Source organism: Gynuella sp., from assembly GCF_050297175.1.
Classification (GTDB): Bacteria; Pseudomonadota; Gammaproteobacteria; order Pseudomonadales; family Natronospirillaceae; genus Gynuella.
In genome coordinates, this window is sequence record NZ_JBNKSF010000024.1 from 1 (window position 1) to 53,853 (window position 53,853).

Annotated in this window: 44 protein-coding genes; 26 read left to right on the plus strand and 18 right to left on the minus strand. The window is 50.7% G+C overall.

Translation table 11 applies throughout. The features are described from left to right. The 9 genes from ACQY6I_RS08705 to ACQY6I_RS08745 all read right to left on the minus strand — a co-directional run. A partial coding sequence (locus ACQY6I_RS08705; protein WP_428241089.1) for a PAAR-like domain-containing protein occupies window positions 1–4,197 on the minus strand: 4,197 nt, incomplete at its 3' end. Continuing rightward, window positions 4,190–5,200, minus strand: coding sequence for a hypothetical protein (locus ACQY6I_RS08710; protein ID WP_428241090.1), 1,011 nt, complete (start codon window positions 5,198–5,200; stop codon window positions 4,190–4,192). The genes ACQY6I_RS08705 and ACQY6I_RS08710, both read right to left, overlap by 8 nt. After that, the gene (locus ACQY6I_RS08715; RefSeq protein ID WP_428241091.1) at window positions 5,187–6,221 is read right to left on the minus strand and encodes a DUF2169 family type VI secretion system accessory protein; all 1,035 of its coding nucleotides are present in this window, start codon (window positions 6,219–6,221) and stop codon (window positions 5,187–5,189) included. The genes ACQY6I_RS08710 and ACQY6I_RS08715 overlap by 14 nt, the downstream gene beginning before the upstream one ends. Beyond that, on the minus strand, window positions 6,208–7,212 hold the full coding sequence (locus ACQY6I_RS08720) for a hypothetical protein (RefSeq protein ID WP_428241092.1): 1,005 nt from the start codon (window positions 7,210–7,212) through the stop codon (window positions 6,208–6,210). The genes ACQY6I_RS08715 and ACQY6I_RS08720 overlap by 14 nt, the downstream gene beginning before the upstream one ends. Window positions 7,213–7,365: 153 nt before the next feature. Further along, window positions 7,366–7,785 carry a hypothetical protein gene (locus ACQY6I_RS08725; RefSeq protein WP_428241093.1) on the minus strand — a complete coding sequence of 140 codons (420 nt, stop codon included), beginning with the start codon at window positions 7,783–7,785 and terminating at the stop codon, window positions 7,366–7,368. Window positions 7,786–8,004: 219 nt separating this feature from the next. Continuing rightward, on the minus strand, window positions 8,005–9,402 hold the full coding sequence (locus ACQY6I_RS08730) for a TRAP transporter large permease (RefSeq protein WP_428241094.1): 1,398 nt from the start codon (window positions 9,400–9,402) through the stop codon (window positions 8,005–8,007). A 3-nt stretch (window positions 9,403–9,405) separates the two neighbouring features. Then, on the minus strand, window positions 9,406–10,005 hold the full coding sequence (locus ACQY6I_RS08735) for a TRAP transporter small permease subunit (RefSeq protein WP_428241095.1): 600 nt from the start codon (window positions 10,003–10,005) through the stop codon (window positions 9,406–9,408). 53 nt (window positions 10,006–10,058) lie between these two features. Then, window positions 10,059–11,057, minus strand: coding sequence for a C4-dicarboxylate TRAP transporter substrate-binding protein (locus ACQY6I_RS08740; protein ID WP_428241096.1), 999 nt, complete (start codon window positions 11,055–11,057; stop codon window positions 10,059–10,061). Between the two features lie 209 nt (window positions 11,058–11,266). After that, window positions 11,267–12,175 carry a LysR family transcriptional regulator gene (locus ACQY6I_RS08745; RefSeq protein ID WP_428241097.1) on the minus strand — a complete coding sequence of 303 codons (909 nt, stop codon included), beginning with the start codon at window positions 12,173–12,175 and terminating at the stop codon, window positions 11,267–11,269. Window positions 12,176–12,268: 93 nt separating this feature from the next. Here ACQY6I_RS08745 and ACQY6I_RS08750 point away from each other — a divergent pair, with 93 nt between their 5' ends. Both ACQY6I_RS08750 and ACQY6I_RS08755 read left to right on the plus strand, forming a co-directional pair. Then, complete coding sequence (locus ACQY6I_RS08750) at window positions 12,269–13,240, plus strand: NAD-dependent epimerase/dehydratase family protein (protein ID WP_428241098.1); 972 nt, start codon at window positions 12,269–12,271, stop codon at window positions 13,238–13,240. Between the two features lie 136 nt (window positions 13,241–13,376). Then, a complete protein-coding gene (locus tag ACQY6I_RS08755) occupies window positions 13,377–13,499 on the plus strand; it encodes a hypothetical protein (RefSeq protein ID WP_428241099.1) in 123 nt (40 codons plus the stop codon). A 127-nt stretch (window positions 13,500–13,626) separates the two neighbouring features. On the opposite strand, the gene ACQY6I_RS08760 is transcribed toward ACQY6I_RS08755, so the two are convergent. Together ACQY6I_RS08760 and ACQY6I_RS08765 are read right to left on the minus strand one after the other, a co-directional pair. Continuing rightward, complete coding sequence (locus tag ACQY6I_RS08760; RefSeq protein ID WP_428241100.1) at window positions 13,627–13,812, minus strand: hypothetical protein; 186 nt, start codon at window positions 13,810–13,812, stop codon at window positions 13,627–13,629. Between the two features lie 72 nt (window positions 13,813–13,884). Beyond that, window positions 13,885–15,033 (minus strand): glycoside hydrolase family 88 protein, encoded by a 1,149-nt coding sequence (locus tag ACQY6I_RS08765; protein WP_428241101.1) that lies wholly within the window; start codon window positions 15,031–15,033, stop codon window positions 13,885–13,887. Between the two features lie 475 nt (window positions 15,034–15,508). On the opposite strand from ACQY6I_RS08765, the gene ACQY6I_RS08770 reads away from it, so the two are divergent. The 21 genes from ACQY6I_RS08770 (at window position 15,509) to ACQY6I_RS08870 (ending at window position 44,687) form a co-directional block, all read left to right on the plus strand. Next, window positions 15,509–17,440, plus strand: coding sequence for an ABC transporter substrate-binding protein (locus ACQY6I_RS08770; RefSeq protein WP_428241102.1), 1,932 nt, complete (start codon window positions 15,509–15,511; stop codon window positions 17,438–17,440). A gap of 54 nt (window positions 17,441–17,494) precedes the next feature. Next, on the plus strand, window positions 17,495–18,481 hold the full coding sequence (locus ACQY6I_RS08775) for an ABC transporter permease (protein WP_428241103.1): 987 nt from the start codon (window positions 17,495–17,497) through the stop codon (window positions 18,479–18,481). Between the two features lie 9 nt (window positions 18,482–18,490). Then, complete coding sequence (locus ACQY6I_RS08780) at window positions 18,491–19,615, plus strand: ABC transporter permease (protein ID WP_428241104.1); 1,125 nt, start codon at window positions 18,491–18,493, stop codon at window positions 19,613–19,615. Further along, window positions 19,590–21,377: a heparinase II/III domain-containing protein gene (locus ACQY6I_RS08785; RefSeq protein ID WP_428241132.1), complete on the plus strand. Its 1,788-nt coding sequence runs from the start codon at window positions 19,590–19,592 to the stop codon at window positions 21,375–21,377. The genes ACQY6I_RS08780 and ACQY6I_RS08785 overlap by 26 nt, the downstream gene beginning before the upstream one ends. Further along, complete coding sequence (locus ACQY6I_RS08790) at window positions 21,374–22,429, plus strand: ABC transporter ATP-binding protein (RefSeq protein WP_428241105.1); 1,056 nt, start codon at window positions 21,374–21,376, stop codon at window positions 22,427–22,429. Before ACQY6I_RS08785 ends, ACQY6I_RS08790 begins: the two co-directional genes overlap by 4 nt. 2 nt (window positions 22,430–22,431) lie before the next feature. Further along, window positions 22,432–23,439, plus strand: coding sequence for an ABC transporter ATP-binding protein (locus tag ACQY6I_RS08795; protein ID WP_428241106.1), 1,008 nt, complete (start codon window positions 22,432–22,434; stop codon window positions 23,437–23,439). 2 nt (window positions 23,440–23,441) lie between these two features. After that, window positions 23,442–25,349 (plus strand): DUF2264 domain-containing protein, encoded by a 1,908-nt coding sequence (locus ACQY6I_RS08800; protein WP_428241107.1) that lies wholly within the window; start codon window positions 23,442–23,444, stop codon window positions 25,347–25,349. Window positions 25,350–25,370: 21 nt separating this feature from the next. Then, a complete protein-coding gene (locus ACQY6I_RS08805) occupies window positions 25,371–26,426 on the plus strand; it encodes a LacI family DNA-binding transcriptional regulator (protein WP_428241108.1) in 1,056 nt (351 codons plus the stop codon). 307 nt (window positions 26,427–26,733) lie between these two features. Continuing rightward, a complete protein-coding gene (locus ACQY6I_RS08810; RefSeq protein ID WP_428241109.1) occupies window positions 26,734–28,719 on the plus strand; it encodes a membrane dipeptidase in 1,986 nt (661 codons plus the stop codon). Between the two features lie 108 nt (window positions 28,720–28,827). Then, the gene (locus ACQY6I_RS08815) at window positions 28,828–29,628 is read left to right on the plus strand and encodes a chitosanase (RefSeq protein WP_428241110.1); all 801 of its coding nucleotides are present in this window, start codon (window positions 28,828–28,830) and stop codon (window positions 29,626–29,628) included. Between the two features lie 26 nt (window positions 29,629–29,654). Next, window positions 29,655–30,515 (plus strand): DMT family transporter, encoded by an 861-nt coding sequence (locus ACQY6I_RS08820; protein ID WP_428241111.1) that lies wholly within the window; start codon window positions 29,655–29,657, stop codon window positions 30,513–30,515. Window positions 30,516–30,834: 319 nt separating this feature from the next. Then, window positions 30,835–32,421 carry a hypothetical protein gene (locus ACQY6I_RS08825; RefSeq protein ID WP_428241112.1) on the plus strand — a complete coding sequence of 529 codons (1,587 nt, stop codon included), beginning with the start codon at window positions 30,835–30,837 and terminating at the stop codon, window positions 32,419–32,421. A gap of 917 nt (window positions 32,422–33,338) precedes the next feature. Beyond that, window positions 33,339–34,805: a hypothetical protein gene (locus ACQY6I_RS08830; RefSeq protein ID WP_428241113.1), complete on the plus strand. Its 1,467-nt coding sequence runs from the start codon at window positions 33,339–33,341 to the stop codon at window positions 34,803–34,805. 12 nt (window positions 34,806–34,817) lie between these two features. Beyond that, entirely contained in the window at window positions 34,818–35,621 is an 804-nt protein-coding gene (locus ACQY6I_RS08835; RefSeq protein ID WP_428241114.1) for a hypothetical protein, read from the plus strand. A gap of 429 nt (window positions 35,622–36,050) precedes the next feature. Then, window positions 36,051–36,848 carry a Hint domain-containing protein gene (locus ACQY6I_RS08840; protein WP_428241115.1) on the plus strand — a complete coding sequence of 266 codons (798 nt, stop codon included), beginning with the start codon at window positions 36,051–36,053 and terminating at the stop codon, window positions 36,846–36,848. A gap of 106 nt (window positions 36,849–36,954) precedes the next feature. Next, window positions 36,955–37,551, plus strand: a complete 597-nt coding sequence (locus ACQY6I_RS08845; protein ID WP_428241116.1) for a hypothetical protein — start codon at window positions 36,955–36,957, stop codon at window positions 37,549–37,551. A 32-nt stretch (window positions 37,552–37,583) separates the two neighbouring features. Then, a complete protein-coding gene (locus ACQY6I_RS08850) occupies window positions 37,584–38,444 on the plus strand; it encodes a hypothetical protein (RefSeq protein WP_428241117.1) in 861 nt (286 codons plus the stop codon). A gap of 3 nt (window positions 38,445–38,447) precedes the next feature. Beyond that, entirely contained in the window at window positions 38,448–39,554 is a 1,107-nt protein-coding gene (locus ACQY6I_RS08855) for a hypothetical protein (RefSeq protein WP_428241118.1), read from the plus strand. Window positions 39,555–39,566: 12 nt separating this feature from the next. After that, a complete protein-coding gene (locus ACQY6I_RS08860; protein WP_428241119.1) occupies window positions 39,567–41,204 on the plus strand; it encodes a hypothetical protein in 1,638 nt (545 codons plus the stop codon). Then, window positions 41,201–43,069, plus strand: coding sequence for a hypothetical protein (locus tag ACQY6I_RS08865; RefSeq protein ID WP_428241120.1), 1,869 nt, complete (start codon window positions 41,201–41,203; stop codon window positions 43,067–43,069). Before ACQY6I_RS08860 ends, ACQY6I_RS08865 begins: the two co-directional genes overlap by 4 nt. 37 nt (window positions 43,070–43,106) lie before the next feature. Beyond that, entirely contained in the window at window positions 43,107–44,687 is a 1,581-nt protein-coding gene (locus ACQY6I_RS08870; protein ID WP_428241121.1) for a hypothetical protein, read from the plus strand. Between the two features lie 172 nt (window positions 44,688–44,859). Here ACQY6I_RS08870 and ACQY6I_RS08875 read toward each other — a convergent pair whose 3' ends face one another. Genes ACQY6I_RS08875 through ACQY6I_RS08885 form a run of 3 tightly spaced genes read right to left on the minus strand, consistent with a single transcriptional unit; the run spans window position 44,860 to window position 46,984 of the window. Continuing rightward, entirely contained in the window at window positions 44,860–45,348 is a 489-nt protein-coding gene (locus ACQY6I_RS08875) for a GNAT family N-acetyltransferase (RefSeq protein WP_428241122.1), read from the minus strand. Next, window positions 45,345–46,043, minus strand: a complete 699-nt coding sequence (locus tag ACQY6I_RS08880; protein ID WP_428241123.1) for an aspartate/glutamate racemase family protein — start codon at window positions 46,041–46,043, stop codon at window positions 45,345–45,347. Before ACQY6I_RS08880 ends, ACQY6I_RS08875 begins: the two co-directional genes overlap by 4 nt. Window positions 46,044–46,045: 2 nt before the next feature. After that, the gene (locus ACQY6I_RS08885) at window positions 46,046–46,984 is read right to left on the minus strand and encodes a lactate/malate family dehydrogenase (RefSeq protein ID WP_428241124.1); all 939 of its coding nucleotides are present in this window, start codon (window positions 46,982–46,984) and stop codon (window positions 46,046–46,048) included. 126 nt (window positions 46,985–47,110) lie between these two features. Here ACQY6I_RS08885 and ACQY6I_RS08890 point away from each other — a divergent pair, with 126 nt between their 5' ends. The 3 genes from ACQY6I_RS08890 (at window position 47,111) to ACQY6I_RS08900 (ending at window position 50,291) form a co-directional block, all read left to right on the plus strand. Then, a complete protein-coding gene (locus ACQY6I_RS08890) occupies window positions 47,111–47,728 on the plus strand; it encodes an NUDIX hydrolase (RefSeq protein ID WP_428241125.1) in 618 nt (205 codons plus the stop codon). Between the two features lie 9 nt (window positions 47,729–47,737). Next, entirely contained in the window at window positions 47,738–48,262 is a 525-nt protein-coding gene (locus ACQY6I_RS08895; RefSeq protein WP_428241126.1) for a GNAT family N-acetyltransferase, read from the plus strand. Between the two features lie 511 nt (window positions 48,263–48,773). Beyond that, on the plus strand, window positions 48,774–50,291 hold the full coding sequence (locus ACQY6I_RS08900) for an ankyrin repeat domain-containing protein (protein ID WP_428241127.1): 1,518 nt from the start codon (window positions 48,774–48,776) through the stop codon (window positions 50,289–50,291). Window positions 50,292–51,111: 820 nt separating this feature from the next. Here ACQY6I_RS08900 and ACQY6I_RS08905 read toward each other — a convergent pair. From ACQY6I_RS08905 to ACQY6I_RS08920, 4 genes are all read right to left on the minus strand, one after another. Continuing rightward, window positions 51,112–51,696 carry a hypothetical protein gene (locus tag ACQY6I_RS08905; RefSeq protein WP_428241128.1) on the minus strand — a complete coding sequence of 195 codons (585 nt, stop codon included), beginning with the start codon at window positions 51,694–51,696 and terminating at the stop codon, window positions 51,112–51,114. Beyond that, window positions 51,697–52,293, minus strand: a complete 597-nt coding sequence (locus ACQY6I_RS08910) for a hypothetical protein (protein ID WP_428241129.1) — start codon at window positions 52,291–52,293, stop codon at window positions 51,697–51,699. A 1-nt stretch (window position 52,294) separates the two neighbouring features. After that, window positions 52,295–52,732 (minus strand): hypothetical protein, encoded by a 438-nt coding sequence (locus tag ACQY6I_RS08915; protein ID WP_428241130.1) that lies wholly within the window; start codon window positions 52,730–52,732, stop codon window positions 52,295–52,297. Between the two features lie 49 nt (window positions 52,733–52,781). Next, window positions 52,782–53,853, minus strand: a 1,072-nt coding sequence (locus ACQY6I_RS08920) for a leucine-rich repeat domain-containing protein (RefSeq protein WP_428241131.1), incomplete at its 5' end; no start/stop codon positions are given.

Here is a 53,853-nt window from a genome sequence, read left to right on the forward strand (position 1 = left end):
CTGATCGATGGGTCTGGGGGCGCTGATTTTTAACGTGTGTTCCAGATACGGAGCATCTTCAGCCTTGAACGGAGCTTTACTTCGCTTGGGCTTGGGAAGTGCCAAGGGTTCCGGAATGGCTTTGCTGAAGTGTTCGTTTTGACCTTTCGGGTAGTAGCGGGCGACCAGTTTGAGTTCTATCGTTTGAGACCGGCTGAGCAGTGAGTAAATAGCTTCGTACTTGATATTCAGCAGATGGCCGGAACCATCCTGATAGGGTTCCAGTTCGGTCATGCGCCAGTCGACATGGGGTTGGTCGAGAGTGCGATCTTCGTGTTCCATGCTGAGTACCTGCCATTCAGCGGTGGGTTCATGGGCGATATCGAGGGGGCGCCACCAGAGTGTGGAGTCAAGGTCACTGATGTTATTGGTCCAGCCGGGAGTACGCAGACTGAGTTTAAAGTGGGCATTCCAGAAATCACGGTTGGTCATGGGAATACCGGTATGTTCGTAGAAACGGATTTTTGGGGTATTTAGAAAAGCTGAGAGTTCTTCTAAAACTAATGCAGGCCAGTTTTGCCAATCGGTAGCGGGTGCTTCTTTGACCTTCAAACGATTTTTGCCGAATGGTGAGTCATCCAGTAATGCTTCCAATGGTGTATCTGCCAGCCAGGAAAGCAGAAAACCGGCAATGGCTAATGCGAGTCCGGCCCAGCCAAGGTAGGCGAGGATTGCGTATTCGCTAATCAGTGTGCCGAATATCATAGCACCAATTAACTCTGCAGCACTGACACCCAGGCCTATCACTGCACCCAGAGTGCTCAGTCCATTGGCTAACATGCCCCATTCATCGTTACGCCTCCAGGCTTTGTAGGTGTCTACTGTGCCCGAGTAAATACTAAATGCGTTGGCTATCCCTGAAGCTGCATGCATTACTTTAAAGGCTTTGTATTTTTTTATGGAAATTTGAGTGCTGAGATTTGTTGCTCGTGTTGCTGTTCCCATGGTTCTCCGCGCAACTTGAGCAGACTTGGCTTGATTCAATTCGTTCTGGGTGAAGGAGCCATACATAAACTGAAGATTATATTTATGAATGTTTGCTCCAATTGCGGTTAAAGAAGCTACACTACCACCAAGGCCCATGGCAAACTCAACCCCCTTCTTCTCAGTCACTACCTTCCAAAGATTCCAAATTTCCACCCCGGCCATCATTTTGAACAGTGCTTTGTAGCCGTGGTGTATCAGCACTCGTTTGCCGCTGTAGCTTTGGAATTCCTGTACCAGTTTTGCTTTGGTTAGTTCGACGATGTTGAGTTTGGCCAGGTCTCTGTAGTGATCCAGTTCTGCAGCAAGAATACGGGCTTGTTTGACACGTAATGACAGGTCGACACGTTTGTCAAACAGGAAGTTGCGTTGTGGCGTGGTGAGCTTGTGATGCACTCTGAAGTGCTCGATGAGTTTTTTCAGAAGTGCCTTTTGTTCGGCTGTGGTAGTGGGAATATCATCGTAGTGGATGACTTGTCTTCTAAGGTTGATTGACAGTGCCTTGCTTTTGAGGAAGGCGAGTACTTTGACTTTGGCTGTGGTTTCAATGGTGAATCTCGGGTCACCATGTACGTCCTGTAGAACCGTGCGGTGGATCAGGTCGCTGATGGGGTTTCGTTTCAGAGCTGCACCTACGGGTTCTGAGACTACGCTGCCGTCTTTTAGGGTGGTGGTGACCAGTACGCCATCGGTTTCAAAGGTTTGCCGTAATTTCTGGTAGTGGGCTGCGGCTTGTTTCTGCCGAATAACGAGATCTACTGGGATGGCGTTCTCCGGGAATATGCCCTGTAGATATTCTTGAGTACTAATCTCGATTTCTACAAATATTTTGCTGATGGACTGGATGGCTTTGGTGACAGAGGTCAGGTAGTTCCCCTGAGAGGCGAGCAGGGCAAAAGAACCGATTTTTATGTCACCCGGCTTTAAGTTAGGGAGTGTAATGAACTGGTTGTATATGGCTCCATAGAATCCAACGATGCTTTTGGAAGTATCAAAGCTGTCATGATCGTCTGGATTCAACCCTTGTCGCTGGGCCAACTCTTCGGCGATGCGCATGTTATCCACATTAAAAAACGGCGCTTCCATACTTTCCCAGTCGTCGATGCCGTCACCGGTGCTTTTGGGAAACAGCAGGTTGCAGAGTTTGTGTGGGTCTGCGTCCGGGTGGGCGCCAAACAGTCTGAGTACCAGGTCTTCGCCGGGATCTTGTTCGGCCAGTTCGTCGAGGAATTTTTCGTCCGGCAGCAGTCCCTGGAACTGGTTGGCCGGATGGCCTTTGAGGGTGAAGCTGAGGGCCAGGAAACGCTTGGGTAGTTTGTACAGGTTTTCGACGGGCAGGTAGCCGTAGTCCATCAGTGCTTCGATGAGGTTGCCTGTTTCTTCGTCGTCGAATACCTCGGTCAGGTCCTGTTTGCTTTTAAGGATGTTGCGGGCCAGTTGTTTTAGGGTGTCGAGTTGGAAGTATTGGGTGAAATACGCTTGGTCGAGTTTTTTACTGCCGGCTTCTTTGAGTTGTTCCAATGCGCTTTTGGTGTCGTCGTCGAGTTTGACGTTTTCTTCGTCAAGTTGCAGTGGCGCGCGGTTGAACAGGTTGTTGATGGTGTAACCGAGGGTGTATTTGTCGGCGCGGTTGTTTTTGGGATCCAGGCAGACGCCGTTGGCTTCTGGGTTGACCAACGGATCGGCTGTGTTGCCGTCACGCAGGCCGCTGATGATCTGGTCGATGCGCTGACGGTATTCGAGGTGGTTGGCATTATGGCCAATCGCGAGGCCGACCGGGTCTTTGAGTTTGAGTACGTAACCCTGCTGGTACATGGCCTGTTCGAGGTTGACGGCTTCGCCCATGCGTTTTTGCCGCAGGCTGGCTGCGTCTTCAGGGCTTTCATCCTGTGGCCGGATTTGTAAGAGCTGGTCAGGTTGGAGGCTGGCAGGGTCGCTAAGACCATTGAGGTCTGCCAGGGTTTGCCAGTCTTTAACCGCCGGATATTTCAGGGCGATCTGTTCCAGGGTTTCGCCTTCCTGAACCCGGTGTTGCAGGCGTGGATCTTCCGGGTCCATGCCGCCCAGGGTAACGATGCGCTGCCAGCTCCACTGTACTTCGGAATAGGCAACCTGGACTTCGCAGGTTTCTCCTAACAGGCTTTTGGGTAGTTCCAGCAGGTGTTGGTTGCTGCCGGTTCCCAGGCGCTGCTGGTGGCTGATGCCGTTGTCATCAAGGGAGTTCAGGCTTTCGCCATCGGTACCCTGCCAGGTTTGCAGGTCGACTTCGCGCAGGCTGCCGTTGGGCATGACCTGCAGTTCCCGCCACAGGTAACCATTGACATAGATATAAAGCCAGCCTTCCAGTAATGGTGCGCTGTCGGTCCAGCGGGTATCGAGGTTGAGGTAGCGCTGAGGTTGCAGCAGTATCAACTGGGTGTCGGCATCGGTGATGTTTTCGTCTTTTGGGACGTTGCCGGAGGTGCCCAGGGGAACCAGGATGGTTTGCCCGGTTTTGTGCACCCAGGGATTGGTTTCCTGCACGTTAAGGGCCAGGGGGGATTCGTCGGTCAGGATGTCTTCGAGCCAGACCATTCCGTAGTAAGAACCGGGGCCGTTGCTGGCAATGATCGGTCCCTGTGGGGTTTTCAGATGGCAGACGCTGCCGGTGTAAGCCAGTTTGCGGGTTTCCAGATCTTCGTTAACCGGGCCGTTAAACACCACCATATTGTGGTTGGGACCTTCGCGGGACGCCAGGGTTTCCGGTGCCACTGCGGAGCTTGCCTGGGGGGCCATGCCAACACTCTGCATCAAGGGTGCCGGCGGGGTGTTCTGTTTGTTGGAGACCATGAGGTCCATCGCCCGGGTGGCGGCGGTACCTTCAAAAAACACGTTGGCGCTGCCCATGATAAAGGAGGCCTCACCGGTGATCTGGCCCGACCGGATGCCTTTGCGGTTTCCGGCTTCGTCGCCAGTGCTCTTGGCAAAGACGGAGTCTTTGGTGCACGCAGGGTTGCCATTAATTTTGACACTGGAGGCGGTTTTGTCTGCGTCTTTGCTTTGGGCGATGTTGGTGTATGGAATTGGTACAACCGGTTTGCCGACTTTGGTCAGGCAGACATCAACGGTGGTCAGTATGCCTTTGGAATCTTTGTGAACGGCACTGCGGTTGTTGATCAGAATATTATCAGACATGTGTCATCTTCCTTGTGTCAGAGGTGTTATCAGTCAGTCGCCAGTAGTGACGGTTGTGGCCATCGTTGATCAGGATGCCAACTCCGGTCAGGGGCTGCATCAATGTGCGCAGACGTTGACGGGCCAACAGTAAACCCAGCGGCAGGCTGGCCATGCCGATATCCCCCAGGGTTCGATAAATGGATAAAAACGGCTCACCGGGGCCGCGATTATGATCCGGCTCAAAGGCTGGCCAGAGTCCGGTGTAGGTATGATACAGCTCTGCCGCTGTCGCACGGCTGAGATCATCATTGCTGAGGTATTCGGCCCAGGCCGGCTGGTGTTGTTGAATGTCGTTGTCGGCAGCCGTTAGCAGGGCGGTGCGGATGCCGGCACCAGGGTCCTCTTCTGGGTTTTTCTGGGCGGCGGCAAACGAGACTTTGCAACCGGCAGATGAATGCCGTTGCCAGTGACTCAATACCATGGCTTCACCGGGGATGCGACCTTCAGGTTGGTCCAAAACGCTGAAAACCTGCTGGCCATACTGTTGCAACCACTCAGAATGGCAGCGGCTGTCGATGCTGAGCCAATACCACTGAACGATTTGAGGATGTTGTTGCAGGGCCGTTTGCCACTGTGTCATGGCTGCTGACAGTTCAGAGGCCTGAATCGTGACAGAGGCATTGTCCAGCCCCAGCATTTGCAGCTGATCTGATGTCAGCGTCAATGGCGCGGTAATAACTAAACCATGGTCTTTAAGGTCGATATCGGGCAACCATTCTGCGGCTTTTTCAAGCAGCAGCAGGTTATGCAGGTTTACGTCATCAAAGTCAGCGTCGAGGATCGGGGCGGCACTGGGCACGATGGCCTGGCCGTTGGCCATGACGGCCTGGCTGTCCACTGATACGGTCGCCGGATAACCGGTGGCGATATCTGCAAACAGCATCGCCAGATCAGTACCTGCGGCGGTCAATGCCTGGCCATCGATCAATGTCAGCTCGGTGAGGGTATCAAACAGTTGCATCGCTGCCCTCCTGGCTTTGTGGGTCGATCAGCATGATCCGGGCGGTATCCGGATGGTAGAGATCGTCGCGGACACCGGCGCGAAACAGCAGGTGCAGTTGTCGGTCACTGGTGTTAATCAGCAGGGTATCCCAGGTCAACGTGACGGGTTCTGGTTTTTCGCCCTCGCTCAGTCGCCAGAGTTGTGGAGAGGGTGTGGGTAACGGTAATACCAGTTCCGGAACATCTGCATACCAGCCGTTGAGGTGCAGGCGGCTATCGGTGTTGGGGGATTGGTCCAGTTGTTGGTCCGCTGGCGCATAGTTGTACAGATTCTGGGGGGTTGACTGGGTATAAGGGCATAGACCAGCCACCGCTTTATCTGCATCTAACGCACCGAAGGCCTTGACTCTTGGTGACCAGTGACTGGCAACCGGACCGAATCCTGCGGGGATGCGTTTTTGGCCGGGCTTCAGCAGCAGCGGTTCACTTTCCTGCTGTGGCAGCGGGTGTTGCAGCAGCTGGTTTTTAGGGAGTTTATGCCAGCAGACGCCTACCGGATTGAGGTCGAATCGTTCTTCTTTTTCCGGATGATGGCCGCCATAGGCATGTTCCCAGCGTGGCTCAAACTGACCGATAGGTGTTGGCTTGCCCGGGGCGGTACCCCAGATGGATGACTGCCACTGGCGCGGACCAAAAATATTCACGGTTTTTTGCCAGATGGTTTTGTCACGTTGTTGCAGTTTTGCCTGCAATCGTTGGGCGCAGATATGAGGTTTTGCATACATCATGCCCTGAATCAGGATCTCAAAGCCGGATTTGAAGGGCACGGTGTCGGTGCACAGATCGAGACTGGAGCTCTCGGGTTCAGCGGCGAACACATCGTTGTAGTTCAGTGGCGCGGACTCCGGAAGTGGCGACAGACTGCCATCCAGCTCAAACTGGTAGCCGATTTTGATCACGGCAGTCTGCTGCCAGTGACCCTCAAAGGCCCAGCCGGGGATCAGATCTGCCTGCCAGGGAGTGTGATTATCGAGCTGCATGGGAGTGTTCTCCTGGCTGCTGATTCAGTACCTGTAGTCGGTATAAGTGCCAATTCTGATGCATGTCGGGCAGATATTGTTGCTGCTGGTACTGTCGGAACCACCACAGTGGCTCGGTGAGCTGACCGCAATATTGTTGCAGAAAGACCTCCAGATCGGCCGTTTGCAGCGGTTTTCCATGTAATAGGGGCAGTGACATCTGCTGATGTTGTTGCCACCAGTCCTGTGCGCTAGAGACTTCCGGCAGTTTTGGACCCTTGGACTGTTTCTGGCCATCGATACTGCCAACCGTAGGCTGCCAGCTCAAAGACTGACCACTCATCATTTCCCAGACCAGTGCTGCATGATGCGCTGTATTGGGGGTTTCCATAGCCTGCAGAATGCGCTCACAGGCCTCGGGCCGGGCGCAAAGCCAGTAGGCGGACCAGATGTGTTCAGGGTGATCCGATTCAAGATGGCTCAGTATTTCGAAGGCATGGGAATGACCATTGCGGACAGCGAGTGCCAATGCGTATAACCGCTCATGGCTGGATGTCATGGTGGAAAAGTGATCGACTCCTTCCTGCTGATGTTGCTGTAACAGCAGCGTCATAGCCGTTTTCCAATCATGCGCGGTGGCTGACTCAGGTGTGGTCAGCAGGTCTGTCCAGGTGTCATCTTCTGTTACCAGTGGCTGGCTCAAAATGGCGGCCTGCCGGATTGCGGCGGAATGCTCAGGTATTTGCGCCAGATCGCTGATGAATGCCTGACAGTGATCGCGGGCTTCATCATTGAGCCGGTATATCAGAGTGGCGGCGCAGATTTCCTCTGCTGTGTTACCCGGTTGCAGTGTGGACCAGTGTGGGGCCAGTGCCTGCAACTGCAGACGTATTTCGTGTTCGATGATGGCGACGGTGCGGGCCTCTGTCAGACCTGCATACAATCGGCTCCGCCGTTTCATTCGTTTTATCAGGCTCGACCAGTGACGCTCCAGTGGTATTCCATTACTCATGTGTTGTCCTATGGGGCCTCTGAAAAATAGGAATAGTTTTGATGCAGGTGAGGAAGCACCACTCACAACGCCGCAATTTACGGGTGTCAATGAGGGTGTGAGACTGGGGCTGACAACGTCCTGCGCGAAAATAGGCCATTTTTCAGAGGTTCTCTAGTTCAGTTTAACGGTCTGACCCTGAATGGTATGACTGTGCTCCGCTTCGGCATGGATATCCTGACCCTGAAGACTCAAACAGCCCTGGCTGTCGATCAGGATCTCGCCTTTCGGGGTATGCAGACGCAGGCTTTTTCCGGCGCTGATGGTCAGCCGGCCCTGAGCATCGTATTGCAATGGCAGCGGATGTTCTCCCTGGCGTAGTAAGCGGTGCAATACGAAATAGCTGTCATCCTGTTGTTCCACTCTGACCTGATCGTCCACCTGCAGACCCATGATTGCTGCTGAACAGTGGGTCAATGGAACGGTGATCATCTGCTGCTGGAAGGTGAGTTCAATCGCATCGGTGCTGATACGTCTGACCTTGGCAGTAAAATGGGTCGGGGAAGAGGATTGAGATTGCAGAACAAGCGACATATTGACTAATCCTTTGTAGTAAAAAGTTCCTGTTTGGGCCGGTTTGCGCGCAAGGCCCGAGTTCCAATAACGTCTTAAAGATTTAGAAAGTGATAGGACAGAGTATTGTCCGCCGGTTGACCCAGTTTAGTCAAAACGAGCGTGTCAAAATGTGAAACGATTCTGATCTTGCCGTATACAACGTCAAAATTTACCTGATTGCGCCAGTGGCGGGATCAGTCAGGTATGCATCAGCCCAGGCAGCCATAACACAATCCCTGGAAAGCATATCAGTGTGGCGATTGTGATGACATCGGCTATGAAAAATGGTGATGCACCCCGAAAGACGTCCTGCACGCTGATATCCTTGCGGACTCCGGCGACAATAAAACAGTTAAGGCCAATTGGCGGGGTGATCAGACACAGCTCTGCCATTTTGACGACGATGATGCCAAACCAGATGGCGCAGCCGGCACCGGACATGCCGAATGCTGAGTCCGCAGCGCTGACGTGTTCTCCTCCGTTGAGGGCTATTATGGCGGGATAGACCACCGGCAGCGTCAATAGCAGCATGCCGATGGCATCCATAAACATGCCCAAAATGGCGTAGACACATAAAATCAGCATCAGGGTGACCAGTGGACTCTGCTGCAGTGAACTGAGCCAGTCAGAGAAGGCATTGGGTAGATCGGCAAAGCCCAGAAAACGGACATAAATGAGAACGCCCCAGATAATGGTGAAAATCATGACTGTCAGTTTGGCGGCTTCCATCAGCGCTTCTTTCAGATTTTGCCAGCGCATGCCGTGGACAAAGGCCATGATCAACACGACAAATGTACCGAGTGCACCGGCTTCGGTAGGGGTGCCAACGCCGCCGTAGATACAGATAAAAATGATGGCCACCACGGCAAAAATTGGCAATGTGGCAGGCACTGTCTGCCAGCGTTGTTTCCAGCTGAAGCCGCGCACCGGAGGACCGAGATCTTTCCGTATCAGGGCCAGGCCGATGACCAGGCTGGCGTAGATGATGGCGGAAACGGCTCCCGGAACAAACCCTGCGAGTAACAGGTCACCGACATCCTGTTCAACAATGATTGCATAAATCACGAGGATGGCGGAGGGCGGAATCAGTGACGCCAGTGTTCCGCCTGCGGCCACGACACCGGCGGCAAACCGGCGGTCATAGCCCAGCTTCAGCATTTCCGGGATGGCGATACGGGCAAATACCGCTGATGTGGCAACCGAGGCCCCGGAGACGGCTGCGAAACCGGCAGTGGAAAAGACTGTGGCCACCCCGAGCCCTCCTGGCAACCAGCCAAGCCAGCGTTTGGCTGCTTCGAACAATGTGCGGGTCAGACCGGCATGAAAAGCCAGATAACCGATCAGAATAAATGTCGGGATCAGTGATAACGACAACGTGGTGGCTTTGGAATGAGGAATGGTGCCGGCCATTTTAATAGCGACCAGTACTCCCCGTTCAAATCCCATTTTGACGGAAAATATCCATATCAACCCCATAATGCCGGCACCGGCAGTGGCAAATGCCACTCGCACGCCAAGGACGATCAGTCCTAACATCAGGATGGAAATAACGACGCCGATTGTCATGGGTTCGGCATTGCTGAAAAACTCAGTCATGTCTTATTCTCCGTCTATGGCAGCAGCTTCCTGACGGGCCTGAGTGGCGTGATTCTCGACCACGGGCACGCCGGCGGGATGGGGATCATTGTGGACAATAGCGCGCCCGTATCCCCAGAGTTGCAACAATAGCCGGACCATCAGGAGCAGCAGTGCCAGTGGCACGATCAGTTTGGCCGGCCAGATTGGCAGACCGATATCCATAGAGCTGTCGCCGTTACTGAAGGCGCGAAAAAAATGCAGATAAGTGCCATAGAGCAGGGCGCTGGTAATTACCAGCATAAACAGGGTTGAGAGACATTCGATCATCCACAGGGCTCTGCCTTTAAAGAGCAACAGCGCGATATCCATACGAATGTGAGCCCCCTGACGCTGGCAGTAGGCGATACCCAGAAATGCAAACACTGCCATCACCTGTTCCACCCAATCCACGTAACCGATCACCGGCTGATTAAAGAGCCAGCGGCCAAGGGCATTGATGACTGCCAGCACGACCAGGAGAAAAATGGTGATGCCGCCTAGCAGGTTCAGCCACGATTCGAGTTTGAAGTAACGGCGCTCCCAACGGCTGAAACGACTGTTGTCGCTGATAATATTCGCCATGATGTCGTTCTCTGATGACCTGTTGCTGTGTGCTGACAGGTGAGTTTCCCAGGTTAATCTGATGTCAGTGTGTTGATGACCAGATCGTACAGCTCCTGTGCCGGAACCCCTTTTTCGTCCATTTTCCTGATCCAGGCCGCGCGTACTGGTTCGGCAGCCTGGTCACGAAAAGCCTGCAGTTCGGCCGGTGAAAACGTGACTAGATCAATGTGGCGTTGTTGCAGCAGTGGTCCCCAGGCTGCCATGGTCTGCTGATTGTAGTAGTCCACGTAGTACGCCAGCGCTTCATCGACGGAATCCAGCAGCGCCTCCCGATATGTGGGTTTCAGGGCATTGAAGGCATCAATACTGATGGCTACCGGACAGTTGACTGTTCCCGGGTTGAGATTGGTGGTCCACCAGTTCGCGGCTTCGATGGTTCCGAATGACATGTGTGCGTGAGGGGCAAAAGACGCTGCGGTGATGACACCGGAATCCATGGCCTGTCGCACTTCGGTGGCAGACATGGAAGTGGGTACCGCACCAATGACCGACAGTGCCTCGCCGATACCGCCCGTGGCGCGTATGCGCATACCTTTGAAATCTGTCAGAGAGTGAGGCGTTGGACCGACCCCGGCAATGTTGTATTGGGGTAAGGGTGAGGGCATTAACAGTCGGGCATTCCAGCGGGCCAGATCCCGTTCTACGGCAGGATGGCGGTACACTGCCTGAGACACAGCAATCTCCTGTTCCAGAGTCTCGATACCCAGAAATGGCAGTTCCAGAACCGTGAGTGTGGGATTTTTATCCGGATGGTAACCGGCGCAGAATTGCGCCATCTCAAACGCGCCGATGGCCAGACCGTCGAGATTTTCCTTGTTATTGGATAACCCGCCATACGACAGATTCAATGTAAAGTCACCATCGGTTTTGGCTGCAACCAGTTGCGCCAGCTTTTCAACATGTTCGGTGAATGCCCGGCGTTTTCCCCACAACGAGACATGCCATTCAGTGGCGGCAGCTGCACTGGACAGGAGTAAAGACATTAAAAAAGCAATGGTTTTGATCAACATCGGAGATTCCTGTTTCGTTATTGTTTTGGAAGTCCGACCGCTTAACCCGGAGTGATGAACACAAGATACGTTGCGTGGCAGGGTCATCCTATCTGCCATCAACGACGGTGATCTGTCCGGGTTAACGAACTGCTTTCACTTTAACGGCTGTCTGATGGTCAAACAACCGTTAATGAACAGCAAATGTACAGTGCTGGGCCATGAGCAGGTTAATTTTCTGATGTTGTTGCAGGGGCGATATAGTGCTGCAGTCCGGATACCAGAGCATCAAATACTGCCCGGCAGGATGGATTTTGGCGTAAATTTTCATGCATGGTGATCCAGGTTTCCAGGGTCAGAGGGATCTGGCCTGGCAGTACTGCCAACAGATCTGCATCGGCCATGGCCAGAGGGGTCTGACAGATGCCAATACCAGCGCCGGAACGAATCAGGGCTAACTGGGCCAGATCACTGTCTGTTCTCAGCGCAAAATGCTCGCGGGTCAGTTGCGGAATGGTTTTGGCAGCAGCCCGAATAAATGCTGTGGGCTGATCAAAACCGATCAACGTGTGGTGGTTGAGATCATCGAATGTTGTTGGCATGCCATGACGGTCAAGATAGTCCCGGCTGGCGTACATACCCAGGGCAATTCTGCCGACTTGGCGGGCAATTAGCTGGGTCTGCTGTGGTCTGATCATACGGACCGCGATATCTGCCTCCCGGTGCAGCAGATCCTGTATCCGGTTCGACAGCATCAGCTCGATTTGCAGTGTCGGATGGCGGTTGCGTAATGTGGCGATGATCGGTGGCAACACCTCGACCCCAACGACTTCACTGGCAGTGATCCGTACCACACCGCTGACGCCCAGGTTCTGACTGGCTGCTGCTCTGGCAAGCGCAGCGGCGGTGCTGGCCATGGCTTCGGCATGGGGTTTGAGTGCCAGCGCTGAATCGGTGGGCAGCAGACCACCTTGAGAACGGATAAATAATGTCAGTTTCAGGGTCTTTTCGAGTGTCTCGACGTGACGTCCGATGGTGGGTTGGGTGCTGCCAAGTGCCCGCGCAGCCGCAGATAAGGAGCCTTCCTGCAAGACACCCAGAAATGATCGGTAAAGTTCCCAATTGATATCGTCAGCCATACAAAAATGTATAGCAGCTCTATTCATTTAGTCAATTTTGTTTGTTTGATGGCCGCTCTACACTGAGGCCTCTCAAACATTCAGGAGTTCATCATGCAAGCATCAAATACGGCATTGGTATTGGGCGTTACTGGGGGAATCGGTGGGGAAACAGCACGCCAGCTGGCCGCAGCCGGTTGGGCTGTCAAGGCGATGAGCCGGCGCAGCGGGATGGTCCCAGAGAATAATCACGGGATCACATGGTTGCGGGGAGATGCGATGAATCGCCACGATGTCGAAATCGCTGCCCAGGGGTGTGAGGTCATTGTGCATGCAGTGAATCCGCCTGGTTATAAAAACTGGCAGACGCTGGTCTTGCCAATGCTCGAAAACACCATTGCTGCCGCCCAAAAATATGGGGCCATGATTGTGTTGCCCGGTACCTTGTATAACTACGGACCGGATGCATTTCCGTTGTTGACTGAGGAAAACTCGCAGAATCCACTGACCCGCAAGGGATTGATTCGCCGGCAGATGGAACAGCGACTGCGCGATTTTGCCGATGATGGAGGTCGGGTACTGATTGTACGGGCGGGGGATTTTTTTGGCCCGATGGCTGGTCACAGTTGGTTTTCCCAGGGAATGGTCAAGGGCGGTCGACGGGTAACCTCGGTGGTGGTCCCCAACCTGCCGGGAGTTGGGCATCAATGGGCGTTTCTGCCGGATGTTGCGCGGACTATGGTGCAATTGCTGGAGCGGCGACAACAACTGGATCCGTTTGCTACGTTTCATATGAGCGGACATTGGGATGATGATGGACGACAGCTGGCTGAAGCGGTGTGCCGGGTGGTGAAACGTCATACCGGAACAGCCCCTAAAATGACCCGGTTTCCATGGTGGCTGATCCGCCTGTTGGCCCCGTTTCAGCAGACCCTGCGGGAAATTCTGGAGATGCGCTATCTGTGGCGTCAGCCAGTACGGTTGAGTAATCAGCGGTTAACCGCGTTGTTGGGCGAAGAACCCCATACACCGCTGGACCAGGCGGTGGAACAGACACTGCGTGGGTTGGGGTGCCTGAAAGATTAGGGTAGCGGCGACAGGTTTCGTTGGTTACATGCATGGGGGCGAATCATGCCAACACGCTTACACTGACTTTTTGCGGTCTGTGACGTAATCATGATTGTGGCGATGGAAGCAATCCCGAACCTGGAGGAACCAACATATGAATCGAACCCATCCTGTTATCAATCCGTCCTCTGCTGACCAGCTGGCTCGTAAAGTCGCGGCGTTCGGCGATTGGCGCGGCATCGTATTGACTCGCGTGCGCGAACTGATAAAAGCGTAGAGTCGGATGTTGAAGAGGCTTGTAAATGGTTCAAGCCTACCAATCCAAACGGTGTCCCGGTGTGGTCTTATGCTGGCATTATCTGTATCGGAGAGTCATATAAGGCGAAAGTGAAACTGACCGTTGCTCAAGGGGCTTTTTTGCCGGACTCTTTAATGCCAGCCTCGAAGGTCGACAGTGCCGGGCCATTGATATGCACGAAGGGGATGAGATTGATGCTGAAGCTTTTAAGGCATTGATCGTTGCTGCTATTGCCTGCAATCTGTCCGGAAACAACCCACAGAAATAAACGGTTTATGGATTCGATGGACATGAGTATCTCATCAGTGGCAGCTGTGGCGGGATGTGTTCTCCCGTCACAGTGTCAGATGCGTGGGGCAGTTGCCTACCAGAAAAATGTTTTATGTCCGTGCTGTCGTGCCAGTGCTTCCAGATAAAAATAATCTCCATAGGGCAACATGTTATCGAACAGGCCTTTACTGACATGCGACGCACCATGGGCCAGTAATCCTTCAGCCTCAGGCTGATCTGCCAGACTGTATTCGCGATTAAGGGTATTGAGAATGGTATCGGCAACCTTTCGGTATGGAAAGCCAGCCGGTGTCAGTTCCGCCAGTAACAGCAGGCCCGCAGCGTAGATGGCTGCCGCAGAGGAATCGACATATTGCGGCTGATCCGCAGGCAGATCGAAGTCCCAGACCGGTACGCCATTTGCCGGCAGGCGTTCCAGCGCATAGTCAGCCAGACGGCAGGCCAGGCCGAGATAACGTTGATCGCGGGTGTTCAGGAACATATGGCAGAAACCATGTATCGACCAGGCCTGACCACGAGCCCAGCAGCTGGTATCGGCATAACCTTGGGCGGTAGTGATGGCCAGAGGTTCGCCGCTATCGGGATTGAAGTTAAATGTGTGGCCAGTGCTGTAGTCGGGGCGAACGAGGTGTTGAATGGTACTTTCCACGTGGGCAGTGGCGATATCGGCAAATTGGGAGTCGCCGGTTTCGCGGCTGGCCCAGTACAACAGCGGGATGTTTTCCATGCAGTCGATGATCATTTTGCCGCGATTGCTATAGGTCTGTTGTTGTGACTCATCATTTTCGTTCCAGGCCTGGATAAACCGGCCTTTCGGGTTAAACCGGCCCGCCAGAATACGCGCTGCCTTGAGAGCAGTTTCCCGTGCTTCCAGATCGCCGGTCTGCTGGTAATCGGCCACACAGGTCAGCGAATACATGAAGCCGAAGTCATGGGTGTAACCATCCGGGCGCTCAAGACGCTGCTGAAAATAGTGCCGGAACAAGATGGCTTTGTCCTTGAACACGGGATCCTGAGTCAGGCTATAGGCCAGCCATATCTGCCCCGGCCAGAAACCTTCCACCCAGTCATCGTTGTTGCAGTCGGTATATTTCAGACCGGGTCCGTCACCGATTTTGGGGAACCGGGTACCCACCTGATCAAGATTCTTACGGATGGCGTTTACCGCCCGGTCCAGTGCTGAAGCGGTTTGTGTGGGGTGGGAAGTCTGATGCTGGGACATGTAGGTATCCTGTTTTGGTTTTATTGTTTGGACGAATCTAGGGCCTGTCTACACTCATTTCGTCGAACCTGTTATTGGCTAAAAAGGCTGCCATTAAGTGTTGCGGTCATTCTAAGCGAACGTTGACCAACGCAAAGTGCGGCCTTTTTAGCCATAACCCTTCGGGCTGAGGTCAGTTTCACTCAACTCGGCGTTGCTCGTCGCTCATTTAGCCCCGCTAACATCGCTTCTCGCGCCTGGATTTGAGTGAAACTGACTCTCAGCAGGCCGATCAAATGAATCTAGACAGGCCCTCATGAGCCGCTGAAAAATGGCTTGTTCAGAGGCATTTTGACAACAATTTGCATAATAATGCAAAAAATTGCGAATAATGCAAAAAATATTTGACAGTTTTGCATCATCGTCCAAGAATAGTCCCGCTCTCTGACAACATGCTTTTAGCCAAACAAAAATAACAAACCGGAGGAAGCACCGAATGAACAACCCTGTTTCTGCAAGGGCCCGGAGATTTGTCCGGGCGATAATATTCCCATTGGTGACAGGCCTGGCCTGTTCCATGGCCGGTGCCGGTGAAGCACCGGAGTTGGCAGCCAAAGTGGCAGCCGGCGAACTGCCACCCCTGTCAGATCGGTTGCCCGAACACCCGCTGGTGATGACCCCGATCGAACGCGTTGGCGTCTACGGTGGTATCTGGCGGGCAGCACTGAAGGGCGGAGCCGATCATGTCCATTTGATCAGAACGGTCGGTTACGATGGCCTGGTCAGTTGGAATCCAGACTGGTCGGCGGCCATTCCCGGTCTGGCCACCAAATGGCAGGCCAATGCAGACGCCACGGAATACACCTTTACCCTGCGCAAAGGTGCCCGATGGTCCGACGGTACGCCGTTTACCTCGGAAGATGTGCGTTTTGCGATAGAGGATATGGAAGGTAATGCAGAGTTTTATCCGGCACCGTTCCGTTGGCTGACGGCCAGGGATGAGCTGGTCAAGGTCACGGTGATTGATGATCTTACATTCAAACTGACCTATGCCTCGCCAAATGGCTTTTTGATTCAGCGGCTGGCGACTGGCGAAGGCGTCGATCTGGTGAATTATCCGGCGCACTACTGCAAACAGTTCCATCCGAAATATAACGCCAATGCCAACGCCGAGGCCAAAGCCGCTGGTTTTCAGAGTTGGGGTGAACGCATGAAAGTTATGTGTGATCGTGCCAATGAAATCGGCCGCTGGCAGAATCCGGACAAGCCGACCATGATGGCGTTCATGTCCGTGGAGCGGTATCTCGGTGACAGTAAACAACTGAACTTTGTGCGTAATCCGTATTACTGGAAAGTGGATACTGCCGGTAATCAGTTACCTTACCTGGATGGCGTTCAGTTTACCGTGGCGGAAAGTGCCGAGGATATTGTGTTCCGCGCGCTCAATGGCGAAATCGATCTGCAGGACCGGCACATTTCTTCTTTGTCGTTGAAACCGGTGTTTTACGATGGACAGGAAAAAGGTCATTTTCATTTTTATGATTTGCTGCCCTCACAGTCCAATGCCCAGGTCATTGCCCTGAACCTGAATCACCCTGATCCGGCCAAACGTGCACTGTTCCAGAATAAGGATTTCCGCATTGCCCTGAGCGAAGCGATTAACCGGCCTGAAATCAATGAAGCGATTTATCTGAGCCAGACCAAACCGTACCAAGTGGGACCAAGGCCGGAGTCCGAATTTTATAATGAGCGGCTGGCTACCCAGTACACTCAGTTTGATCCTGACAAAGCCAACCAGCTGCTGGACAGCGTGGGCCTGAAACAACGCAATAAGGATGGCATTCGCGTGATGGATAATGGCAAACCGGTACAGATTTCCGTGGATGTGGTGGCCGCTATTTTCCCGTTCTGGATCGATACCCTGGAGCTGGTGCAAAAGTACTGGCGCGATGTCGGTATCGATCTGAAGATCAATACTGTGGATCGTACCATTTTCTATGAAACCCGCCGCGCCAATCAGCATGATGCTCAGGTCTGGGCCGGTGATGCCGGCGCGGGTGTCGATGTGATGCTGGATCCGCGCTGGTTGTTCCCATATTCCGATGAATCAATCTTTGCCATCCGCTGGCAGGCCTGGTTTAACGATCCAAATCAGCCGCTGGCTGAAGAGCCGCCGGCCCCAGTGAAAAAGCAGATGGCATTGTACCGGCAACTGACCCAAACCGCTGATCCCAAACTGCAGGCCAAACTGATGCATGAGATTGTGGATATGGCCGCCGATGAGTTTTATGTCATGGGCATTGTGCTGTCTCCCAATCTGTTCGGCATTCAGTCCGACCATTTGCATAACGTACCCAAGGCTATTCCCGCTGCCTGGAATTACCCGAATCCGGCTCCGGCCGGGGTGGCGCAATTCTTCAAGCAGTAGTGTAACGAAGGGCGTCCTGGACGCCCTCCTTCAGTATGCATACGGGAGCATCCGATGACGAACTTCATAATCAGGCGAATGATGGCCATGCTGATCACCATGTTGGTGCTCTCACTGGTCTCTTTTATCATCATTCAATTGCCGCCAGGGGACTATTTGTCCGCCTATATTGCCAAGCTCAGAGCAACCGGCGATACCGTCAGTGATGACATGATCGAAGCACTGAGAGTGCAGTACGGACTGGATCAGCCGTTTTACATTCAATACTGGAAGTGGATCAGTAACATCGTTTTGCATGGCGATTTCGGCCGCAGCTTTGAGTGGAAACAACCGGTTTCGGAGCTGGTCTGGGGGCGCATCGGGCTGTCGATGATGGTCGAGGGTATGACGGTGATTTTTATCTGGGCCATTGCTGTGCCGGTGGGCATCTATTCGGCGGTACGGCGTTATTCCATCGGTGACCATGTGGGGACGGTGTTTTGTTTTATCGGTGTCGCCACTCCCAATTTCATGCTGGCACTGATCCTGATGTATTTTGCTTACCTCTGGTCCGGCACCTCCATTGCCGGGCTGTTTTCCGATCAATATGCCAATGCTGAATGGAGCATGGCCCGGTTTATGGATTTTCTCAAACACGCCTGGGCACCGGTGATCGTTCTTGGTACTGCCGGTACCGCGCAGATCATGCGGGTCATGCGTGCCAATCTGCTGGACGAAATCAACAAGCCTTATGTGGTGACAGCCCGTTCCAAAGGTCTCGCCGAACATCAGCTGATTCTGAAATATCCGGTTAGAGTGGCGTTGAATCCGTTGGTCTCGACCCTGGGCTGGATTCTGCCGACGCTGGTGTCCGGATCGGTGATTGTCGGTGTGGTCATGAGCCTGCCAACCGCCGGACCGATGTTGCTGCGCTCGCTGACCTCCCAGGACATGTATTTGGCCGGTGCGTTCGTATTGTTGCTCGGTGTCCTGACGCTGATCGGTACCTTGATATCGGATCTGATCCTGGCCTGGCTCGATCCCCGTATCCGTCTTTCCTGAGGAATTCATATGACACTTGCCAGTGATATAACCCATGAGGCTGATGCCGGCACGGCGTCCCAATCGCGGTTGGTGTGGCTGCGCTTTCGTCGCCACAAGCCCGCCATGATCGGTGGCGTGGTAGTGGTATTTCTGTATCTGATCGCTATTTTTGCCGATGTCGTGGCCACTGCCGCGCCAGAGGATTACAGCCCGACCCACACCTATGCGCCGCCGCAACGTATTCATTTATTCCATACCGATGCCGATGGTCACACCCGTTTCCGGCCTCATGTGAATGGCTACCAGGTCAAGATCGATCCAGTCGCCCTGCGCCGTACGTTTGCGGTGGATCCGGACAAGATCATCGATCTGCAGTGGTTTCCCAAAACCAAACCTTACAAACTCTGGGGGGTTATTTCGTTGCAGCACCGCATCATTGGCCCGGTGGATCAGCGTCAGCCGTTTTATATCTGGGGTGCGGACCGAATTGGCCGGGATGTGTTTTCGAGGTTGGTGCATGGCACCCGGGTGTCTTTGTCGGTCGGTCTGATCGGGGTGCTGGTGTCGTTGATTCTGGGCATCATTATCGGCGGTATCTCCGGTTATTTTGGTGGTCGGGTGGACAGTGTGATTCAACGAATCATCGAGTTCTTTCGTTCCATACCCACCATTCCGCTATGGCTGGCGCTGGCAGCGGCACTGCCACGGGACTGGTCGCCCCTGGCCATTTACTTTGGCATCACTCTGATTCTGTCGCTGATCGGCTGGACCGAACTGGCGCGGGTGGTGCGCGGCAAATTCATTACCCTGAAAACGGAAACCTTCGTGATGTCGGCATGGCTGGACGGTGCTTCGCCGCTGCGGATTGTCATGCGGCATATGCTGCCTTCGTTTGTCAGTCACATTATTGCCGCATCCAGCCTGGCGGTGCCGGCGATGATTCTGGCGGAAACCTCCCTGAGCTTTCTCGGTCTGGGTCTGCAACCACCGGTCGTCAGTTGGGGGGTGATGTTGCAGGACGCCCAGAGTATCCGGGTACTGACATCGGCTCCGTGGTTATTGATTCCCGGACTGGCCATTATTGTTGCCGTGCTGGCGCTTAACTTTCTGGGAGATGGTCTCCGTGATGCTGCAGACCCCTACAATCAGTGAGTTTGCTGACCGCGCCGGCGCATTTGCGCCGTATCCGCCGATGGCCGATCGTGAGGCCTGGCAGGCCTTGAATCATGGCCCCCATGAGCACACCGCAGCCCGGTTGCTGGCATTGGCTGAGACCTTTCTGGTGGAACCGATACCCATGTTGCGGGCCAGTGATTATCTGGCTTACAGCCTTGACGGTTCGCGGTTTGAATACGAACTGCCGCAGGTCCAACGTCGGCGGATGATGGGGGCATTGGCCATGGCCTATGGTTTGAGTGCCGATGATCGCTTCCTGGCACCGCTGATCGATGTGGTCTGGGCCATCCTCGAAGAATCGAGCTGGTGCTGGCCGGCCCATGCACCGGCCGGGCTGCCGGATGTCGACCAGCCGGTGGTCGATCTGAATGCGGCGATGACGGCGTTTGAACTGGCCGAGCTGGACTATCTGCTACAGGACACGCTGCCCTTATCAGTACGCCGGCGCATCCTCCGGGAAATCCAACAGCGCTGTTTCGTACCTTACCTTGAAAGAGAACATGAATGGATGTTTGGTGACGCCCGCGGACAGGTCACCAACTGGTCGGCCGTCTGTAATGGCAGCATCCTGTCGGCGGCGCTATACCTGGAGCCGGATCCAGTCCGATTGACCCGGATGTTCGAGCGTGGACTGCGGTCTTTGGCCCTGTATATCGACGGTTTTGATGATGAGGGTTGTCTGACTGAAGGTCCCGGTTATTGGGGATACGGGTTTGGTTACTACACCGTGATTGCTGACTTACTGGCCCGTTTCAGTGACGGCGCGATAGATCTGCTGGCGGGTGAAAAACTGCACCGGATAGCCGAATTTCCGCTACGTTGCCAACTCAGTCCGGGACAGTTCGTGAGTTTCTCCGATGCCCCGGAAACCCTGGCCTTTGTACCCGGACACTTGCATTTTCTGGCCCGCCAGCTGGGACTGCCCGGTTTGTTGACGCTGGCAGAGGCGGAAACCCGTGAACATCATGCCGACCGGATTAACTGGATGTTGCGGGATGTGTTGTGGCGGACGGACGTCTCCATGGCGAGCATGATTCCAGAACGCCACGAATGGTTTCCCCACAGTCAATGGATGATTCATCGCGTTGGTATCGATCAATCGCTGGTGGTGGCGGTTAAGGGCGGTCATAACGGCGAGATGCATAATCACAATGATCTTGGCTCTTTTATCGTCCACTGTCATGGCCGTTCACTGCTCACAGACCCCGGTCGCGGGCGCTACCTGCGGGGGTACTTCGGAGCGGAGCGTTACGACTTTCTGGTCAACCGCTCACTGGGTCATTCTGTGCCCGTGATCAACGGTTGTGAGCAATCTGCCGGACCCGGATATCAGGCAGTGGTGTTGGTTCATGAGGTGGATGATCTCGGCGCCGTACTGGATCTGGATCTGACCGCCGCCTATCCCGCCGCTGCCGGGCTGGCCTCGTTGGTGCGCCGGCTGCAGGTGATCGATGGGCCACCGGCCATGGTAATTCTCACCGACACGGTGGTGTTTAAAGCCGGCATCACCGGCAGCGTCATCAGTCAACTGGTGGCCACGGTGCGGCCGGAATATCGGCCTGGTCTGATCCAGGTCGGACCAATGCAGATCGTATTCGATCCTGAACTGAACCTATCCCTGATCGAGGAGCGTGGTCTTCAGGCCCAGAGCGGACCTGACCGAGACCTGTTCCGCATCCAGGTAATGCCACCTGAACCCCTTGACCGTATACAGATTCGGATGGAGATGACTTTATGACCCAAACCCCGGAGACACCGTTGCTGGAATTGCGTGACCTCAGGGTGGAATTTGCCCTGCCCACACAAACAGTCCACGCCGTGCGCGGCGTTAACCTGAGCCTCGAAGCTGGCAAAACCTTGTGTATCGTTGGTGAAAGCGGCTGTGGCAAATCAGTCACGGCGCGGGCCATCATGCAGCTGCTCGATCCTCCCGGACAGATCGTCGCCGGCCAGGTTCTGTATCACCAGGACTCGGCGGTGCTCGATGTTGCGGCCATGGATCCCAAAGGCAAACCGGTCAGAGCTTTGCGCGGACGTGAGATGGGGATGATCTTTCAGGAACCAATGGCCTCTCTGAGTCCGGTACACACCATTGCCGATCAGGTGGGCGAAGGCATGCGTTACCATTTTGGGCTGACCAAAAAAGAAGCGCTGACACGGGTACTGGCGTTGCTGCATCAAGTCGGCCTGGCGAATCCGGAACGGGTGGCGGAGAGTTATCCGTTTCAGCTTTCCGGCGGTATGCTGCAGCGCTGTATGATCGCGCTGGCACTGGCCTGCCAGCCGCACATTCTGATCGCCGATGAACCCACCACCGCACTGGATGTCACCACTCAGGCACAGATTCTCGAACTGATGCAGCAGTTACAGGCGGATACCGGCACCGCGATTATTCTGATCACTCACGATCTTGGGGTGGTGGCGGAAATTGCCGATACCGTGGCGGTCATGTACCTCGGTGAAGTGGTGGAATATGGTCCGGTGACGGATATTTTTGCCGATCCCCGGCATCCGTATACCCAGGCCTTGATGAAATCGGTGCTGCGGGTGGATGTCCCACGAGTGCCGGACAGCCGGCTGGAAACCATCGACGGCATGGTGCCATCGGCGGCCATGGTCACCCCCGGCTGCTCATTCGCTTCTCGCTGTCCGGAAGCTGTGGCCGGCGTCTGTGACCGGCAGCGCCCGGAAACGATTCACATCAACCAACAGCACACGACCGCCTGTCATTACCGTGCCGCCGAAGCGCGGCAGCCGGCGCCAACCGCTGAATTCGCCAGGAGAGCCTGAACATGCAGCCCGTTCGCCCCAAACTGTTATCGATTAACAATTTGTCCATGGATTTTCCCCAGCAGCATACGGTGCTGAATGTGTTGAATGATATTTCGTTTGATGTCTACCAGGGCGAAACTCTCGGCCTGGTGGGGGAGAGTGGCTGTGGTAAAACCACCCTGGGTCGCTGTCTGATGCGGATGTACAAACCCACTCGCGGCAGCGTGCTGTATCGGCCTGACGATCACAGCGAAGCTATGGATCTGTGCCGTGTCAGTGGTTCGGCTCTGCGGCAGACCCATCGACAGATCCGCATGGTGTTCCAGGATCCCTGGTCATCCCTGAATCCGCGAATGACGGTGTTCGATATCATTGCCGAGCCGCTGAAAAACCAGCGCCCGCGTATGGCCCGCAGCGAGATGGAGGATCGGGTTGCCAGTATGATGCAGAGGGTGGGGCTGCGCCCGGAACTGATGTCGCGTTATCCCTATGCTTTTTCCGGTGGTCAGCGCCAGCGCATTGGCATTGCCCGTGCCCTGGTCGTGGAACCCCGATTGGTGGTGGCGGATGAGGCGGTATCGGCGCTGGATGTGTCCATCCGCGCGCAGATTCTCAATCTGCTGGCAGACCTTAAGGACGAGTTTGATCTGACCTACATCTTTATCAGCCATGATCTGGGAGTGGTGCGCCATATCTGCGACCGGGTGGCCGTCATGTATGCCGGTGAACTGGTTGAACTGGCAGACACCAACCAGCTTTATCAGCATCCTGGTCACCCCTATACCGAAGCGCTGATTTCAGCGGTACCTCGGCCCGATCCCCGACTGCGCAGCGCCGGTTCGCAGCGTAAGATTTTGCGTGGCGAAGTTCCCGACGTGGCGCAACGCCCCGACGGCTGTGTGTTTCACCCGCGCTGTCTGTATGCCTCGGAGGCCTGTCGCACTGATGCACCCGAACTCGGTGCGGATCACGAACATCATCTGGCGCGCTGTCTGCGTCGCGACGAACTAACGCTGACCGGAGTCTGATCATGGCCACTGAGTCTGAATATTCCAGCGCTTCCTTATCTGCCTGGCAACGGGAACCATCCGTGCAGGCGCTGTTGACGAAAAACCCGTTGCACGGTAATCCGTTACAGACACGACAACATCTGCGTCAGGCGGTGCTGGGCTTTTATGAACCTCTTCGGCCCTGGTATTCGGCTGCCGGGGCACGCTTACGCATCGGTGTGGGCGGTGTCCATTACGGCAGCGCCGCGGCGGAGATGGAATCGTTTGTGCGACCACTATGGGGGCTGGCGCCATTGCTGGCCGGTGGTGGTGAATTCGACGATCTGCCACGCTATCTGAGCGGGCTTACGGCGGGCATGGATCCGGAGCATCCCGAATACTGGGGGGATGTCGGTCCCTATGATCAACGCATGGTGGAAATGGCCGGGTTGTCACTGGCATTTCTGCTGGCACCGGAGCAGTTCTGGCAGCCCCTGGCCGCAGATGCCAAAGACCATATTGCCCGCTGGATGCTGAGCATCAATGATTTCCCGACTGCTGACAATAACTGGCTGTTTTTCCGGGTATTGGCCAATCTGGCATTGCGCAAAGTGGGGCGGACCTGGTCGGACGATGCGGTGCGGGCAGCTCTGGAACGGCTCGATAGTTTCTATCTGGGAGACGGTTGGTATCGTGATGGTGAGCGTTATCAACTGGATTATTACGTGCCCATGGCGATGCACTTTTATGGTCTGATGGTGGCGCAGCTGGCGGGCGATCTGTATCCCGATCATGCTATCCGTTATCGGCAGCGGGCACGGGCATTTGCGCAGGATTTCCAGCACTGGTTTGCCGATGATGGCGCAGCGGTGCCGTTTGGCCGTTCCATGACCTATCGTTTTGCTCAGGGGGCGTTCTGGGCCGCCTGTGCTTTTGCCGGTGAAGAGGTGTTACCGTGGGCACGGATCAAAGGACTGTTGCTGCGGCATTTACGGTGGTGGGGGCAGCAGCCGATCTGCGAGCGTGACGGTGTGTTATCCATCGGTTATGGCTACCCCAATCTGTTGATGTCGGAGGCCTACAATGCACCGGGTTCGCCTTATTGGGCACTCAAGACATTTCTGGTGCTGGCACTGCCGGAGCAGCATCCGTTCTGGCAGGCCGAAGAGGAGTCGCCGCAGGCGCTCGACCGGGCACGGGTGGTGATGCCGGCATCCGGATTTATCGGTCGTCGTGGCCCGGCCGATGCAGTATTGCTGACCGGAGGCCAGGATGGCTGCGAGCATCGCGGTTGTGACGCCAAATACGCGCGCTTTGCGTATTCTTCCGCGCACGGGTTTTCGCTTAGCAGTGATGCCAATGGTCCGGAGCGACCCGACTACAGTGCTCTTGATTCCGGTTTGATGGTGTCCCGCGATGGGTTGAGTTATCTGTCCCGCAGTCGTATCAGTGAGGCCGGTATCGATCAGGGCATGGCGTATGGCTGCTGGCAACCGGATGCTGAACTGGAAATTCGCAGCTGGGTGGATTTTGCCTCGCCCGGCTGGCACATCCGTCTCCATCGGATTACCACATCGTCTACGCTGCAGGTGGTGGAAACCGGTTTTGCGGTTGATCGCAATGGGGATGGTCATCAGACGCCGGTTGACTGGATTGAATCGATGGATGGTTTTGTCCGGATACGGACATTATCCGGTATTTCGGCGTTGCAGGATTTAAATGGTGAACGTGAAGGTATGATTGTGCGGGCTGCGCCGAATACCAACCTGCGTTTTCCACGGACATTTATTCCGCGTTTGAATGCGACAGTGAGCGTTGGGAGCCATTGGTTGGTGACAGCGGTATTTGCGACCGTAGACGTGCGACAGGAAGCAACGGCCGCGTTGGAGATCCCGGAAACAGTGGCAAGGTTTTGCCGTGAACATGGGATTATGATATTGAAGGCTTGAATAACTGGTTTGGAACAAAAGATGCCGGACTCTGAGCAGCAGAACAAACGCAAAAGCAGTCATGATGTACGCCCCGGACGCAGCAAGGTCACGCTGCGGGAAATTGCAGATGCTGCCGGTGTTTCCATCAGCACCGCATCACGGGCCATGAGTGGTGCGCCCGGTATTTCTGAAGCGGTGCGCCAAAAAATACAGTCCACCGCCGAACGGCTGAACTTCGGCGAACAATCCGGTTCTGCCTGTGAAATCACGGTGCTGACGATGGTGGATGTGGACGTAGAGTCCGAACATTTTATGCAGGGAGTGATGACCGGTATTCGCTCCCAGTGCCAGCAATTTGGTATCACGCCAACTATTTCAATGGTGGGCTCTGGAATGGCACTGCCTCCGCACCGGTCAGACAGTGATGAACCCGTCACCAACGGTTATGTGCTGCTGTCATTTCAGGACGAGTCTCTGATTCAGCGTCTTACCGAAGATGGTTATCCGGCTATCATTATTAACGGCATCGATGCGCTGATGCGTCTGGATGCTGTGGCACCCGCCAATCGTATGGGTGGATACATCGCGGTGCGGCATTTGCTTGAACGGGGGCATCGGCGGATTCTGAATTTGACCTTTTCCCAGCGTCTGACCATTCGTGATCGTCAGGCCGGCTATCATAAAGGTCTCAAGGATGCCGGAATTGAAGTCGACGACGACCTCGTGGTGGAGTTGGACGCGATGCGTACCGAAGCCGCTTACAGTGCGGTCAAAGCCCGGTTGCAGGCGCGTGGTGGGGCTGATTTTACGGCTATTCAATGTTGTAACGATGGCAGTGCCTTTGGGGCCACTGCCGCCATTCAGGAAGCCGGGTTACGGATACCTGAAGATATTTCCATTATCGGTTTTGATGATGTTCCCACTGCCGCCATGGCGGCCTGTCCATTGACCACGATCCATGTGGATCGCGAAAAAATAGGTGCCTGGGGGTTGCGACGCTTGTTGGAACGGATCAAGCATCCGGACATGACCGAAACCTATACCGAATTTGCCGTCAGACTGGTTGAGCGGGGCTCTACCGGACCGGCAAAATGATCACCTCAGGTCTCCAAAAACCCACCCTGTGAGTCATCACCGTTGGTGCTCAACGGCTTCTGACGGGGTGTTGCCATCCGCATAGAAAACCCTATCTGCCGATTGTGAGCGGACCGGCGGGTCCCCGCAATCGAACGATTTCAGGATTGGCGGACGTTCATTTCCCCCACATGATGGCTGGAAGCTGATCGCATGACTGTGTGTCGATTTGCTTGAGGCCAACCTGTTGTGTTCTACGTAAGAACGCCAGGTTGAACCGATCAACCGGCCCAAAGTGAACGGGCCCTTTTTTAAGGGATGTTGGACAATGGCAAAAAAGATATTGAGGCAACTGATAATACCGGCTGCGGTTCTGCTGTTAGCGGGGGTAGAAAGCGCAGTGGCAGAGCCAAATTGGGCAGCACTGGTCGGTACAAATTATTTTACCCATCAGGATGATGGTTGCATCGCGACGGGCAAATATGCCGGTAAACATAAATACGCTTCCCGATTGTGGAATATTCCCAGTGGTGAAAGCTGGGAGCAGGCCTGCGCTGAAACACCCATGACCCTGGCGGGCCGCACGTATGAATCGCCGCATGAGTGTGTAAATACTGGTATTACCGGCATTTGGGGAGAGTGGTATATCGCCGACAGTCAGTGCGAGGATTTTCCGCTACCTTATGCCCGTGGTGTGGATGATGAGTTAAGGCGTGAAGGGCCGTTATCCGGCTATGTGGATCTGCATACTCATCTGATGTCCCACCTCGGTTTTGGTGGGGTTATTTTCCACGGTGAACCTTACGGCGACCCGGAAACAGCACTGGATTATTGTCCGAGTCATGATGGTGAGTCTCATTCTGGAGGGCATTCCAGGGTGGAGGCTATTTTGCAGGATGACATTTTGGGTGCGGCCTTTAACACGGCCCGTCATGATAACGAAGGTTATCCAAACTTCCCTTACTGGCCGGCTTATAACGGCTATACCCATCAGACTATGTACTATGAGTGGGTCAGACGTGCTTATCAGGGTGGGCTGCGGGCCATGGTGGTACTGGCCGTGAACGGCGATTACATGTTTGGAGCCACCGATAACGGCCTGCCGGATATTATCAAAGGCATTCCCATTGCCAGTGATCCGGTACTGGATTTAAACGATATGGCGACGCTGCGACGCCAGACCGAAGCCGTCTTTGACATGCAGTCGTGGATAGATGCCCGTAACGGTGGTGTCGGTAAAGGCTGGTTTCGCATTGTGACTTCACCGGAACAGGCCAGAGAAGTCATCGCTGCGGGTAAACTGGCTGTCATTCTGGGCAGTGAGGTGGACTATCTGCTGGATTGTCGTGAGGACAATTGTGATACCAGTGATATGGAGGCTGGTATTGATGAACTTTATGACATGGGCCTGCGCTATATTTTTCCGGTTCACCTGAAAACCAATGGGTATGGTGGCGCTGCACTGTATAACATTCTGGCCAGTGGTGATCGTTATGATTGTCCTCATTACGGCCAGGATTGTAACGTGCAGGGATTGACCGAAGCCGGGCAGATGCTTATGAAAACCCTGATGCGCAAAGGCATGTTGATCGATCTGGGGCACATGTCGGCACGGACCATGGCAGATGCCCTGGATGTGGCCGAGCAAGAAGCTTATCCCGGGATCGTGACCGGTCATACCGGGTTGTATGATATGGCCAATGGCGATAATCGCCATGAGGGCAATCCGAGTGGTCGTGAATTGCAGCGTATTGTTAACCTGGGCGGCATGGTCGGGCTGATTCCAGGGCAGGGTAATCTCAATCAGGTCGGTGAATGGCGTAATGAGGATGGCAGCTACATCGCTCATGCCTGTGGTGCCAGCAGCCAGACTTTTGCCCAGTCCTATCAATATCTCCTGCATCTGCTGGGTGATGCCGTTTATGATGGGCGGATTACCGTCGGCACCGATTTCAATGGTTTTGCCCATATGCCCGGGCCGCGTTTTGGGGCTGATGCCTGTCCTGGTGGACATACTGGTATCGCTCAGCCTGATTCCACCCGGGTACACTACCCGTTCGCCACGGATCCGGCGCTAATCCCTGCTGCAGAAGCAAATACTAATGGGGTATTCGGAAAATATCAGTTTGCTAACCGGACATATGACTATAATACTGACGGTGCGGCTCATATTGGACTGATGCCGGACTTTTTAGAGGATCTGCGTCAGCAGGGCCTGAAGCGATCTGATCTGGAACCATTGTATCGTTCTGCTGACTACTTGACGGTCATGTGGCAGAACGCGGTTGATCACAGTGTGCTGATCAGTCCATAAATCCGTATATCTGATAAACCGTTGCTTAACCAGGCTGGAATGCGTGTCTGGTTAAGTGTTTTGGTGTTGGTGACAGGGTCGCCGAGAGGCAGACCGGGAGGATGATATTTGAATCATTTTTGGCGTTTGGCAATCACTCTGTTGGGCCTGTATTTCGTTGTTGTGCCAGTGCAGGCAGCCCAGTTAACGGCGCAGCAGCGTCTATTGGCCGATCAGATCATCAGCATTTTTGAAAATAACACACCAGAGTTGCAGTATGGATATGCCGAAGTATTGGATGATGGTCGTGGCATTACCGCCGGTCGAGCCGGTTTTACCTCCGCGACCGGAGATATGTTTGAAGTGATTCAGCGTTACAGCCGCCTTCGTCCCGATAATGCTCTGGTGCCGTTTTTGCCACGTCTGCAACAGCTGGCAGAATCGGAAGATGGCAGTGTCGAAGGGTTACAGGGGTTGTCGCAACGCTGGGCAGATGCCAGCCAGAGTCCGGTGTTTCGTCAGGTTCAGGATGACGTGGTCGATGAGCTGTATTTTCAGCCGGCCATGGAACGGGCATCGGATCTGGGGGCCGAACTCCCTCTTACTCTGTTGGCTCTTTATGATGCCATTATCCAGCATGGTGAGGGCGATGATGCCGATGGACTGCCTGCCATGATTGCCCGTACCACGGCGAAACTGAATGGTACTCCGGCTGAGGGCGTCGATGAACGACGCTGGTTAAAAACGTTTCTGAAAATCCGCAAACAGGTTTTGCGGCATCCGGCCAATCATGAAACACAAGACGAATGGTCTGAATCCATTGGTCGGGTGAATACATTGATGCAACTGTTGAAACAAGGTAATACCGATCTTCATACGCCACTTAAGGTATCAACCTGGGGTGACGCCTTCATATTGCCGGCCCAATAGATTTTCCACTTAAAGGAGTTGTAACTGTGTGGATCGTTTTTGCCATTGCGGCTGCGTTCTTTTTTGGTCTTCGCGGGATTCTGTATCAGCGTTTTTCACGTCAGGGCAGTGACCGCCATCTGACGCTGCTGGGTGTGTTTATGACCGGATTCGTAGTCAGCCTGATAATGATGCTGATGACCGGGCATCGGGTTCAGACGCCGGCCGGTATCTGGGTAGGACTGGCCATGGGACTGGCTTCTTACTTTGGCAATATGGCGTTATACCGGGGATTTGCCACCGGCAAAACCTCGCTGGTGGGGGTGCTGGCCGGCACTATTCCATTATTTACCGTGGTATTGGCCTTTTTTATCTGGAATGAACGTTTAAGCGGGGTACAGCTGGCGGCATTTCTGGTGATTTGTTTTGGCATCTACATGATCCATTATTCCAATGGTTTATCTCTGAAGGGGCTGAAAGGTGCAGAATGGGGACTCGTTGCGGCCTTTTTCTTTGCCATGAATGATCTGCTGTCAAAACAGTCTACCTTATTGCACTCCGGTATCTTTGCCAGTCTGACACTCATGTTTGCTTCCGGAAGCCTGATGTTTGCCATCAGTTGGTGGCGCAGTCGTTCGGCCGAACGGGGAAAAGGTGTTGTTTATGCCAGCTATCTCAGCCTGCTTGCCGGAGTGGGTATCGGTATCATTAATGTTTCCGGCGTATTCATGATACTGAATGCGTTTAAGACCGGAAAAACCGGTCTGGTTTCAGCATTGACGGCCATGAGTATTCTGGTGATTCTGAGTTACAGTCGTCTGATACTGAAAGAAACCTTTGTGCGCACTGAGCTGGTAGGCATTGTGCTCTCCTTAATGGGGATCGTTATTTTGCGTTTGGGTGGATGACCCTGCATCTGTCCGATGGTATATGAGTGCGAATATTCACCGATGGATGATGAATCCACGGCCCGTTCAATATTGTTCCTTTCAATATAGCTTGCACCAATTGCATCAGAATTTGTTGTTTGCGTCATCATAGACAATCATGCAGAAAGGTCTGTGACCGGTCTATGGATCAAGTAGAACTATTGATTGATAGGGCGGTACTAAGGGATGAGTTATTCTTGCGAGTGATACGCCGTGTCCGGGATTGAACACTCCCGGCCTGTCAGCAACCTGTTGCCATTTGCAATTCGGGCAACATGAATACCATCTGGAAGGAAGCATGAAACAATTTTGGTTAATTATAGGCTTGGTATGGATGTTGGCTGGTTGCGGTAGCAGTGGTAATGATGACGGTGGACCGATTATTGTCATTCCCACACCCGATAAAAACCCGAATAAGCCGGCGATGAAATACTCCAATACAGGAGATAAATACCTGCCGGGCGTTCGGGCGGTTGTCGCACAGATTCATGACTATCTGGACACGCTGCCCGACTGCAACGGCGATTTGGCCGGTATGGAAAATGCCGATCTTTGCGATACCACCGAATATTCCATCCAGGATACCTTGTTTCCCAGCACCCGGAATACCCAAACAACCCGTGCATCGGCCACTCATCCAATCACAGTAAGTTCAGAAAGCACCCGATCCACCTCTGATTCAGGTGTTCCGCAGATACTGATCATTGATTCGGGCGTCGAGAGTGCTGCGCTGAGGTATCAACAGCGTATGCTGGCCATGTATGAATGGGTGACCACCAAAGACAACGGCGTCGTTCACAGCGGTTATCGGAATACTACGGCTACGGTTAAAACCTCTCCGGCCAGTTTTCATATTCGCGCGGCTATCCTGGGTCAGAGTGATGCGTTTGTGCCTTCTACTGAGCTGACGCGCGAGCTGGATCGGCAAAAATTTACCAAATTACCTTCTGATCCCGGTGACATTGTTCATGGCGCGGTAACGCTGAATCTGCTGGCAGACTATATTCCGGAGGCACAATTTGTAACACTGGCATCGTTAAGTGAAATTGTATTTCCAGATGATGTTGCCTGCAGTTTCGACGGCGCAGTCATAGATAATTATGTGAACGATGCCATCAATACTCTCAATTCCATTATCCGCCGTCATGGTATCGACTACATTAACTTGTCCGCAGGTCTGACCTCGCAAAATATCAATCAAAAGCTATATGACGATTGTGGAGTGACGGCCACGGAGCAGGACATCGTTCGATTGCATGTGGCGTATGGGAAAATTCTGGCAGCAATGGCCGATAAAGCCATATTGGTTCAGGCAGCTCCGAATAGTACGGGTTATCCGGTGACCACCTCAAAGGATGGTCGGTCGAGTCATTCGACATATTATTCTGATTGTATGGAGATTGGTAAGCGCCTTCGGACCGGATACTTCGCCCAGAGCTATCGGGGGGAGAACGACGGTGCATTGCCCATACTGCCGTCGGAAGGTGCAGGTTATAGCAGCGGATATGATGAGTTGTTTTTGTCTTCACAACTGGCATTCAAAGGTTGTGTTGATGGCTATTTCAATACCGGCTGGCGTGACGGGCTGGCTGATTTACCTTCTTTTGGTGACTACCCGATATTGTACTCACAAGATGGCCTGGCGGCGGGTCCGATGTCATTTTTAACTACCTCGTTTATCAATGGTGTAGGTATTGCCTATATAGAGTACATTGCCCGGGATAAAGGTCTCAGTCGTCCCGCAGCACTTCAGGCTGTCAAGGAGCGCAAGGTTAATGTCGATACCCCCTGGCTGATGGACCCCATGCGTTACGCAGAGATGCCGGTGTGTATTGATTTTCCCGAAGCCTGTGAAAACTGGGACAGTTTTACCTATGAACCATAAATGTCATCTTCAATGTAGGTCTCTGGGAAATGTTAGGTAGTCGGTAAATCCACCGCTGGACAGGTTTGATCGGTATGGCAATTCGCTTGATGTTGTGCTTTCGAACAGTCCGGATTCATCATTATCGTCGTGCATACGCTATGCATATTGCCTGATTAAAAGTAGAAGCTGCTTTCTGTTAACCTGAAAACCACATAGATCTCCCTAATTATTGACAATTGATCCATATGATCCTGCTGTTTACCAATATGGTTGGGAGTATGGGTTTATATTACTGTTCAACTAATCAGGATATATTCCTGGCTCTTATGATCAACCTATAAAAATACTTGTTGGGTTGAATATCTATTTGATGCAAACCATTTTCTTAAATTTATAGCCTATCTTCTGATGCATTTTTGCCTGTTATATTAGATGCGAATCATATTTGTCCTGATAGCTTATGAAAAACTTATGTAGCTAAATATTATTTTGAATGCATTTGAGTATGTTTGGATACGTATTTAATAGGTACTTTTGAGTGGATAAATATCATTCAATTGGTACTTTGGTATGACCTACGTCGGGCGTGATTGATTCCTCAATGAATAATGTAAGATACTAGTAAGCATATTAAAAATATAAAATAAAAACTCCAGTTGAAGTCGATTTTTAATTCTGTTGTTGTACATGTTTTGTCCTCAGAAGAAATCGTCAAATTCAGTTTTACTAAACTGTCGGTTAATTACTTACCTAAGGTAAAAGGAAAATTACGATGATAAGTCATACTAAATGCCTCAAAAAAACAGACTATTTTTATCCTGTCTATAGATTTTCGTCTCGCTAAAATTTCCTGAATTTTCCTCAAAGAGTGGTTTTCCTTTTCTTTTTTGAAGAGGCGGGATCCTGTGTCAAAAATAACTTGCAAGGAACTATTAATGAGCAAACTAATATCGATATGTGCACTTGGAAACTTACTGATGGTTTCTGCTTTTAGTTATTCTTATGGAGTAGGTAACTATAAGAATGAGGGCGGTCAGTTTATCTCGGGAGTCCAGGAGGTCGTCCAGGACATTGAAGCTTATGCCAATCAAACACCGGATTGTACAACTAGTTATAATCCATGGCATCAAAATGCTGATCGATGTGATGTTCAAACATATACGGTTAGCAAGGAGATCTCTTCCAGAAAAAAACCTCATGAAAAAATGGTCGCTGCCAGTGAAGGACAACGTATTCTGATCCTTGATACCGGTATGGCTGAGTCGGCAATAAGGTATCCAAACAGAGTATTGGAAATGTACCAATGGGGAGATTTGAGTTGGTCGGGCAATCAGCCCGAATTGAATTATGTCCAGTCAACTGCAACGGTGACCATGCGCAAGGGATTATTTCATATAAAACGGAATATTTTGGGTGAAAGCGATAATTTTGTACCTTCGACAGAGTTATCCCGACAACTGAATTTTAGCCTATTGGAACGGTTTACCGGCGGCTCAGATGTTGGCGATGTTCACGGCGATATCAGTTTGAATATGCTGGCTGACTATAATCCCAATGCGCAGTTTGTGTTGTTGGATACGATCAAGTTTAACGATGCTGAGATGCTTTGTTCCGAGGATAAGGTAAATGCATATGCCGATGTTGTGATAGAAAAAATCTCCAGCCTTATTGACGAGTTTGGCATTAGCTATGTTCATCTCTCATCGGGGATCACCCGCTCGTTTTTTGCAGCTAAGGTTGACTCTAAATGTAACGATCTTGGCTGGTACAATCGTTATACCTTAACAACAAAGCTTCATAAGGCTTATACAAAAATTCTGGAACAGACAGCATCAAAAGCGATGCTATTTCAGGCATCAGTTGGTTCACCAAGTTACTCTTTGGTGGCCGACGATGGAGAGTACAGCGAATACTACTCGGATTGTAAAACGATACCTTATCGCTTGAGAAGTGGTTTTCTGGCGAAAAATGATATTCATATCAACCCACGTATTTCTGATTCTGGAACAAGCTATGAAACTGCCAGAAACTATCTTTCTATTGGTCAAAAAAGAAATAAGAACTGTAACGATATCTATTTGAATGTTGGCTGGGAAGAGAGCTTTGTTGATTTCCCGTCATTTGGTAATGCCCCGGTGTTGTTTAGTGCGGATGCAATTGGAGCGGCACCAATGAATTTTATGTCGACCTCGTTCATAAATCCGGTTGCTCTCAGTTTTATAAACTCCAAAGCAAATGGAAAAGCCTATTTTGCCCGTAATTCCATTTTGGAATCGATTCGCCAGCAGGCAATGAGCAACTCACCTTCCCTGGTTTCACCAATGTTATATAAAGATTTTATGGTTTGTAAGGATTTTCCGGCCGCCTGTATCGGTTGGGACCAATTCAGATATGGTCAGTAAATGAGGGAACATATGAAATACAAGATAATCATACCAGCCGTTCTGGTGGTGGCATTAGGAGCTTCGGCAATTTTCTGGCTGCAATCAACATCGCTGTCAGAGAAAAATCGCCCGGAAGATGTCAATGTCAGTTTGGAAACACCTTCGATCCAGGTGCCCGTTATAGAGCAGGCCACTAACGCTGGCGATGCGGAAATTTCACGGGTATCAAAGAATGATTTGGGTGATACACCTGAAGCAATTGACAGCACGAAAAATGATCTTCAAGCGTTGTCAGTTCAGGAAAAAGTTTCAGAGCTTGTCAGCGAATATTTTTTACTGAGTAACAAACCTCTCAAGAAAGATGATCGAGAAGAGATCATTGTTTCGCTGGCTAATGATCCTGATACCGTTGAGTTTTTTGAGACAGTTTACAGTAGTGGTATTACCGAGGAGAGCGAACTTGCCGGTCAACAGGCTGAGATTCGGGTACTGGGTGTTATGGTACTGGAACAGGTTCAGAAAGACGGTGATGAGGAACCCATTCTAAGGGCCATTCGGGGGGTTAACAGCCGACTTTTGGATCAGGACAAAACCAAGGGGATCAATCTTGACCTGCGTGACCTTGTCAGTGCCTGGTCCTCAAATCGTTATGAACGAATCCTTCAAAATCCTACCGATGAAATTGCAAAGCTGGGCAGCCAGACAGGAGATCTGGATGAACTGGCAAATGGATTTCTGGCGGGGATGACATCCCATGTACCCAAAGAAACCTTATGGCCATTTTTAAGGGACCACGTGATTTCTTTGTATTCTGCTAATCAAAACAACACTTGATAAAGGAGGGACCAATACAAGAAAACTGAAGTTTTAATATAGCCATTAAACGTCGTTTTTTTCAGTGCGTGTAATAATTGAAGGTACATGGAAGTGATAGGTCAGTTGACTTGGTTTCATGTACTACAAACATTATTTGGGGTCACGAAACTGATATGACTATACGAAACCCATCATCCCACTGGGATCAGTTGACATATTAATATGGTTTCTACTGATGAGGGGTTAAAGCTGGGTGTTCATTCTCTATTTCACGGCTCTACGAATGGCAGGCTGAAAGCTGCCAAGGAAGCTGAGTGTTGCGAGTTAGAGAGTGCGTTTGGCTTAAAGTTAATATCCAGGATGAATAGGTCAGTTTTTGACGCAATGATTCTGGTCGTTCATAAAGTTCGAATTTCGATGATGCATTTGTTAAAAAAGGAAATGACAATGAAAAAAATTCTAATGTTAGTCACTCTTGTGCTTCTGGGTCAGTATGCTTTTGCGATTGACTATAGCAACCCCAATGACCCTGTGTATAAACCGACCGAAAGTACCAACCGTTGTAATGAGTTTGTTGGAGATACCGCTGCAGAATGTCAGGATTATAATCGTCAGGCTGCAGCTGCCGGTTGTGTTGGTTTGACTGATGAAGCGCTAGCGATTCTGGCTAATAAGAACCTGATTGCTGGATGTATCTTTAAGGACTTCAAATTGCAATTTACCTTTACCTGTAAATGCGGTTGTTTCCATCCTTCAACAGATATTCTGACATCTGCCGGGCAGACTTCTGTCGACAAAATTGTGGCAGCTCCGGACATGTATGACGTTCATGGTTTCACAGCCGAAGGTCAATACTCCAACCTCTATAATGAAGTCTATGATGTTACCCGCGGTGACAACCTTGAGCCGCTGGTTGCAATCAGTGCGGGCGGGCGTGATGTGAAGGTTACTGCCTCTCACCCCGTGCTGGTATTGGCAAACGGCGATAGCGAAATTACTGTTGTGAAAGCCAAAGATCTTGATCCGGCTTTGCATCAGTTGGTGCTGGCTGGTGGCGATGCGGTTGTAATTGACTCTCTGGACAAAAACGTTCCTTATTATGGCCGTGTTTACAACTTTTCTACCGGTACTGAAGAAAGCGACATGGCAGATCATATCGTATCTGCAAATGGTTTGCTGATGGGTGATCTGTATCTTCAGAATACACTTGGAAAAGAAGCTGCTGCCATTCAGGCTCGCCAGTAATTCGTCAGGCTTTAAGCCTTCTTAAGATAATGCCGACAGCTATCGCTGTCGGCATTGACTTCCCATATTGAAAGATAAGTCGACAACAGTCGATGAGGCGAGTGATATGTCTTTAAAAACAATAATCGGTAGTTCTTGTCTACTACTGGCGTCTTATGGTGTCGCTGAGAAGATAGTAATTATCGATACCATAGCGGATATCGAAGTTCAGTATACGGATTTTTGGAGTGGAGATTTCGATGTTAAGGCGGGCCGTTTTGCATACGATTTCAATTGGGCAATTGACACCAATGGAGCAGTTGGTGGTTGTCCACTAGTGACCAAAAATTTCGAATTTTTTGGTGCGGATCAAACTCAAAATGGCGTTATACGACCAAAGCTGAAATTTGTAAATCTGAGCTGGAAAGGTTACTGGCAAAATTATTTGGATGTTCCGATGATGAATGTTCGGCTCCAGTATGATAACCAAGTGGGTAATACTGTTCAGGTCTATCACTGGATCCCTATCAAACAGTATATGCCTTACCTCCGTACCGAAGGTGACATTTGGTACGCTGATGCTGAAGCAAATCTGTTGCTTGAACTGCCTGAAACCCACTTTACGGGTGGGATATCCAATATTTCTGTCGGCGTCTGTAATTTGATAGGCGGGTTATCAATGACCCTTGATGATGTACGTCTCGGTTTAAAAGACGGTAACTAAACGCGGTCATCCAATAATAAAGGAAACAAATCATGAAAAAAAAATTATTCATGTTGTCCCTTCTGGTGTTGTTTTGCTCTGCGAAAGTAACAGCACAGGAGATGATCAATTGTACAAGTATCGCAAATGTCAAAACCCGGTGTACTGTCGATCAACAGGCAGAGTTGGGCTATGAAATTACCTCAATGATTGGTGGTAGAGAAATTATTGAATCCACTGAATTTTCGGTTGATTATCTGCTCGATTGTCGTAACTCACCTATCTATCTTTCTTTGGTATCAGGAACGGGCAGTGCCACATTGATCAATGATGGTTCCGTACATACTGCTGTTGTATATGGCAAGGATACGCTGAAAGTCGTCGATACTAACCCATCAGATACTTATCGTCGTTACTATCAACAAGTGTGCAGTCTTGATATTCAGGATGTTCGCGTTCTTCCGTCACAGGATGCAATTGATCAATGGGCCTATGACGCCATTGATCAAGCAGATGATATTGAAAAAAGTCTGACATTATATGAGCTGGCTGCGGAGTATATACATTATCGCGATTGGAGTATCAGTAAGACGGAATTATTGCTGACGGAAGTTAACCGGAAAGTGACTTATTTTGAGAATCGTTGTAATCGTGGTGATGCAGCCGCCTGCAGCGCCAAGGCACATTTTCAGGTTGTGGCCAATTCACTTCAGGCTCGCCTGGACAGTGATCCATCAACCTTACCTCCAGTAGGTGCAGAGAGTGATGTATTACTGAATTATTATAAAGAAGATTTGATCGCAGAAGTCGCCATTGGCCGGGAAATGCTTGAGCGATTTGAAGAGTGGGAAATTGCCATCAATGAAGAGCTGGACGACATTTTACTACAGATTCCAGTTGAGATAGGAGGCTAGGCAATGAGCAGGAAATTATTGCTGTTATTTTTGGGGATAACGATATCTGGCACTGTGATGGCAGACATGTTAGATACCCGTGAAAAAGCGGTTGTTGCCAAGAAAGTCGAAATTAATCAGGTCAACGCAGCCCTGGGTCAGTACGCTAATGTGAAAGATCAATACTTTTATGGTAGCCAAGGGCTTATCAAACGAAACCAGGCATTCTTCACTCAGGTTTCTGCTTGGATCAATAACTGGAAGCAAGGTATGGAGCTTGCCGATGTGGGCCGTTCCGGCCAGATCCCTGGGGCAATGGTTGAGATTGAAACTCTGATTCGAAATCAGCGTATTGCGCTCGACAGTTTGATCGCCCAAAGTCGCCAGATTCAGAATATTGGCGGGGATTCCATTTCCCAGGCTGAGGTTGTCACTGCGTTGCCGGTTAATTTGCTGTCAGAATACCCAGGCATTGCAGAGGGGGTTGTACAGTATGGTCAGATATTGAATAACAGCGTGGTGGATATTCGTAATCTTGCTGCTGATTCCATTGCTGAACTCGAACAGATTTATCACTACAGCCCGCGTGCATTACGAGCGAAATTGAAATCAAATCTGACGGCCCATGGAATACCCATTACAGATGCGTTGGCCAAATTTGATGATCTCGTTTTGTACGAAGCCGAAATTGAACCTCTGTTGCTGGAGCTGGAAACCGTTGAAAATGCGATTGATGCTTATGCATTAGAATTTGCCTGGTTCCAGGCGAACAGCGAGCTGGAACGCGGACAACAGCTGTGTGCGGATGTGCAGGCCAAAATCAATACCTCATCTGTTTCTTCTGCCAGAGCACAAAAAGCCAGACAGAGACAAACCAGCCTCTGTAATACCATGGTTTCACTGGTGGATGGACTCGCCAATATCGGATTGAGCAAGGCAGAAATGGCCTATGAATACGGTCAGATGAATAACTATATGTATGCAGAGCAGTGTCGTGAGGTGGAGTCGTCTGTAGATTGTGAAAAGCTGGCAGTGTTACGTGGTATTTCCTATGACTCAATGATGTCAATGACTGATGATGAACTCAGGTTTTATGAGCTGGGTTGGTCCAATCTGCAGAAAGCAAACTAAGGAGTCATAGCTATGAAACACCGGATAAAGAAAACAGTTATCGCGTTGGCGATTGCTGCAGGAACAATGGTGCCGGCTTTGTCATGGGCGGCGTCGAATTGTAGCGATGACGACATAATTGAGAATCGTCTGCCAGCCATTTCCTTTGTACCATTTTCCAGAACCAACCCGGAAACCAATCTACCCTACGATTACAACGATACCATTGAGTTAACCCTCGAAGATGGATCGACCAAAACCGTCAATGCTCTGGAATATTTGGACGAACTGGATGACACCGAATCTTCCCTGAATGCCTGGGGATATTCGTTACGCAAGGACGGCACCCCGACCATTTCTCAGTTGAATTATTGTTTTGAGTCGTTACAGGACCAGGCCGGACTGATAGATGAGCAGATTCGGGAAGAGCATCCAGGCAATATGATGGATGATCTCAGCTGGAAGGAAAAATGGGACCTCATTAAAGCGGCTTATGAGCAACAGACTCCTTCCTGGGATGACCTTTATGCTATGGCTGATGATGAAGACTACGAAGTGTATTTGCCGGAAGTACCTAAATACACTGCGCCAACGGTAACCTTTGAGCCCAAGCCTATTGAGTTCAGTAAAGAAAAGACTCACACATTCTATACTGGCTCCATGAAAGGCTTTTCGGTAGGCATATTTCCATATTATAAATTTGGTGCCAACAAAGTGGAGGCCGTTGCCGAAGCCGGAGTGAAAGTGGATGGCAGCCTGGCAGGACAGTGGACCGGTAATATTGCTACCGTAAAACTGCATGGCCGTTCACCGGGTACTGGTCCTATGAAGGTGGATTTTACCGCCAGTGCTTTGGATGGAAAGATTACCTGGAATAAGCCGCTGGTTGAATACGGTTCATTGCGTTACGAGGATTCGATCAAGGATGGTATCACCAAGTCCGTCAAATACCGATTCGCGGTCGGACCGATTCCCATGAGCGCGGAGTTGGGTATGTCCGGTGAGGTTGGGTATCGTTGGGGATTCGAGTTGTATGCACTACAGGTCGGTGCCTGGACAGGCCCATGGGCAGCACTGGATGCCTGGGCTCAGGTAGGTGTTGATGTCTGGATTGGTGGTGCAGGTGTGGGTGGTCAGTTAACGATTGCGCACTATAGCCTGACTTTACAGGGCAGCGGTCAGTTTGAGTGGGTAGAGGAACCGCAGATTCGCTTCCAAATAGCCGCTTTGTCAGATTTGAATCTGCTGAGTGGTGATATCTACGCATTTGCCTGGGTCAAGTACCCAAGTCCAACCTGGAAAAATCCGTTCAGGCTCAAGAAAAAAGAGTGGCGTCACTCATTCTTCAGCTGGACCGGATATCATAACCAGGGAACGTTGTTTGACTATTCCGCTGTTTACAACCGTTATGGTCTGGTCGCTCACGGAGATCTTTCCATTGAAGACATTGCAGAGGTGGATATCGTCAATCGGGAGGCGGCGATCGAGCAGGCTGAGATGGATGTCGCTCAGCAAGCTCACTACCTGGCACAGTCGGTTTATAACATGTTGAATCAGAATGATTCTCGAAATATTCCTCAGGTTGCCGGTCAAGTTGTTTCCGCTTCGGAGACAACTCGAGCAAATATTGATGAATATTGGCAGTTAATGAGCGAATGGATTGAGCTATGAAAAAGACGCTGGTTACAGCAACAGTTTTGATTGCTGCTGTTACCGGCGCTTTCCTGTACCTCTCCTTTGCGGAGGAGAGGAACTCAGGAGCGTCGGTCGCAATGACACATCCGGATAAAGCACCGTCAGATGGTCAGTCATCGGTTTCCGAAAACGGACAAATGCCAATGGGTCTGACGTTGTGTCAGAGTGATCCGGCAACCTATGATTATCAGTATTCGAGTCATGGACAGTATTTTGACCAGATGCAGGATTCCCAGTCGAATGAACTGATTCTGGAAGCATCAGGCAGTGTGACCGTTAGTTGTGAACCCTATCGTTCCGGGTATCAGCAGATCTGGTATTTTTCACCCGCACAATTTTCTCAGAACGGCCAGGGTATGTTTACCAGAGTTGCCCGGCCTGAAGCCCTGATGCAGGGTGGTTTGGCCGTACTGGTTTCTTTGACAGAAGACTTCCAGATCGAGGAGTTCACCACTGGCGAATATGACACCATGAGTCTGCACCTGGTAAAAGATATTCTGAACTGGAGCCGGTTTACCAAAGGTGAAGGGATGACCTGGCAGACCGAAGAAATGGATATCAATGGCATGTCTGAAGTCCAGTATAAGGTCAGTGCTACCCGGCCGGATGTCATTGTCCGTAAATATCGGCGTTATCCGAAAAAGGCACCGTCGGTAGCCTATCGTGATGATCATCCTTTTGTGACGGTGTCTGATGATAGTGTGGCAGAATACATTTTTCATCAGCAATATCTGCAGTCAATCAACAGTCGCTATACCTTTATCTTCAAAGATCAGACGAAAACATTATCGACGACTCAAACCGTATTTGCACTGAATAAGTCAGATCAGTTGCTGACAATACCGGACAGCGCTCTGGCATTTGGCAAGGTTTATACCGATAACCTTTCCTCTGATATTTCTATCGAGCGAAATGATCGCCTTACTCAGCAAAAAGCTTTGGGTACGGATAATTGGGATACCTTGCAGGACCGTTTTGCCTATATGTCTCAGGACCAGATGGCGGATATGTTTTTAAAACTGCGGGCATTGTTTCGTTTACAGCCGGAAACCATCAGTGTTGCGGGTCAGTGGCTGCTACAACATCAGCCCGATGATGTGTCGTTTGCGCCTGTGGCCATGGCATTGGCACAGAGCGGAAACACCCTGGCCGTTGAAGCGCTGGCAAACAGTGCAACAAAGCATGATCAACTAAGTGCCAGACGCTACCTGCTGGGGCAGGTAGGACTATCGACTGATTCGACAGTCGCTGTGGATGAAATACTCTATCGGTTAATCGAACATAATACGGGTGAGATTCCTCAACTTGCCAAGCTTGCATTGGCTAATATGTCTGCGACCACGAAGGCACAGCAGCCTGAACGCTATCAGAATAACTACGAATATGCGGTTGCGGATCTTCAAAAGGCCAAGTCTGAACGGGAAATCATAAATGCGCTGCATGTCATTTCCAATTTTGCAGCAGAGCATAATCTTGAGTTGGTTAGACCTTATCTTGAGGGTGATCGCCCGGCGCTTAAAATGGCGGCTTATCTGGCATTACGGCAGGTGCCGGGTAGGGCGGTTGAAGATATTTATATAAGTTCGCTCCATACCTCGCACAATGAAACTGAACAGTTGGCCGTGGCGATTGAGTTGAGCTTCCGAGAAGTCAGCGAGACGTCATTAAAATCGCAGTCAGAGATACTGAAGACCAGCCAGTCGGAAGAATTGAGATCGGTCTTACTGGGAAATCTGGCACTCGCGAAGGAAAAATATGGATGGATCAGGCCCTTGCTCACCAGTGTCGCTGAGCAGGATCCGGCAGAGGCTGTCAGGTTAAAAGCCAAAAGCCTGTTGTAATCAGAATCAACAAAAAATGTACGAGATGGAAGTAAACATGAAACGATTATTCCTGGCATTGGCCACTATGCTGTTATTGAATGGCTGCGATAGCGCGGATGATGACGATATCATTATCATCCCTCCCCCAGATGATAACCCGACCAAACCCACGCTGGAGTATTCCAATGAGGGAGATAAATACCTTCCGGGTGTTCGGGTTGTAGTTGCACAAATTCATGATTTTCTGGATACGTTGCCCGACTGTAACGATAATCCAGCCGGTATGGAAAATGCCGATCTTTGTGGCACAGAGACGTACTCCATTCAGAAGGTTTTGTTCCCTGATGTGGAAAATACTGGAGAGGTAAGTTGGTCATCATCACAAAAAGCGGTTAATAACGAAACAACCTCCCGTCAGGCAAATTCCGGGGCCGAACTCTCCAACCCAAAAGTATTACTGATCGATTCTGGTGTAGCGCCAGCCGCTCTGCGTTATCCTCAGCGTATGCTTGCGATGTATGACTGGGTATTTGAGACTCAGGATAATATGCTGCGGGTCGGTTATCAGCATACGACAGCTACTATTGAAACCTCGAAAGCTCGTTATCAGGTTCGTGCGGAAATTCTGGGAAAAACCGATGCCTTTGTGCCCTCCACAGAGTTAACGCGCGAGTTGGACAGAGCCCGGTTTGCAAAGTTACCGACTGATTTTAACGGTGATACTCATGGCAGTCTGACCTTAAATCTGCTGGCGGATTATATTCCGGCAGCTGAGTTCGTTACGCTTGACTCATTTGGGAAAATTGTATTTCCCGATGAAGTGTTATGCAGTCTGAATGATACCGTCATGGATAGATATGTAGATTACACAATAGGGATGTTGACCGATATCATCGAGCGTCATCATATTGATTACGTCAATTTATCTGCGGGTTTAATCAAGCAGGACTTTAAGGATAAGTTAATCGGTGTTTGTCGGCTGCAAAACTATGAAACCCAGGATGTTCTTCGGTTACAGCAGGCATATAGCCATATTCTGGAAGGACTGGCTGAACAGGTCATTCTGGTTCAGGCCGGTCCAAATGGCGCAGGGTATCGGATAACCACCTCAGAAGACGGGCAGGATCCCGAATCTGAATATTATTCTGACTGCATGGACATCGATAATCGTTTCCGAACCGGTTATCTGACTCAAAGCTATCTGAATGATGGCAGCCTGCCAGTATTGCCATCTGAAGGTGTCAGTTACACAAATGGTTATGACGATCTGGTCAAACCATCCCAGCTGGAAATCAAAGGTTGTCTAGATGGTTACTTTAATACAGGCTGGCGTGAAAATTATGCTGATTTGCCTTCGTTTGGACATTATCCCATTCTATATGGTGAGGATGGTACCAATGCGGGTCCAATGTCATCGATGAAAACCTCTTTTATCAGTGGTATCGGTATTGCCTATATAGAATACCTGGCCGACACCAACGATATCAGCCGTTCTGAAGCATTGCAGTCCCTCAAAGACCGTAAGGTCGATGCAGATACCCCCTGGCTGATGGATCCGATGCGCAATGGAGAATTGCCGGTGTGTGTTGATTTTCCCGAAGCCTGTGAAAACTGGGACAGTTTTTCACTGTATTAACGCGTGATGCCCGGTGGCAGCTGCCCGGCATTTGTCGGGTGGCTGTCAATCAAATGATCTTGGACGGATCAACTTATGTTTCGGCACGTCGTTTGTCGATTAATATAAAAAATTTCCTCAACTCTCGAAAGCTATGGGGCCTCTGAAAAATAGGCCATTTTTCAGAGGTTTCTTATAAATCTTTAAGCATCCAGACATCGCAACCGTTATGAAGGCTCTCGGCCAAAGGTGAATCCAATCGTTCGAACCCCATTTTTTGATAAAGCGCGATTGCGGCTGTCATATTCGTCAGGGTGTCCAAATAACAGCGTCGGTAGCCGGCTTGTCTGGCATAGTCCAGACAGTGTTCGACAATTGCTCTGCCGAGCCCTAAACCGCGCCCCTGTGGCAGGATAAACAATTTTTTGAGTTCGCAGATGTCGGTGCTGTTGTTGAGCGCGGCTATACCTCCGCCACCGATGATGGTTTTTTCCTGGCGGGCCACAAAATAACGGCTGTGGTATTGGTCCTGGTAGTGAAGGCTCATGGCTGAAACCTCGTCGTCAGATGGACCATAGCCCTCGCCAATGGCTCCGAATTCCTGTCCGACCTGGCGGATAATTGCAGCGATGGCTGCGTCATCGGTCGTTGATATGGGGTTAATTGAATGTTTGGTTGTCATATATTACCTATCGCTTTTTCCACTGCCTGCAGTGCATGAATGTGAGTGGTGTCAAACAAACGAGCACCGGTATCACTCTGGTGCACCAGCATACCGATTTCTGTACAGCCCAAAATTACGCCATTTGCCCCTCGGGCAGTCAGGTCATCGATAATGCGTAAGTACTGCTGCTTTGATGCCTGATTGATCTCTCCAAGACAGAGTTCCTGGTAAATAATGTCATGTACGATCTGGCGATCCTGCTGATTGGGCGTTATCACTTCAATACCATAACGGTCTGTCAGGCGTTGGCGGTAAAACGTCTGTTCCATGGTAAATGCCGTGCCCAGCAGGCCGACCCGTTGGATGTTTTCAGTACGCAATACTGTACCGGTGGCGTCGGCAATATGCAGCAGGGGAATCTGAATGTTCTGTTCAATCTGCTCAGCCACTTTATGCATGGTATTTGTGGCGATGATCAGAAAGTCCGCACCGGCAGCTTCTATGCTTTGTGCTGCAGAGGACAGGAGTTCTCCAGCCTGTTGCCAGTTGCCTGCCTGTTGCAGCGTTTCAATCACAGCAAAATCCACACTATTGAGGATAATCGCCGCGGAATGTAATCCACCCAGATGCTGACGCACCGCTTCGTTGATGATGCGATAGTAAGTGGCGGTACTTTCCCAGCTCATACCACCCAGAATGCCAATGGTTTGCATGGTTACAGTGGTCCAATGTTGGTTAAGGTTTCACTGAGTGCGGTGGCGATTGTCGATAAGGTTGCCTGTTCCTCTGAGGTAAACGGATGAATCAGGATCTTCTCAATCCCGTTGCGGTTCACCACCGCCGGCAAACTCAACACCACATCGTGCAGGCCATATTCTCCCTGTGGCATGACCCCAACTGGCAGCACGGAGTGTTCATTGATTTCAATGGCCTGAATGATTCGAAAAACGCTCGCAGCAATGCCGTGACTGGTGTTTTGCTTGAGGCGGAAGATTTCGTAACCGGCCTGACGTACCTCTTCCAACAGTTGATCGGGCTGGATGTTATCGATGCCATTCTGTTGACAGAAATAATCGATGGGCTGGCCTGCCACGCTGACCAGGCTCCAGGGCATAAAACAGTGACTGCCGTGTTCGCCGAGTATGTAGCCAAAGATATTCTTCGGATCGACGCCCACCCGGTCGCTGACCAGCTTCATCAGCCTGGCGGTGTCGATAATACAACCGCTGCTGATCACCTGATGCGGCTGGAAAGGTGTATTGGCAATGATGGAATATGCAGCAATGTCGCAGGGGTTGGTGACCACAATCAGGATAGCATTGGGCGAGTACTGATAAATCTGGCGGGCGATGTCGACACAAATCCGCGAGTTGACCTCCGCCAGCTCCAGGCGAGACTGCCCGGGTTTGATCTGCTGGCCGGCGGTGATCACCACCACTTCGGCATCCGCGAGCAGGGCATAGTTGCTGCCGGATTTCAGGGCGGTATTTTTACTGAACGTCAGCGCGTTGGTGTGGCCAAAATCCATCAGCTCACCACGTGCCCTGTCTTCGTTGCGGTCGAGCAGTACCAGCTCCCTGCAGCTGCCCAGGGTAAGTACGTAATCGCAGATACTGGTACCGACCATACCCGCGCCGATAATGCCAATCTTCATAGTTACTGTCCCCTGATGAGATGAGAGTGTGAAGTATTGAACGGTTGTCCGCTGGACTCAACCATCATTGCTGTTTTGAGGATGAAGGTGGTAGTGTGAACGCTTGTAAATGAACCGGAAACTGACATGACGAATCCATGGATAGAGTGGGTAAAACAGTTGCAGGCCTTGAGCCAGGCGGGTAAAGCTTATTCCAAAGACCCGTATGATTTGGAGCGTTTTGACAGCATTGCCGATATCTCTCACCAAATGTTTTCGCTGTTGAGCGGGGCACCGGTCGAGCAGGTTCAAAACCTGTTTATGCCTGAAACCGGGTATCCAACTCCAAAGATCGACTTACGTGCCGGTGTGATTCAGGATAACAAAATTCTGCTGGTCAGAGAGCGTGAGGATAACTGCTGGACCCTGCCGGGTGGTTGGGCTGACGTCAGTGAAACCCCTTCCCAGGGAGTGATGCGTGAAGTGTTGGAGGAATCGGGCTATGTGGTTGAACAGCCACGCCTGGTGGCCATCCGAGACCGGGCGGTTCATCCCTATGAGCCGGTATTTCCATTTCATATCTACAAGCTGTTTTTTATCTGCCAACTGGTTTCAGGGAAGCCGGCCATCAATACCGAAATCTCCGAAATCGGCTTTTTCGAAGCTGACCAGTTGCCGCCTTTATCGCGCAGCCGGGTGTTACCGGAGGATATTCAGATGATCTTTACGCATGCGCGTGAGTCTCTGCCGGTCACAGTGGATTAGGGCGCTGACATGTCGATTGAATTCCGTCCGTTGATGCTCGAGGATCAGGATCGACTATGGAGCTGGCTGCACATCGCCCTATGGGATCCGCCGCCAGCAGGGCTGCGCCCACGTTCGGTATTGCAGGATCCTGGTGTCAGTATTTATGCCGAGCATTGGGGTATGCCCGGAGATGTTGGTGTGGTTGCTATTGTGTCCGGCCAGGATGCTGGTGCCTGTTGGATGAGACTGTTGCCTGAAGGAGTGGGATTAGCCTATGTGGACCAACAGACACCCCAGCTGGGTATTGCCCTGGAGCCATCCTTTCAACGCCGGGGAGTGGGGCGACCAATGATGATGGCGGCGTTAGAGGCTGCATGGCAACATGGGTATCAACAGGTATCGCTGACCGTACATCCACAAAACCCGGCTATCGCTCTTTATCGCAAATGTGGATTTCAATTTCGGGAAACCCGCGGACACTATTGGTTAATGGTGGCGCAAGCTAACGGTCAGATGTTGGATCAATCTCCGACAGTTTTTCCGGACGAGTAAACCAGATACCTGCTGATTATCCAAACTAACAGAAGGCGTTTAATTGTGAACGTGAGTTTTGCCGTACCGCTAATCTGTGGAAAATATCCAGTCACTACACTTTCTGTCAGATAATGAGAGAGAGTTGGCAGTTTACTGCACCATCTTTACTTCAATCGGGTGCATGTTGGTTGTATTCTTTCGCTGTTAGCCTGGTATGTAAATAGATATTCCAGCCCCTGTTTGAATTCAGCCATTAAGATACGCGCATGGATAGGGAGGTTTGGTATTACCGTGCTAATGATTGCTGTAGCAACTCATGTTTCTGCGCATAATGCGCTCGCCCCATCATTTAAAAAACAAAGGATTGTGAATCAATAATGATCAATGACTGATCTTCTATATTTTCCCGCTTCTAAATCATAAACCAGACCATATGCATGGTAGTTTTTCTGGTCAATATCGCAATGCCGGGAATATTCACTTCAAATACCACTGCCGCTATGGACAAAGAACACAACAGGAGGTTCGAATGATACAACGACTCACACTTACGCTGCTTTTAGTCAGTATAATGACTGCGTGCACAACGCCTGATCCAGAGGTCTATATACAAGCCTTGAAAGACAGGGATTACAAAATTCTGGAAAAACAGGATGGCGTTCTCGACAGAACACAGGTGACTTTGGAGTCTGGCAGAACACCACTGCACTATGCCGTAATTGAGAAAGACAATCAGCTGCTTGAATACTTGTTGAAAAACACCGTAAATCTCAATTCGCCGGATTCATCTGGCGCAACGCCACTGTTTCTGGCTGTCATGACAGAGGATTTAGTGGCGGTAAAAAATCTCCTCAACGCCGGTGCAGATCCGAATATACCCAATAATCATCGCTATCCTATCACTTATGCAATTGCTCACGACAATGCCGACATAACCCGTTTATTAATGGAGTCTGGTGCCAATCTGAATGTTGTGAACAGAGATCATTTAACACCGTTATTGATGGCCATCGATGGTGAAAACATGGTTCTGTTTAACGATCTGCTTGCGGCTGGTGCTGATCCAAACATGACCGTAAACGAAGTCGATCTGCCGATACATCGACTCATATATAACGCTGATGATAACGAATACCATGAATCACAAAGGCTGAGTATGTTGCAGTCACTGATTAAAGCTGGAGCAGAGATGAGTGCCCGCACCTCAGATGACCAGGATATCTTATGGTTGGCGATAGATTATAAGCGTCCATTAATCGCGCAGTATTTACTTCAACAAGAACCGAATACTCAATACAACGAAGCAGACTTAACAGACCTGTTGTTTTTGGCGATAGAACAGCTTCCGGAATTGATAGAGCCTTTGCTCTCTAAAGGTGTGAGTTACCAGAGTATTAACAAATACGGTGAAACGACGTTGATGCAGGCAGCTTATGCCGGACGATTGAAACTGGTACAGGAACTGATTGCCCAGGGGCTGGATGTTAATGCAGTTTCGAAATCAGGCTGGACCGCTCTTCATTATGCGATTAACTATGACTGGAGTCGCTACTATTACAACGGGACGGATGAAGAGCAGGCGCTCATTGTACGCACGTTGATTAAAGCCGGTGCCAATCCGAATGTCTATACCCGTAATCACGTCTCCCCATTTTACCTTGCGGCGATGATTTCCTGGCCACTGACGATGACCGAATTACACAAAGGAGGAGCGGATATAGACGCTGCCCGCGACAATGGGGTTACTCCATTGTTGTATGCATTGGATCGTTCTCAATACGATATTGCCAAGTGGTTGGTAGAGCACCATGCCGATGTTACGAAAAAAAGCAGGTTCTGTAACTCAACTCCCTTATTGGTTTTGGCCAGTGATATTATGATGCAGGATGACAAAACATCGAAGCAGATAGCAGAATTGGCGCAGCTGTTTATCGATGCCGGAGTAAATGTTCGCACGCGAGACTGTAGCGGTGAAAGTGCTTTGGATATGGCTGAGAGAAACAAAAGACCCTTGTTGAAAAAAGTTTTGCAGAAGGCACTTAAATAAAACTCATTGAGAAAGTAGCGAATCACCAAGAGGTCGTTGGTCAAATATGGAATCATCCAATAGATATAATGCATTCAGTGAGAGTGATAATTATGGAACCTCCGGAAAATGGCCTATTTTCGTGCAGGACGTTGTTAGCCCCAGTCTCACATCCTCATTTACGCCAGTAAATTACGGTGTTGCGAGTGGTGCTTCCTTACCTGCATCAAAACTATTCCTACTTTTCAGAGATCCCCTATGTATTGGATAGTATGACGTGACTATTTCGCAATGGCTTGATGTTATTAAAGCGTAAACCTTTTTTGGAAATAATGACTGACTTATGCCTCGTACAGGCGTTGCCGTAACAAAAAAAACCGCTCGGCGATTCTCAATAAACTGAAGTGTTTTTGTATGGTATCTCTTGATTGTCCTGAAACACTTCAGTTTCTTTATTGTCTGGATTGATAGCATGTTGTGATGACAACATTGAATAACCCTGCAAAGAAGATAAAGAATCAGGCTGGCTGATCTGTGATATCGTTGTTTTTTGAAGTTTATTATTTGCAGTAAAAATATTAACAGAACAGGCACTAGATAAACTGAAATTCCGCTCTAGCCACACAGTGAATAAAAACTATCAAAGCCTGTATAGTTTTTATAATGTATTGGAAAGTAACCCGGCAAATAAAACATAATGACCGGAGCTGTAAATAAGAGTCGCCGGAGTAAGTCAAAGTAGCGAGAATTTTGTTTGGCCATGCCTCTTCCTTAAGTGTTGTACCTTCCAAATGGTTGGTAACTACTGGTTCAGGGGCTGTCGGAGATACCTTCGTGTTCATTAAAACGCACTATTGGATGAATCAGGTTTCAAATACCCCCACTCCTTTGCCAAAGCCTCAGCTTGCTCATTAATTTTTTCGTTTTTGAGGTATTGCAACACAGTCTGTAATTGTTCATCAAAATCATTCGGTTTTTTGTCTTCAAATAAATACCAACCTTTACGGCCTTCCCAGTCCTTTTCAGCGACGGCATTGCGGCCAGATGACATGAACTGAACCACATAGCGGAGGATATTCTGGTATTGAGCAGAGCTGTTAAAGAAAGGATTGCCTGAAGGGGTAATCACAAAAGGGTTCAGTTTGAATGCTTGAAATTCCATTTCGTATTTTTGTACTAAGTTATCGTCTCCGATTATTCTCCGTGCGATCCGAATTCTGTCAGAGATACTCCTTCTTTCATTGTCTGCATCCCAAAACAAACACCATTTCCCATTCCCCCAAAAATAATTCTCCAGCAACCTTTGAAAATCACTTTTATTGAAAAAGATCGTCATAACAGCACCAGCGATTGTCCTGATATAAGAGTTATCCTGATGCTGAACGATCTTTATTTTATCCGATGTGTTTTCGGGCGGTGATTCCATTTATGAGCGTATTAACTGCTCCAGTGGATCGAGTGCTCCTGCCAGTTTAATGAGATTGCGAATAAAGCTGCCTGTAAACCACACTATCAGGGGGAGTGTGGGAATCATGAGCAACATGAAGATATCACGTATCGGTTGCTGAATAGAGTGGGTTAATGTTTGTGTAAACAACAGAAATGCTATTGCCGGCACCAGTACGCATTGCCAGAGATAGGCCCGGTACAAACGTGTGGCAAACAGCATGGCAGGTTCGCTGCGGCTGTTCAGTCCCCGTTCCAGAGTGCTCACCCAATGCATAAGATAGATAGGCAGAGCAAACAGATTCACGATGGGCAAGACGACCATCAAAGCTACCAGTGCAGGGGGCATGGGGCGACTTTGAGGTGGGATAATGCGCCATTGCCCATAGGTCAGAATCACTATGGCCGAGCCGAGTAGCAGGCCGGCCAATAGCGCACCATAAGATGCCGTCGGCCACGCAACCTCACGAATGGAATAACTTTCAGTCAGCGCCAGAAACGTGGCAAACAGGCTCACTATCATTGCGAACAGTGCCAGTACTGTTAGCGTGACAATCCATTGAGCGAACGCTTTCATCTTAGCGCTCCTGAGTATTGGGCGCTTGTGTTTGTAAGGCAGCAAACCATGTCAGTATCGCTTCTGTGGCGTTGGTTTTGTCGGTGCTGGAGAGCAGGCTGGTCGCAATCATGACTGAGGTTTGGTTTGACAGATGCACTTCAACTCCGCGTTTGTGCCTGGTCACTTTGGCCATGTCGGAGGCGGCAATAAAATGTGGGCTGTGTATTGGGCCGGTGCTATAGGTGATTCCGTTATCAGCAATGTAAATGACCGGTTCGCCTTTGCTGCCCACTAAAAAACGGCCACCGGCCAATATCCCTAATAAACACGGTGTCGCCGACCAGAATGATATTCCGGTAAACAAAATGCCAATGCCTACCAGCAGAGAGAGGGCCGCGAGACAGGCATATGCGACTCTCCAGGGCAGGGCGAGGTAATAGTTTTGTTCGATTGTCATGTTTTCTCCTTGAGTGTGTAATCTTCCAGTTTGCAAAAAAAAATCGGGTTCAGGGGCTGTCAAAATACCAGGGTGGTTGTTCGCAGGGTTTTAAATGGTTACAGGCCAAGGAGCCTTCATAGCCCTCTGTTTTTAGCATGTTTTGGATATGTTGTGGGTATAACTCCGGATGCTCATAATGTGAGTCATCAGGTAAGCCGAGTGCGGAAATATTTGGTATAAACGGAATTTCGTTGAGATCTCTAATCTTGCTTTGGTACAGGTTTAAGTCATTAAGGTTAATCAGTGTTGATAATGGCTTTGCAGTTGTTAAGGGTGTTCTGGCTAAGTTTAGTGACATCAATTGAGTGAGTTGTGCAATGATCTTTAAGTCATCGTTTTTAATGGATGTGCCACCAATTCGCAGATGTCTCAGCTTTGTCAGTCCACCCAGCAGAGGCCATTGTGTAAACGTACTATCGTCCAGTACCAATGCGGTTAAATTAATCGCTCCAGCAATAAAACCATAGTCCTTCAGTTTTGCTTTACGCAGATTCAGGTATTGCAGGCTTTTGGGTAGTTTAAGTTTGCTGAAATCCTCATCGGTGACGTTTTCCAGGTACAGCTGTAATAGTCCCTCCGGTAATTGAATGCGATTAACATCGGCGGGAATATCGGCACCGGATAACGTCAGGCTTTGCAGCTTAGGCAGACTGCTGCCATCAATGTTCAGTTGTTTGAAACGGCTGTCACCGAGGTAGAGGTATACCAGTTCGGGCAGATCCTGGATGGTCAGGGTATCGATGTCTGCAGTATTCATGACCAGATCGACCATCTGTTTAACACAGCCTTTTAATTCGATATCGCCAATAACTCTGGCCGCGTTGATTTCAAGATATTGCAGTGCCTGATAATCACAGAGGCGCTGAGGATGGGTGAGTTTGGTGCGATAGAATGTGGCAGTCCATAAGGGTAGATCAGCAGACAGCAGGTCTAAGTCGAGGTGGTCGGTCTCGGCGTATCCTTCCAGACGTATCGAGTGTAGTTCTTGAAGGCGGCTGATTAGGGATAAATCATTGGGTGTTACTGACTCAATGTCGATATTGATTAAGTGCCCATCCTTATTCCAGGTGGGAAAAGTC

Coding starts and splice junctions, on each gene's coding strand:
- ACQY6I_RS08855 (WP_428241118.1), top strand. CDS start 38,448: ATGAGCAGGAAATTATTGCTGTTATTTTTGGGGATAACGATATCTGGC.
- ACQY6I_RS08910 (WP_428241129.1), bottom strand. CDS start 52,293: ATGAAAGCGTTCGCTCAATGGATTGTCACGCTAACAGTACTGGCACTG.
- ACQY6I_RS08795 (WP_428241106.1), top strand. CDS start 22,432: ATGCAGCCCGTTCGCCCCAAACTGTTATCGATTAACAATTTGTCCATG.
- ACQY6I_RS08790 (WP_428241105.1), top strand. CDS start 21,374: ATGACCCAAACCCCGGAGACACCGTTGCTGGAATTGCGTGACCTCAGG.
- ACQY6I_RS08745 (WP_428241097.1), bottom strand. CDS start 12,175: ATGGCTGACGATATCAATTGGGAACTTTACCGATCATTTCTGGGTGTC.
- ACQY6I_RS08730 (WP_428241094.1), bottom strand. CDS start 9,402: ATGACTGAGTTTTTCAGCAATGCCGAACCCATGACAATCGGCGTCGTT.
- ACQY6I_RS08825 (WP_428241112.1), top strand. CDS start 30,835: ATGAAACAATTTTGGTTAATTATAGGCTTGGTATGGATGTTGGCTGGT.
- ACQY6I_RS08840 (WP_428241115.1), top strand. CDS start 36,051: ATGAAAAAAATTCTAATGTTAGTCACTCTTGTGCTTCTGGGTCAGTAT.
- ACQY6I_RS08850 (WP_428241117.1), top strand. CDS start 37,584: ATGAAAAAAAAATTATTCATGTTGTCCCTTCTGGTGTTGTTTTGCTCT.
- ACQY6I_RS08835 (WP_428241114.1), top strand. CDS start 34,818: ATGAAATACAAGATAATCATACCAGCCGTTCTGGTGGTGGCATTAGGA.
- ACQY6I_RS08880 (WP_428241123.1), bottom strand. CDS start 46,043: ATGCAAACCATTGGCATTCTGGGTGGTATGAGCTGGGAAAGTACCGCC.
- ACQY6I_RS08895 (WP_428241126.1), top strand. CDS start 47,738: ATGTCGATTGAATTCCGTCCGTTGATGCTCGAGGATCAGGATCGACTA.
- ACQY6I_RS08770 (WP_428241102.1), top strand. CDS start 15,509: ATGAACAACCCTGTTTCTGCAAGGGCCCGGAGATTTGTCCGGGCGATA.
- ACQY6I_RS08875 (WP_428241122.1), bottom strand. CDS start 45,348: ATGACAACCAAACATTCAATTAACCCCATATCAACGACCGATGACGCA.
- ACQY6I_RS08750 (WP_428241098.1), top strand. CDS start 12,269: ATGCAAGCATCAAATACGGCATTGGTATTGGGCGTTACTGGGGGAATC.
- ACQY6I_RS08765 (WP_428241101.1), bottom strand. CDS start 15,033: ATGTCCCAGCATCAGACTTCCCACCCCACACAAACCGCTTCAGCACTG.
- ACQY6I_RS08755 (WP_428241099.1), top strand. CDS start 13,377: ATGAATCGAACCCATCCTGTTATCAATCCGTCCTCTGCTGACCAGCTG.
- ACQY6I_RS08775 (WP_428241103.1), top strand. CDS start 17,495: ATGACGAACTTCATAATCAGGCGAATGATGGCCATGCTGATCACCATG.
- ACQY6I_RS08800 (WP_428241107.1), top strand. CDS start 23,442: ATGGCCACTGAGTCTGAATATTCCAGCGCTTCCTTATCTGCCTGGCAA.
- ACQY6I_RS08720 (WP_428241092.1), bottom strand. CDS start 7,212: ATGAGTAATGGAATACCACTGGAGCGTCACTGGTCGAGCCTGATAAAA.
- ACQY6I_RS08900 (WP_428241127.1), top strand. CDS start 48,774: ATGATACAACGACTCACACTTACGCTGCTTTTAGTCAGTATAATGACT.
- ACQY6I_RS08780 (WP_428241104.1), top strand. CDS start 18,491: ATGACACTTGCCAGTGATATAACCCATGAGGCTGATGCCGGCACGGCG.
- ACQY6I_RS08845 (WP_428241116.1), top strand. CDS start 36,955: ATGTCTTTAAAAACAATAATCGGTAGTTCTTGTCTACTACTGGCGTCT.
- ACQY6I_RS08905 (WP_428241128.1), bottom strand. CDS start 51,696: ATGGAATCACCGCCCGAAAACACATCGGATAAAATAAAGATCGTTCAG.
- ACQY6I_RS08890 (WP_428241125.1), top strand. CDS start 47,111: ATGACGAATCCATGGATAGAGTGGGTAAAACAGTTGCAGGCCTTGAGC.
- ACQY6I_RS08785 (WP_428241132.1), top strand. CDS start 19,590: ATGCTGCAGACCCCTACAATCAGTGAGTTTGCTGACCGCGCCGGCGCA.
- ACQY6I_RS08715 (WP_428241091.1), bottom strand. CDS start 6,221: ATGCAGCTCGATAATCACACTCCCTGGCAGGCAGATCTGATCCCCGGC.
- ACQY6I_RS08915 (WP_428241130.1), bottom strand. CDS start 52,732: ATGACAATCGAACAAAACTATTACCTCGCCCTGCCCTGGAGAGTCGCA.
- ACQY6I_RS08805 (WP_428241108.1), top strand. CDS start 25,371: ATGCCGGACTCTGAGCAGCAGAACAAACGCAAAAGCAGTCATGATGTA.
- ACQY6I_RS08760 (WP_428241100.1), bottom strand. CDS start 13,812: ATGTCCATCGAATCCATAAACCGTTTATTTCTGTGGGTTGTTTCCGGA.
- ACQY6I_RS08740 (WP_428241096.1), bottom strand. CDS start 11,057: ATGTTGATCAAAACCATTGCTTTTTTAATGTCTTTACTCCTGTCCAGT.
- ACQY6I_RS08735 (WP_428241095.1), bottom strand. CDS start 10,005: ATGGCGAATATTATCAGCGACAACAGTCGTTTCAGCCGTTGGGAGCGC.
- ACQY6I_RS08885 (WP_428241124.1), bottom strand. CDS start 46,984: ATGAAGATTGGCATTATCGGCGCGGGTATGGTCGGTACCAGTATCTGC.
- ACQY6I_RS08870 (WP_428241121.1), top strand. CDS start 43,107: ATGAAACGATTATTCCTGGCATTGGCCACTATGCTGTTATTGAATGGC.
- ACQY6I_RS08810 (WP_428241109.1), top strand. CDS start 26,734: ATGGCAAAAAAGATATTGAGGCAACTGATAATACCGGCTGCGGTTCTG.
- ACQY6I_RS08710 (WP_428241090.1), bottom strand. CDS start 5,200: ATGCAACTGTTTGATACCCTCACCGAGCTGACATTGATCGATGGCCAG.
- ACQY6I_RS08860 (WP_428241119.1), top strand. CDS start 39,567: ATGAAACACCGGATAAAGAAAACAGTTATCGCGTTGGCGATTGCTGCA.
- ACQY6I_RS08865 (WP_428241120.1), top strand. CDS start 41,201: ATGAAAAAGACGCTGGTTACAGCAACAGTTTTGATTGCTGCTGTTACC.
- ACQY6I_RS08725 (WP_428241093.1), bottom strand. CDS start 7,785: ATGTCGCTTGTTCTGCAATCTCAATCCTCTTCCCCGACCCATTTTACT.
- ACQY6I_RS08830 (WP_428241113.1), top strand. CDS start 33,339: ATGAGCAAACTAATATCGATATGTGCACTTGGAAACTTACTGATGGTT.